This is a genomic window from Microbispora sp. H10885 (assembly GCF_014161415.1).
In the GTDB taxonomy this organism is placed as follows: domain Bacteria; phylum Actinomycetota; class Actinomycetes; order Streptosporangiales; family Streptosporangiaceae; genus Microbispora; species Microbispora triticiradicis.
The window spans coordinates 229,661-286,406 of record NZ_JABBWY010000006.1; the positions used below are offsets into that span (position 1 = coordinate 229,661).

Here is a 56,746-nt window from a genome sequence, read left to right on the forward strand (position 1 = left end):
TGTCCGCCGCCCAGACGCCGACCGCCCGGCCTCCCGCCGCCGTGCCGTACGCGTGCAGGAGGCGTTTCGGGCCGTCGATGAGCGCCAGCACCTCCAGCAGGCCGAGGCTGCGGCTGAGCCTGGTCAGCCCGGCCGAGTCGGACACCACGCTGTAGCCGGTCGTGACGTGCGCGCCGAGCAGGCGCCGCGCGTCGACGGCGGTACGGCCGCTCGCCCGCCACTGTTCGACCAGCGTCAGCGGCAGGCCGGGGGCCACGTCCCTGGCGAGGTCGAATGTGCCGGGATCAGGGAAGGTGTCGGGCGTCACGGACGCAAGCTACTGAACGTGAGCGATTGCCCGCGCACGGTTGCCATCCGAAGTTGGAGCACCTGTCCGAGCGTGGCCCGGCACGGTCGCGGTGGGGATCGGCCCCTGTCGCAAAAGGCGGCGCTCTTACTTCAAGGTGATATCAGAGATCTGTTGGACGGCCCGAGCCCGGATCAGCGCGCCAGGGCGTCTTCTGCGAGCTGAAAGTCTCTGAACAGCGGGTGAGCCTCCGCGACGGATCCGCCCAGCATGGTCAGGACACGATCGAGCTCGGCCCGGGCTTCTCTTTTCCGTCTCGTCGTCGCGAGTGTGCGTGCGAGCGTCAGTCGGGTCCTCAGCAATTCCGGATGCCTGTCGCCGAGCGTCTCGCGCCCGGCGTTCAGCACCGCTCGCAGTTCCGCCTCCGCCTCCCGCAGTTCTCCCTGCTCGAGAAGCACACGCGCGAGAAGATGCCGGGTGGTGATGGTCAAGAAATTCTCGGCACCCAGGACTTCGCGCACGTCGTCGAGCAACGCGATACAACGTTGCCGGCATTCCTCGAATTTCCCCTGCCGCAGGAGAATGTCATCGAGCAGGTATCGCGTGACAAGCAGGTAGTAGTCGCCGGGATCGAGCACTCTGGACCTGACCTCGAGCACCCGGCGAGCGACCTTCTCGGCCTCGTCGGGCCGCTCCGTCATCGCCAGCACGAAAGCCACCTGGAACAGGCTGATCAGCGTCTGCGGGTCCTCTTCACCGAACGTCTTGGACCTGGCCTCGGCGACGGCACGGTATTCCCGCTCCGCGTCGGCTGTATCGCCCGTGAAATACAGCGCACCCGCCAGCTCGTGCCTGAGCTCGAGAAGCCCCGGATCGGCTTCGCCGAGGCCTCGCGCAAGCGAGAGCGCGGTCCGCGTCACCTCGAGCGCGGTCGTGTAGTGACCTGCGTAGACGAGAGCGGCGACCGCGCGTGCCACGCATTTCGCCACCTCGCCGAGGAGCCCGCTCACCGGGTGGCGGCTGACCTGCTCCATCACCGACATCATGTGGGGCAGAATCTCGAACCACCGGGGCCAGTCGGCAGGTTCCTCCATCTTGAGCCCTTCGATGGCATGAAGGACGAGCCCGACGCAGACTTTCGTGACGAGCGAGGTCTCCCGCCCTCCGTCCAGATGAAGGCGGTTGGCCTCCGCGATGAGGGGATGGACCACGATCGCGACGCCACCGACCGGCGGCCCCTCCGCTACGTCGATGAGTTTGACGGATTCGAGCGCCTTCAGCCCCTCGGCCACGGCTTCGACATCGCCGCCGTCGAATAGGTCTGCCAGAGTCCTCTCGTCCAGCATGCCCGTTGGGATCGGTATGGAGGGTGCGAAGCACGACAGGGTTCGCAGTATCGGACGCGCCTGACCTCGTCCCTGCGCGGTCAGCATGTCGAGCGACGATTCCCAGGTTCTGGCCAGGATGTCGCGTTCACTTCCGCCCCGTTTCATCAGCGAACCCAGATTGGTCCTCAAGGAGGAGGAATAGGCGGCGAAGCTTCGGTCGGAGGAGAACGGCGAAGACAGCAGGGAGCCCACGTGGCGCAGGGCCAGCGGAAGGCATCCGAGTCCACCGGCCAGCACCTCGGCCTCCTGGTCGGAGCCCGACGCCGGCGCGAGGTCGCGCAGCATAAGTGCCGCGTCCTGCGGATCGAGCGGCCCCACTTCATGGGGCTGGGTGAACGTTCCCCACTGCGACGGGTCACCCAGCCGGCTTGTCACAAGCATGGTCCCCCTGCGTGTCGGACGGAGCCAGCCGTTCCCGTCACCGGCCTTGATTGCGCCCACGTCGAGCACCCGTATGTCGTCGACGTTGTCGATGACCAGCAACCACTTCTTGTGCCGCGCCAGATGTCTCCAGAGAAGATCAGCCGAATTCCCGCGCCCGGCCAGAACCTCTTTCATCTCGCTTTCCCTCGCCCCGAGCGCTCCTGCTATCTGCAACATGGAGGTGACGAACTCCGACGAGGACACACCCGAAACCCACCACACCATTCGGTCCTTGTCGGCGGCTTCCTGAGCCGTTTTGATCGCTATCGCGGTCTTGCCTGATCCGCCCAGGCCGTACAGCAGGTGAACCTTTCCGTCAGGTCGCCGCACGACCTTGCGAAGTTTCCGGCGCACGGCCTTCCGGTCTCTGAACACCCTGGGCAGTCGCCCGACCGGCGGCCTGAGGATCGCCCGTGGGTCCAGCGCCACATCCTGGGCAGAGATCCCTTTCGCAGATTTGGACGCTTTCTCCTTGTCGTGCCGCCTGAGCTGCAAAACCGCCGATATCGCCCCTATCACGCCGGCGGCCGATCCGACCACTGTCCAAAACAGTCCAGCGTCCACCAGGACAGGCTAAAGACGGCATGGTTGAGGCGCAAGCAGGAAGCGATTCTCGACAAGTACTGGAAATACCGCGCCTCTCGGCAACCTCTCGCGATTCCGTCAGCGCAGGCGGCGCGACTGACCCCGTCTTCCCGCGGTCGGCGTGCGCGAGCGACGATTCCCACGTTCCGGCCAGGACATCGCGATTGGTGCCGCACGCCGAGCGTCTGCGCAGACCCCTACGTACCCCCTAAAGCTCCACAAACCCAGGGACGGGGAACGGCCGCATCATTACAGTGAAGATATGTCTGGTGAAACGGTGCCCGGTCGGGGCGAGCTGCGCGCGTCTGACAAGGATCGAGAGCAGGTCGTGGAGCTGCTACGAGTCGCCGCCGGAGACGGCCGGTTGAGCGCGGACGAGTTGAACGAACGGCTCGAAGCGGCGCTGACGGCGCGTACCTACGGGGAGCTCGACGCGCTGCTCACGGACCTCCCCGCGGCCGGAGCGGCGCTGGCGCGCGGTGTCGCGGCCAATCTTCCGAAGGAGCTGACGCGGATCGCGGTCGGCAGCGCGAGCGCGCAGCGCGACGGCGCCTGGGTGGTGCCGCAGCGCATGCAGGTCGAGTGCAAGAGCGGATCCGTCCTCCTCGACTTCACCGGCGCCGTCATCACGTCCCCCACGTTGGAGATCGAGGCGTCGGTGGGCAGCGGATCGGTGACGCTGGTGGTTCCGCCGGACGTCCTCGTGGACGTCGAGGATGTGGCGGTGGGCAGTGGCAGCGTACAGAATCGCACGCGTGTCGCCCCCGGCACGCCGGTTCGGCTGCGCATCCACGTGACGGGGAAGATCGGCCCAGGCACCATCATCGTGCGATAGCACGGGCCGCCCCGCCGCGTTGTCCGGCGACAGCCGCCGCGAAAGCGGGGGTCAGCGCAGGCGGGGGTCGAGGGCGTCGCGGACGACGTCGCCGAGCATGAGGAAGCTCAGCACGGTCGCGGTGAGGAACAGCGCCGGGAAGACCAGCAGGTGCGGGTGCTCGGCGAAGAACGTCTGCGCGGTGTTGAGCTGCAGGCCCCAGGACACGTCGGGGTACTGCAGGCCGACGCCGAGGTAGTCGAGCGTCGCCTCGCCCGCGATCACGTTGCCGACGTTCAGCATCGCGACCACGAAGACCGGGGCGACCGCGTTGGGCAGGATGTGCCGGACCATCAGCCTGCGGTCGCTCGCGCCCAGCATGCGGGCGGCCGCGACGTAGTCCATGTGCTTGATCGCGATGACCTGGCCGCGCATCAGCCGGGTCATCGTCGTCCAGCCGAGCAGGACGAGGACCAGCGTCATCGCCCACATCCCGTGGTCGGGGAAGGCCACCAGCACGACCGTCGCCCCGAGCACGAAGGGGACGCCGAAGAACACGTCGGTGGTCCGCGAGATCAGCGCGTCGGCGAGGCCCCCGTAGAACCCGGCGACGAGCCCGAGCACGATCGCGATCAGCAGGGCGAACACGGTCACCGCGACACCTACCACGACGGACGCCCGGGTGCCGTGCACGACCTGCGACCAGTAGTCGCAGCCCTGCAGGTCGTATCCGAACAGCGCGCCGGTCTGCGGGCCGCGCTTGGACATCCGCAGGTCGCAGTGCTCGTTCGGGCCCAGGGCGGCGAACAGCCCGGGGAAGGCCGCCATCGCCGACGCGACCAGCAGGACGGCGGCCGAGAGCCAGAAGACCACCCGGCCGCGCAGTTCCAGCCAGGCGTCACGCGCGAGCACGGCGGATCCTCGGGTCGAGCACGCCGTACAGAAGGTCGACGGCGAGGTTGGCGGCGATGAAGACCATGACGAGCAGGGTGACGACGCCGACGACGACCGGGCCCTCCTGGAGCTGGATCGACTGGAACACCTGCTGGCCGATCCCGGGCAGGTTGAAGATGCCCTCGGTGACGACCGCGCCCGCCATGAGGTTGCCGAAGTCGACGCCGAGGTAGGTCACGACCGGGATCAGCGAGTTGCGCAGCGCGTGCAGCCCGACGACCCGCCGCCGCACCATCCCCTTCGCGGTCGCCGTACGGACGTAGTCGGCGCGCAGGTTCTCCACCAGCGAGGTGCGGGTGAGCCGCGCCACGTACGCCAGGCCGAACGAGCCGAGGACCATGCCGGGCAGCAGGTAGCTGCCCGGCCAGCCGTCGTCGGTCCCCGCGGTCGGGAACAGTCCCAGGTTGAGGCCCAGCACGATCTGGGCCGTGTACCCGACCACGAACACCGGGACCGCGATGACGAACGTGGTGCCCGCGAGGACCGCCGTGTCGGCGGCCCCGCCCCGGCGCAGCCCGGCGAGGACGCCGAGGCCGATGCCCACGACGAGTTCGAAGACCCAGGCGGTCAGCGCGAGCTGCGCGGTGACCGCCCACCGGTCCTGGAGCAGCTCGCTCACCGGCTGCCCGGTGAAGGTCTCCCCCAGGTCGCCGCGGAACACCCCGAGCATGTAGTGGCCGTACTGCACGAGCAGCGGCTCGTCGAGGTGGTAGCGCTGCCGCATGACGGCGAGCACCTGCTCGGGCACCGGCTTGTCGCCCGCGAGCGCCAGCATCGGGTCGCCGGGCAGCGCGAACACCATCGTGTAGATCAGGAAGGTGGTCACGACGAAGACCGGGACCGCCTGCGCCAGGCGCCGCGCGGCGTACCTCACTCCCGCGTCACCCCTGCTTCACGCTGATCGCGTAGAGGTTCTTGCTGTACGGGGTCACGTTCACGCCGCTGATCCGGCCGGAGAAGCCGACCTGGTTCTGCCAGTTCCACAGCGGGATCATCGGCATCTCGGCGAGCGCGACGTCCTCGGCCTTCTGGTAGAGCGGCAGGCTGGCGTCGAGGCCGGGCGCCGAGTTGGCCTGCTTGATCAGGTCGTCGAACTCCTTGTTCTCCCAGCCCATCCGGTTGCCCGCGCCCCACATGTACTCCAGGTAGTCCTGCGGACTGGGGTAGTCCATGACCCAGTTGTTCCGGTACGGGCCGTCCTCCTTGCGCTCGCGGAGCGACGACAGGTAGTCGGAGGCGGGGACCTTGCGCAGCTTGATGTCGGAGATGCCGAGGTTCTGCTTGAGCTGGTTGGCGACGGCGGTCATCCAGTGCTCGTAGCTCGGGTCGGCGTTGGAGAACCACAGGGTCAGGGTGCCGCTGAAGCCGCCCGCCTGGTCGAACAGTGCCTTGGCCTTGGCCGGGTCGTACGTGCAGGCCTCGCCGCAGGCGTTCTCCCGGTAGCCGGGCACCAGCGGCGCGAGCAGCGACGCCATCGGCTTGAACGCGCCGTCGTAGACGGCGTCGACGATGGCCTTCCGGTCGATCGCCATCGAGAACGCCCGGCGCAGGTCGCGGTTGGCGAACCGCTTGTCGAACGTCGGGAAGCCCAGGTAGTCCATCGTGCCGTCGGGGGTCCGCAGGAACCGGTCACCGAGCAGCCGCTGCGCCTCGGCCGTGCTGGCCGGCGGGATCGTGGTCAGCAGGTCCACCCGGCCGGCCCGCAGGTCGGTGTAGGCGGTATCACGGCCGGCGTAGATCTTGAAGGTGACTCCGCCGGCCTTCGCCCTGCGCTCGCCGTTGTAGGCCGGCGACCGCTTGACCTTGATCTGCCGGTCGTGCTCCCAGGCGCCGTCGAGGACGAACGGCCCGTTGCCGACGGGCGCCTGGTCGTACGCCTTGAGGTCGGCGAACGCCGCCTTCGGCATCGGCGCGAACGCGATGTACGCCAGCGTGATCGGGAACTGGCTGAACGGCGCGGTGAGCGTGACCTCCAGGGTGTGGTCGTCCACGACCTTGAGGCCGCTCATCTTGTCGGTGGACGGGTCGCCCTTCTCGGGGTTGAGCTTGTCGTAGCCCTCGATGTTGGCGAAGTAGTAGTTGTTGGTCCACCCGTTCGGGCCGTAGGCGGTGGCGTTCCAGGAGTCGGCGAAGCTCTGGGCGGTGACGGGCTCGCCGTTACTGAACGCGCCCCCTTGCCTGATCTTGATCGTCCAGACCTTCTGGTCGGTGCTGGTCACCGACTCGGCCGCGCGCATCACCGGCTTGCCGCTGGCGGCGTCGATGGAGACCGGGGTCTCGAAGAGCGTGTCGAGCACGGTGATCGAGTAGTCGCTGGACGTGTTGCCGGGGGTGAGGTGGTCGGGCTCGGTCAGCGCGACGGAGAAGCGGTCGGCGTCCGCGCCCTTCGCGCCGCCGGACGAGGATCCTCCACAGCCGCCGCTCAGCATGACCGCGGCCGCGGCGAGGGCGGCCGCCCGGCTTCTCGTGACCCGCACTGTGCTCCGCCTCTCCGTGGTGTTGCGGGTGAGGGTAGGAAACGGGGCCGCCGTCTGCATCGGAGACTTTACGTATTGCTAGCGGGATCTTTACCGGGCAGTCTGAGCGTGGAGGATCGATGAACCCAATCAGCCTCAGCGCGCGCGGCCTGCACGCGGTCGCCGAGCTGGGCTTCCAGGTGGCCCGGCAGGGGGCGCACGGGGCGATGACCGCGCTGGGCGAGGTCATCCCCGTGGAGGCCTACGAGTTCGTCGCGTTCGACCCGGCGACCGGCCGGCACCGCTCGCTGGTCTCGGCCGGGTACACCCGCGTGGACGACGACGCGGCCGAGGAGTACGCCGGGCTCGACGCCTACCGCCGCGCGATGTCCGCGCGCACGCCGGTCGTCATGGGCTCTCCCGGCACCGAACGCTACTTCCGCCGCCATCTGGAGCCGTACGGCTGGCGCTCGGGGATAACCACGCCGCTGTTCCTCACCGGCGGGCGCTACACCGGCCTGCTGCACGTCGGCTCCCGCGCGGACCTGCCGCCCGAGGCGCCCGCGGTGATCAGCGCGGTGTCGCCCGCCCTGGCCCACCTCACCGACGTGACCCGCTGCGTGGTCGATCCCCTCGGCCTGCCTCCGGGCTTCCACGCGCTGGCGTTCGAGCGCGGCGGGCGGCGGCGCGACGTGGCGGGCTGGCCGCCCTCGCGGGCCCTCGCCGCCGAGCCGGCCATGGCGGACCTCGCGCGGGAGTTCATCGACTCGCGGGAGCTGTCGCGCCGCGGGCTGTGGCTCGACGGCACGGGCCAGTGGCGGGAGATGCGCCTGCACCGGGCCGGCGTCGGCTTCCACGGCTCCATCCAGGGCGCGGTCCTCGCCGAGCGTCCCTGCGCGCTGCCGTACGACCTGACCACCCGGGAGATCGAGGTGCTGACCCGGGTCGCGCGGGGCGACTCCAACCCCCAGATCGCCGCCGCGCTGGTGCTGAGCGTGCGCACCGTGACCACTCATCTGGAGCACATCTTCGCGAAGCTGGGCTGCGACAGCCGTACGCGCCTGACGACCAAGGTCCTCGCCGAGGGACTGGGCCGGCTCGACATCGCATAATGATCGCCCTGGCGGGACGCGCCGGGGCCAGGTCCGACATTATTGGCGCATGTCGGTTCACGAGCGTCGGCGCCTCCCCACGGGTCTGGAGCTGCTGTTCGGCGACGGCGGCGACGGCCGGGTGCTGTCCGCCGGCCTGCCGCCGGGGTCCCTCGTGTGGCCGGACCCCGACTACGACCGGATGCGCACCCATCACCGCCCGTCGTTCTGGCTGAGCGACGAGCCGGTGCCCGCCGGGCTGTGGGCCCGGCTGCGCGCCGAGCATCCCCGCTCGGGCCTGTGGCCGGTGCTGCTGGAGGACGGCGTGCAGCCCTGGTCGGCCGGGCAGATCGCGCCCGACTCGCCCGACCAGGTCGACTACTTCACCGCGGCCGGGTTCATGGCCGAGGCGTGGCAGGACCTGCTGCTGGGCCACGAGGCCTACCTCGCGCCGTTCGGGGCGGAGTGCCCCGGGCCCGCGCCGCCCGCCGCGCCGGTGGCCGACCCTGACGTGGTGGCCGACTGGTACGCCGACGTGGTGGCCGAGCGCATGACGCTCCTGGGGCTGGCCGCGGTGGGCCGCGGCGCCGACGCGATGGTCGCGATCGGCTGGCAGGGGGCGCTGCACCACAACGAATGGACCGTGCCGCTGGCCGCCGTCGTGCGCAGCTGGGAGGAACGGTTCGGAGCGCGGGTCGTCGGCATGGGGTTCAACACCCTCGACCTCAGCGTCGCCGCACCGCCCGCCACACCGGCGCACGCGTTGCACGTCGCGGCGGAGCACTGGACGTTCTGCCCCGACAGCGTCCTGCAGGGGCCGGGCACGCTGGCCGACTACGCCGAACAGCTTGTAGGCAGCAATGCCTGGTCATTCTGGTGGGATTGAAGGTTCTCGCCGTTTTCCGGGGTGATCGGCATTCGACACAACGAACTTACCGGAATAATCATTCATGGTTGATCCGGAGCGAGGGAGGCCGAGTGGACGGCGCGGAACTGGGTGGCCTGAACGCGGGTGGCCCGGATCGGGGCGGCCCGGACCCGGGCGACCCGCGGCCCGCCAAGGTGGCGGGCCTCGACGTCGGGCGGGCCAACATCGCGCGGATGAGCGACTACCTGCTCGGGGGCAAGGACAACTTCGCCGCCGACCGGGAGTTCGCCGAGAGCCTGATGGCCATCGCCCCCGAGGTGAAGACGATGGCCGTGGACACCCGGACGTTCATGGAACGGGTGGTCCGTTTCCTCGTCGACCAGGGCGTGCGGCAGTTCCTCAACGTGGCGTCCGGCCTGCCGACCCGCCGCAACACCCACGAGGTCGCCCAGGAGCTCGCGCCGGACGCGCGGGTGGTCTACGTGGACGACGACCCGGTGGTGCTCAGCCACGCCCGGGCCCTGCTCGCGCGCACCCCCGGCACCGGGGTGGTCAGGGGCTCGCTCCTGCGCCCGGCGGAGATGCTGGCCGATCCCGAGATGCTGAGGCTCGTCGACTTCCGGGAGCCGGTCGGGCTGCTGATCCCGGCCCGGCTGCAGTATCTCCCCGACTCCGACGAGCCGTACAAGTGCGTGGCCCACATGCGCGACCACCTCCCCTCCGGCAGCTACCTGGCCCTCGGCCACGCCGTCTTCGACACCCGGCCCGAGCTGGCCGCACCGCTCGTCGAGCTGTTCCGCCAGATCGTGGCCCGGGCCGACGAGGTGCCTCGGACCAGGGAGAAGGTGCTGCGCTTCTTCGACGGGACCGAGCTCGTCGAGCCCGGCCTCGTCTACATCCGGCAGTGGCGGCCGGAGGCGCGGGAGAGCGTCACGCGGGCCCAGCGGGTGTGGATCGTCGGCGGCGTCGGCCGCGTCCCCTGATCGTCGCGCCGCACCCGCGGGCCGGTCAGCGGACGAGCACGCACGAGGGGGTGCCCACGGCCAGCACCTGGCCGCCGTGCTCCGGCAGCCCCTCCTTCAGCCCCAGCGCGACGACCGCGTCCGACCGCTGGCAGGCCACGTAGAGACGGTCGCCGTCGATCGCGAAGTGCCGGGGCCACCGGCCCCCCGCGGGCGCCTCGGCCACCATCCTGAGCCCGGGCCCGCCGACGGCGAAGACGGCGACGGTGTCCGGCCCCCGGTTGGCGACGTACAGGTGCCGGCCGTCGGCGGACAGGGCGATGTGGGACGGCAGGTTCTCCCCCTCGGCGTCGCTCGCCCGGACCATCCCCGCCTCCCGCCAGGAGGCGTCGTAGACGCGTACGGTCCCGTCGAGCTCGCCGGTGACGTACCAGTGGCCCTCGTGGTGCAGGAAGTGCCGGGGGCCGCTGCCGGGAGCCAGCCGTACGGAACCCTCCGGGTGCGGGCGCATGCCGGGCAGGAAGCGGCGGACCTCGTCGGTGCCGAGGTCGGTCACGTGCAGGACGCCGTCGGGGCCGAAGACGGCCATGTGGGCGTGCGGGCCCTCCTGCCGTTCGGGGTGGGGGCCCCGGCCCTCGTGCGGGAACGTCAGCGGGCCGGGCTCCGGCATGCCGTCCTCCCCCAGCCGGTACGCCGTGACGGTCCCGTCGCCGTAGTTGGCGATCGCCAGCCACTCGCCCCGGTCGTCGATCGCGAGATGGCAGGGCAGCGATCCGCCGCTCGGATGCTCGGCCAGCAGGCGCGGGGCGGCCCGGTCCTCGCCGGCGGCGAGGACCGCGAGGCCGCCCTCCCCTTCACGTTCGAGCACGGCGTAGAGCAGTGGCAGCCGGGGGTGCCCGGCGACGAAGGACGGCCCGGAGACGGCCGTCTCGGCCACCGTCTCCAGCCGCCCCTCCGCGTCCGCCCGGGCCACCGTCAGACCGGGGCCCGATCCCTCCGTGTCGGGCGTGTATCCGCCGATCACCAGGTCGCCGGGTCGGGGCATCGTCACTCCAGGGGGATGAGTCGGGCCGGTCAGGTGATCGAATGCTATCGGCGCGGCGGCCCTCCTCGGTCAAGGGCCCGTCAGGCGGCGGGTCAGATGCGCCGTCAGGGGCCCTGTCAGACGGCCGGAAGCGCCTGTCAGGCGGCGGGCAGGCGGAGCACGAACCGGGCGCCGCCCGACGGCGCCTCCTCGACCTCGACGCTGCCGCGGTGGGCCTCGGCGATGACTCGGGTGATCATGAGCCCGAGCCCGCCGCCGTCGTGGCCGCGGTGGCCGCCGGCCCGGGTGAACCGCTGGAAGACCCGCCTCCGGTCGGCCTCGGGGACGCCGTCCCCGTCGTCGTCCACCAGCATCCGCGCGATCCCGTCATGCCGGGACACCTCCACCACCACACCGCGGCGGGCGTACCTCTGGGCGTTGTCCAGCAGGTTGGTGAGCACCTGACGCATCTGCTCGCGTACGGCGCTGACGTTGACCTGCCCGGACAGGCGGACCGTGACCGGGTGAGGGTCGCGGCGCGAGGCGACCTCCCGGCCGACGAGGTCGCTCAGGTCGACCAGTTCGCGCCCCTGCTCACCGGCCTGCCGCCCGGTGAGCAGCAGCATGCTCGTCACCACCGCCTCCGCCCGGTCGAGGCTGGGCAGCAGGCGCCCGGTCAGCGACGCGACGTCGGCCTCGGCGTCCTGGGCGGCGTCCTCCAGTTCCAGCCGTACGGCCGTGAGCGGGGTGCGTAGCTCGTGCGACAGGTCGGCGGCGAACCAGCGCAGCCGATCGCACTCCGCGGCGAGGGCCTTCCGCGCGCGTCGTTCCATCGTCGTGGCGGCGGCCGCGTACACCAGCACGCTCGCCACCGCGTATACCGAGATTCGCTTAGTCCGCATCAGAACGCCCCGTACCCCTATCTCTTCTTTAGACATATACGACAAGAAGGGTTATGGGGTTGCAGGGACGCAGTTTTTACCTAATATCCGACATATGGGAAGGAGAAGGTCCGATTCATGCGCTCAAGAGTGAGCCCGGCTCGCATCGGCGCCATAACGTAGCCCGTCGACGAGCAGCCCGACCATGCGCCGGCTGAAGGCCGCCCCCTCGCCCGCCACAGGCAGGCACAGGTTGGCGACGGCGTAGAGGAGCTCCTCCGGGCTGACGTCGGCGCGGATCTCGCCGCTCGCCGCCGCGGCGTCGAGCAGAGATCCGAGTGCGGGTCCGAGACGCCCCTGGAAGTAGCCGGGCAGGGCGTCGAACGCCGGATCGCCCGAGTGGAGGGCGGCGGCGAGTCCTCGCTTGGTCGCGACGAACTCGGTGTACCGATGGAGCCAGCGGGCGAGCGCCTCTCCCGGGTCGTGCTCCTCCATCAGCACCGGGGCCGCCTCGGCACAGGCGTCCACCTCTCGCTGGAACACGGCCTTGACCAGGTCGGAGCGCTGCGGGAAGTGCCGGTACAGCGTGCCGACTCCGACGCCGGCCAGATCGGCGATCTCCTTCGCGGGCGCGTCCACGCCCGAGGTGGCGAAGACGGCTTTCGCCGCCGTGAGCAGGGCGTCGATGTTGCGTTGCGCGTCGGCCCGCAGCCGGCGCGGCGCGCGCCCGGGCGCGCCGGTGCCCGTGGGACCGCCCGTGGGACCGCCCGTGGAACCGCCTGCGGTGCCGTCCGTGATGCCGTGTGTGCTGCCGGCTCCGGCCGGCGCCGTGTTCTCCGCCACGCCCCTCCTCCGCTTGCATAACCGGAAAGCCATTCCGTATAGTCGTTTCCGGAAAGCCGTTCCGCTTCGATTCAGGATACGGCACGCCCTGGCGTCCTCCGCCTCGGGCTTCACATCCCCGGCCTGCAGCCCCGGCCCGCACAGCCGGCGGCCGCCGCCCGGCCTCCGCCACCCACTCGTCATCACGGGAGATCGCATGCGTTACCGACCCCTGGGCCGCACCGGCATCAAGGTCAGCCCCTTCGCCCTCGGGGCGATGATGTTCGCCACGTCCTTCGGCAATCCCGACCCCGACGACTCGATCCGCATCATCCACAAGGCGCTGGACGCGGGGATCAACTTCATCGACACCGCCGACGTCTACGGCGACTCCGAAGAGGTCGTGGGCAGAGCGCTCCAGGGACGTCGCGACCACGTCGTCCTGGCGACCAAGATGAGCCGCCCGATGGGCGACGATCCCAACCAGCAGGGCGCCTCGCGGCGCTGGATCATGATCGCGGTCGAGAACTCGCTGCGCCGGCTGCGGACGGACCACATCGACCTCTTCCAGATCCACCGGCCGGACCCCGACACCGACATCGAGGAAACCCTCTCCGCGCTCACCGACCTGATCCGCAGCGGGAAGGTCCGTGCGATCGGATCGTCCACGATGCCCGCCTCCGACATCGTCGAAGCGCAGTGGGTCGCCGAGCGGCGCGGCCTCGAACGGTTCCACACCGAGCAGCCGCCCTACTCGATCCTCAACCGCGCCATCGAGACCGAGGTGCTGCCGGTCGCGCAACGCCACGGGATGGGCACGCTGGTGTGGAGCCCGCTCGCGCAGGGACTGCTCACCGGCCGCGTCCGCAGGGGGCAGCACAACGACCTGCGCCGCGCGAGCCTCTTCCGGCACCTCAACGACGAGCGCCGGCTCGACGCCGTCGAACGGCTCATCCCGATCGCCGAGAAGGCGGGCCTGCCGATGACCCACCTCGCGATGGCGTTCGCGATCGCCCATCCCGGCGTGACCAGCGCGATCATCGGGCCGCGCACGATGGAGCACTTCGACGACCTGCTTGCGGGCGTCGACGTCACGCTCACCGACGAGATCCTCGACCAGATCGACGAGATCGTCCCGCCCGGCACCGACGTCGGCACGCTCGACCAGGCCTACCTTCCCCCGGCTCTCCTGCGCCCGGAGCTCCGGCGCCGGCCGGTCACCGAACGCGCCGCCGCCTGACCAACGACCCTCGCGGCCGGTCCCACTCCGCACCGGCCGGAAAACCGCGACGAACCTCTTGGAAGAAGGACCTGTGAGCGCGCCGTTCACCGAAGCCGCCGGTATTCCCGTCGGCGATCCCACTCCTGTCATGACCTTCAGCCCTGTCGTGCTGCCGGTCCCGGGCCGGACCGTCGATCTGCGGATCAAGGTCTCCGCACCCGCCAGTGGGAGCGACCTGCCCGTGATCCTCCTGTCGCACGGCCACGGGCCGTCGAACTTCGTGTCCTCCCTGCACGGCTACGGGCCCCTCGCGGACTTCTGGGCCGCTCACGGTTTCGTCGTGATCCAGCCCACCCACCTGGACTCGATGACGCTGGGTCTGCGTGAGTCGGACGACCCGGAGGCGCCGTCGTACTGGCGGTCCCGGGCCGAGGACATGCGCCACATCCTGGATCACCTCGATCAGATCGAGGCCGCCGTACCGGGACTCGGGGGACGCCTGGACCACAGCCGGATCGCCGCGGCCGGGCACTCGATGGGCGGGCACACGGTAGGCCTGCTGTGTGGCCAGGGGGTCGCCGATCCGTCCGGCGGGACGCCGGTGGACCTCTCCGACCCCCGCGTCAAGGCGGGGGTGCTCATGGCCCCTCCTGGCGGAGGCGAGGGCCTCGCCGCGTTCGCGGCCGAGCACTATCCGGTTCTGCGGACCACCGGCTTCACCGCGATGACCACGCCCGCCCTCGTCGTCGTCGGCGAGAACGACCGGAACCCGGCGTTCTCCGATCGCGAGGACTGGCGCGCCGACGCGTACCACCTGAGCCCCGGCCCCAAGAGCCTGCTGACGCTGTTCGGGGCAGAGCACGGCCTCGGCGGCGTCGGCATGTACGACGCGGCGGAGACGACCGACGAGAACCCCGAGCGCGTCGCCGCGCTGCGGGCGCTCGTCTGGGCCTATCTCCGCACCACGCTCTATCCCGGCGACTCCGCCTGGAGCGACGCAATCGCCGCGCTGAACGGCATGCCCGATCCGCTGGGCACGGTCGAGTCGAAGTGAACCGGTCACCTGGTCCTGGCGGCTCCGCGCGGGCCCGCCCGCCGTACGGGCCGCCGGGGCCGGGCGGCGGGCTCGGGCAGCGGGCCTGGGCAGCGGCGTGAAGCAGCGGCGTAGGGCAAGGGGCAGGAGCGCCCCGGCTGACGCGGCGAATCGCCGTCACGCGGGTAATTTCGCGTTCTCAGCTTCCCCAAGACGCATGTCGGGCCCCAATAGTGCGGGTACGGAACTTATGCCACATCTGTTCGCTTAGCACCGGATTTGATAGGGGGTTCTCCGGTGGCTCCTCTCCGCACGGAAGCTCTCCGATCCGAACCGGTCCCGCCGGTCCTGCGCCTCGGCCTGGCCGCGCTGCTGGCCGCCGCGGCGGCCGCGGTCACCCTCGCGGTGCCGCCACCGGCGGACGCCGCCACGGCGCACCGCCACCGGCCGCGCGCGGCCGCGGCCAAACACGGCCACAGCGTACGGCAGGTGGCCCGGGGCTCCCGGACCCACGTGAGGGCCTACCGGTCCGGCAATGGCCGGTACAACCAGAACCTCCTCGGCGTCTACACGCCGTCCTTCCTGGGCGGCCCGCAGCAGAGCACCGTCACCAACGCCGGGCAGAACAACGTGCAGAACGCCTACGGCGGCGGCGACGTCTGCCAGTTCATGCGGTGACCACGACGGCGGCCGGTGGCCGCCCCACCGGCTCCGCCGGTCAGATCCGGTGCCTGCGCCACCGCTGGTCGGCGTCCGCCCAGGCCGCGTCCCACTCCCGGTAACGGGCGCGGTCCAGCCGCCGCCGCGTCAGGACGAGACAGGCGGCGGCGAGTGCGACCGCGGCCGCCATGACGCCGGAGGCGGCGAGCCCCGCCCTGGCGGTCATCTCGGCCCGATGCGGCGGCGGCGTGACCGGCCTGCCCTGACCGTCGATCCACAGCCGGGCCCGGGGCCCGTCCCGCAGCAGGAGGGCCGCCGGCACCATGCCTTCGCGGACCCCGCCGTCCGGCAGCGTCCAGCGCGCCGCGGTCGCCCCCAGCAGGACATGCGCGTCGGCCGCGCTCGCGGTGGCCTCGCCCGTAAGCGTCGCCTCGACCAGGTGCCGCGCCCCCGGCCCCGCCGCGGGCCCGCCGCCGTACGCCGCGCGGGCGGCCAGCGCGGCCGGCCACACCGCCAGGAGGACGGCGACCAGCGCGGCCGCCACGAACCCCGCCTCGACCCGGTCCGACCGGCGGCGCAACGGGTTGCGGTCGGGCCGGTAACGACGCAGCCCCGCAACGACCCAGACGGCGATCGATCTCATGGCACACCTCCCAGGCATGGTTCTCGCGCCACCGTCGGCTCCCAGGAGAGTGCCCCCCGGAGCGTCCCCAGAGCGAGCCTGAGGGCCGCTGCCGGGAGTCCGGCGAGACCAGACGGCGTGGGCGGGATCTCGGGCGGGCCGGCGGTCCGTGTCCACTGCCCACGGCTCCGCCTTCCACGCACACGCGAGCCACCCGGAAGCGAGGAGATCCCGGCCCGCGAACCAGGAGTGCCGCTGACGCGGACCGGAGGGAGAAGGAAGCGACTCGCGTCGCGGGGCGCACCCGGGTGAGCCGGATCGGTGCACCAGGTCTCAGCAGGGCGTCAGCTCGCCGGCGTGCCGGCGTGCCGGCGTGCCGGACGGTCGAGCGGCCTGTGCGGCCTGCCGGCGAGCCTCGGCGCTCGGCGCTCGGCGCTCGGCGCTCGGCGCTCGGCGCTCGGCGCTCGGCGCTCGGCGGAGCTTACTCCAGGACGTCGGAAGGGGTGCGCCGGACGCTTTCGCTCTCGTCGAGGACGAACCCCATCCTCATGATCATCTGGGGCGCCTCGCCCGAGCACAGGTGCCTGCGGATGAACTCGCGCAGCTCGCACATCTCCAGCGCCTGGGTGTGGAAGGCGGCGCTCACCCCGTACGCGGAGGCGTGCAGCAGCATCCGCTGCAACCCCTCCCCCGCGATCAGCCAGTCCTCCCGGGCGTCGCCCGGCGTGCAGAGCAGCGCCACGAGGCCGGTCGAGGTGGAGACCCGCTCCTCGGGAGCCGCCCCCCACTCGTGACCCCTGCTGTAGTCGCGGGACGCGAAGTGCTGCGGGTAGGTCCGCCGGGGATCGGTCGGGTAGCCCGCCACCGGCACGCCGTCGCGCCGCGCACTGCCCGGAGGCCGGGCCCAGCGCATGAGTTCGAGCACGAACTGCCGGTCCTGCGCCTGCACGTCCTGGGCGGCCCCGGTGAGCGCGGCGAGCACCCGTGCCGGAGCGTCCGACCTGACGGGCGCGAGGTGCGCTCCCTCGGCCGCGGCCTCCCGTACGAGCGCGTCGGTCAGGGGGTCGGGCATGGGCAGCGCGGTGAACCCGGCCCGATGGGTGCGGCGGCGCTGGACCTCCCCGTACAGCAGGCGGGTGTGCTCGCCCGGCTCGCGACCCGGCCGCACCCGCACCGTGGCCAGCAGCATCGGACCCTCCGGATTGGGCAGCCGGCGCACCTCGGGCTCGTACCCGAGCGCCATCAGCGTGATCCGCACGTTGAACAGCGCGGCGCCGCAGCTGATGGTCATCTGCCGGCCGGTGGGATCGGAGACGCGCAGCCTCCGGTCCGGGTCGGCGCGCAGGCTGATCTCGTCGCCGGAGACGGCGAACGTCCAGGGCTGGGTGTTGTGGATCGAGGGCGCCCACAGGGCGGCCTCCACGGCCTCCCGCGCCGCCTGCGCGATCCCCTCAGATGTCCGAGTGTTCACGATCTTTCCCTCTCACAGGGCGCGTACCGCCCGGCCTCGAAGCGCCGCGGCGTGCCGCCGCGCGCCGCGCTACAGCAGCGGCGGCGCGATGAGCAGGTCGTCGACGAGGAAGGCGAGGTCGTCGGCGTCGACCTCGACGACGCCCTCGACCCGGCGGACGGCGTGCAGCAGCGGCTTGACGGCCGATCTGCGGGGCACCTGCCCCTTGATCGTCACCACTCCGCCGGCGACGTTGACGTCGAGGTCGCCGAAGTCGAGATCCATCCGGTCGACGACCCGCTCGATCTCGGCCCGGATCTCCGCCGCCGGCCGCGCGAAGACGCGCAGCAGGTCGCCCTGGTGCACGGTGCCCACGATGCGGCCGCTCACCGCGTCGATCACCGGGAGTTGCTTCACGCGGTTGCGGTGCATCAGCCGGGCCGCGTCGCGCACGGGGGTGCCGCCGGTCACCGTGATCGCCGGGCGCGACATGATCTGCCCGGCGTTCGCGCCCGCCGCCTTGCGCTGCTCCACGCGTCGGCGCGGACCACTGAAGACGCGCTCGCCCAGGTCGATCTCCTTCAGCAGCATGTCGTCCTCGGAGACCACCCCGACCGGGCGCCGGTCGGCGTCGATGACGGTGACCGCGCCCACTCCGAACCGCCGCATGGTGGCGACGAGGTCCGCGAACGACGCGTCCATCCGCACCGCGATGGCCACCCTGCCCATGACATCCTTCACCTTCGCCGTCATGACGACGCCTCCCGTCTCTCCATGCCAGCGTGCCCCGCCCGCGTTCCCGCGGGTGAGCGGTGAAGGTCCCGAGTGGACGGGACTTTCGGCCACCGATCCGCGGCTCCGGGGCGGGCGCGTCGGCGGCTGGACGGATGGCCGGACGGGCGGCCGGACGGGCGGCGGGGTGGTGGCGAAGGGCCCGGCCGGGAGGGTCGTCGGTCCCTTCGCGCCCGGTCCGCGGCGCGATGCGATGGGAGATGTAGGGACCCGTCCGGAAGGAGCCGGTCATGCACATGAAGGTGCGGGACGTCATGACGAGTGAGGTCGCGTCCGTCAACGGCAGCACGCCGTTCCGCGACGTGGCCGAGATCATGATCGCCCATGGAGTCAGCGCGGTGCCCGTCGTGGACGGCGAGGGGCACGTCATCGGCCTGGTCTCCGAGGCCGACCTGCTGCGCAAGGAGGAGTTCCGCGAGCAGTTCTACCGCGAGGGCTACCGGCCGCCCCTGCGCGCCCGTCTCCGCGAGGCCGTGGGCCACGGGACCGTACGGACCCAGGAGCGGGCCCGTGGCGTGACCGCGGCCGAACTCATGTCGGCGCCCGCGGTCACCACCCGGCCGTACACCAGCGTGGTCAGCGCGGCCCGCCTGATGAGCGAGCACGGTGTGAAGCGCCTGCCGGTCGTGGACGACGAGGACGTGCTCGTCGGCATCATCAGCCGCCACGACCTGCTCAAGGTCCTCGCCCGCGGCGACGCCGACATCGCCTGCGAGGTACGCGAGGACATCGTCGGCACCTGCCTGTGGGCCGACCTGTCGGGCGTCGAGGTGTCGGTCGAGAACGGGGTCGTGACCCTCACCGGCGCCGTCGGACGCCGCTCGCACGCACGCGTCCTCACCCGGATGGTCGAGCGGACCAACGGCGTGCTCGGCGTGGCCGACCGCCTCGAATGGAAAGAGGACGACCTCGGCCCCTGGGAAGGGCACTGACGGAGGCCGCCGCCCGGGACGGGGGACGACGAATTTTCCGCCGGATCCCGTGCCGCGGCGGTCACCGTTGACCTGGGCAGACGCGGACGGAGAACGGGTACGGCGGAGACGCGGCCGCCCGTGTTTTTCCACGGGAGTGGTTTTCGCCGGCCGATCGGCGGTAGCGAGAAAAGAGACCGATCAAGCGAGAGACAAGGAGAAGCACGTGATCACCCACGAGCAGATCCCCATGGTGCTCGACCACCCGGTCCACGACTCGAACGGCGACAAGATCGGCGACGTCGCGCACGTCTTCCTGGACGACGCGACCGGCCTGCCGAAGTGGCTCTGCGTGAAGACCGGCCTGCTGCGCACCAAGGAAACCTTCGTTCCCCTCCACGAGGCGAACGTGACGGCCGGCGGGATCGAGGTTCCGTACGACAAGGAGCACGTCAAGAACGCCCCCGACGTCGACCTGGACGAGGGCGGGCACCTGTCCGCCGAGCAGGAGCGCCTGCTCTACCGCCACTACGACATGGGCTGGGACGAGGCCTGGGAACGCGCCAACGAGCCCGGCAGCCTGACCGGCTGGGCCGACAGCGGCGGGCGCCGCGAGCGTGAGCGCCTGGGCCACCCCGGCGAGACCGCGGACCGCGCCGGCGACGGCACGGACTACGCCGGTACGGGGACGGACTACGCGGTGACCCGTCGCGGGGAGCGGTACGGCACCGACGACCCGTCGCTCGGCTCCATGGACCGGCTGGACGCCGAGATCCCCGGCACCCGGCCCGGTGAGCCGCTCGCGCCGCGGGACCCGGCGACCCGCTCCGGCGAGCTCTTCGGCGGCGGCGACACCGGCGTCTCCTCCAGCGAGCCGTACGACATGGACGACCCGGCGACCAGGTCAAAGGAGCGGTTCGAGGGCGGCGACCCCGTGAGCGGCTCCGGGGAACGGTTCGTCGGCGACGCCGAGACCCGCGCCGAGAAGCGCTTCGACGCCGATCCGGACATCCGCGCCGGGCAGCGTTTCGGCACCGACGCGAAGACCCGCGACCGCTACGAGGATCCGGACGCCGAGCGGGACCGCGATCATCGGGGCCCCGGCCTCTGATCCGGCCGCCGATCCCGGCTCCTTGAACGGGCATCCGCCCGTCACCAGCCCCGTTGCCCCGGTGTGCCTCCGCCACCGGGGCAGCGGCGTGCCCGGACCCCCACCGCGTCTGACCCACCGCATCGGACCCACCGTGTCGATTCGTGCCGGGGCTGGGACGGCCCCGGCGAAGCGAGCCAGGGCAGTACGACCGGCCGTCGCCGGGCACTCGCAGGGCTCCCCCGCCGCGTCGGCCCACTGCGTCGGCCAAGGCCGGGGCCGGAACGCGGTGGCGAGGCGTCTTGGGCCGGGGCTCGGGTCAGTGCTAGCGGCCGTCGCCGGGGGCCGGGAAGGGGTCCTCCTCGATCACCTCGCCGCGCACCACCCTGTTGCGGGAGCCTTCCGCGCGACCGGACCGTGCCTGACCGAACCCTGCCTGACCGGACTGTGCCTGACCGGACTGTGCCTGACCGGACCGTGCCCGCTCGGACCCCGCGGGGCCGAATCCCGCCGGGTCGGACTCCACCTGACCGAACAGCGGCGCGTACGGCGAGCGGGCGGCGAGCGACCGCACCCGGCGGCCGAGGAACCACGACAGCCACCGCCGGGCGATCGGCCGGGTGAACGGCAGGATCAGGAAGAACCCGAACACGTCGCTGAGGAAGCCGGGGGTCAGCAGCAGGGTGCCGCCGGCCACGATCATCGCGCCGTCGGCGAGCTCACGGTCGGGCATCCGCCCGGACTCGACGGCGCTGCGCAACGCGGCCCACGCCCGCCGTCCCTCCCGGCGCACCAGCCAGGCTCCGACGAGGCTGTCGGCGATGAGCAGGGCGACCGTCTGCCACCCGCCGATCACGCTGCCCACCCGGATCAGAAACCAGATCTCCAGGACGGGCACCACGAGGAACCCCAGGAACAGCCCGATCCGCACCATTTCTCGCCCCACTCACCCCGGCACCCGTACGTTGCGGTCAACGTCCCCGCGCCCGCCGGGGTTCCTGGGGATCTCCCCCGCGCCTATCGCCGTGGGCGAAACCGCTCCCCCAGGCCGGCGATACCCCAGAGGGCGACGCGCCAGAACGCCTCAAGAATGATCTTACGGCTCATCTTGCTGCTGCCCACCGTGCGCTCGACGAACGTGATCGGCGCCTCGGTCACCCGCAGGCCCTGCCGCACGGTCCGGAGCGTGAGGTCCACCTGGAAGCAGTAGCCCTGCGACTCGACGCCGTCCAGCTCGATCTTCTCCAGGGTGGCCGCGCGGTAGGCGCGGAAGCCCGCCGTGGCGTCGCGGACCGGGATGCCGAGGACCAGCCTGACGTAGGTGTTCGCGCCCCGGGACAGGAACTCGCGCGAGGCCGGCCAGTTGACGGTCTTGCCGCCGGGCACCCAGCGCGAGCCGATGGCCAGGTCGGCGCCGTCGGCCACCGCGTCGAGCAGCTTGTGCAGCTCCTCGGGCTGGTGGGAGCCGTCGGCGTCCATCTCGACCAGCACGTCGTAGCCCTCGGCGAGGCCCCACCGGAACCCGGCGATGTAGGCCGCGCCCAGCCCCTGCTTGCTCGTCCGGTGCAGGACGTGGACGTGGTCGTCCCGCTCCGCCAGCTCGTCGGCGATCCGGCCGGTGCCGTCCGGGCTGTTGTCGTCGGCGACGAGGAGGTGGACGTCGGGCAGCGCCTCTCGCAGCCGCCGCGTGATCAACGGGAGGTTCTCCCGCTCGTTGTAGGTGGGGACGATAACGAGCACCCGCCCTGGGGTCCGCTCCATCAGCTTCTCCTCCGCCCAGAGATGGCCCCAGAGACGGCCGCCACCGTCGCTCCGGCTCCCATGAGTACCAAAACCCACTCCGGTAGCGCACCTACCCTTGCCGCCACCGTCTTCTGCGTCCTGACCGGCACGTCCAGCACGTTCATGCCCGCCACGAGCTCACCGGTCCGCCAGCCGACCCGGCCGTCCGGGCCGACGTACGCGGAGATCCCCGTCGTCGCCGCGGTGACCACCGCGCGGTTGAACTCCACCGCGCGCAGCTGCGACATCGCGAGCTGCTGCGGGGGCAGGTTGGTGAGCGCGTAACTGGCGTTGTTGGTCTGCACCACCAGGGGCGTGCCGCCGGCCAGCACCGCGTCGCGCACCGTGCCGTCGAACGCGACCTCGTAGCACTCCACCGCACCGATCGTGACCGGCCCCATCCGCAGCGCGCCCGGCCGGTCGCCTGCGACGGACTGCCGGCCGACCAGGTTGGCCCGCGACGACAGGGCCAGGAACAGGTCCTTGAACGGGGTGTACTCCCCGAACGGCACCAGCCGCCGCTTGTCGTAGTACGCGCCGGGGCCGGTGACCGGGTCCCAGACCACGCCACGGGTGGCCCGGTTCTCGGCCCCGATCTTGACGACCGCGCCGACCAGGACCGGCACGCCGACGTCCTTGACCGCCGAGTCGATGACCTCCCGGGCGTACGCGCTGTCGTAGGGGTCGATGTCGGTGGAGTTCTCCGGCCAGACCACGATGTCGGGGCGCGGAAGCGTCCCGGCGCGTACGGCCTGCGCCATGCGGTGCGTCTCGTCGGCGTGGTTGCGCAGCACGACGGCGGGTTCGTCGCCGAGGAAGTTCATCCCCCGCCCAGGGACGTTGCCCTGGATGACCCCGATCCGCACAGTCCTGCCCTCGTCGCCGGGCCGGGGCACGATCAGCCCCAGCACTGGTACGGCTATCGCGGCGAGGAACGTTCCGGCAACCACCCGGTCCGCGCGCCATCTCGGCGGACGCCCTCTGACCAGCGCGGCGAGCAGCGCGCCCGTGAAGGCCACGGTGAAAGTTACAAGCGGCGCGCCGCCCAGGGCGGCGAAGCCCGTGTACGGCGACTCGCCCTGGCTGAAGGCCAGCCGCGCCCACGGGAAGCCGCCGACGGGGAACAGTCCCCGGGCCCATTCCTGCACCACCCACAGGCAGGCGACCCACAGCGGCCACAGGCGCAGCCGCATCACGAGCGCGGCCGCGACGGCCAGCGCCGCCCAGAACAGGCTCTCGACGCCCACCAGGGCCAGCCAGGCGTCGTCCCCGATGGGACGGACCCAGGCCAGCGCGGGCAGCAGGAACGCGAGCCCGCCCGCGTACCCGATCCAGGCGGCCCGGCGCGGTCGGGCGCCGCGCAGCGCGAGGGCGAGCAGCGCCACGCCCAGCGGGGCGCAGAACCACCAGCCGAGCGGCGGGAAGGCCAGGTAGAGCAGTACGCCGCCCGCGACGGATGCGGCGAGGCGGGCCGGTGCCTCCGGCACCCGCCACGAGCCCGCGCGGGAGGCGGCCGCCGCCGGCTCCTGCGCCGTCTTCAATGCCACGGAGCGGTCTCTCCTCGCCTCTTCCCAGCACCGGGGCATCTGTCGTGAGCCCGATGACCTGCCGCGAGCCGGTGCCACGCCTGCCCGTACTCACCGAGGTCCAGCGTCGCAGACGACTCCGGAGCCCGCCAAACCGAGCCCCGGCCACTCTACGGCCGCCACAGTGGTGATCTTCGCGAAGAGGAGAGGGGGTAAGGGGTCCCGGGCGCCCTTCGGACCGGTTCCGTCCCGTCGGCGGCGGGCGCGGAGCTCCGTTGTCTACTGGGCGCCCGGGCCCCTCCTGGGTCCAACCCCCCGGCCGGCTGGGGTGCCCCGCCTAGGCGGGACGCGGCTCTACGCCTGGTGTGCTGACGGAGGTATCCCCAGGTCAGGCCCGGGAGCCACGCTCCGTCATCGACGCAGGAGCCGACGGCGCCACAGTACGGCCAACCGGTCAGTCCCGTGCTGGACTGCGCAGCAAACTACCGACCTCAGCGCAGTTGTCAACCACTCCCTGACCAGCGCAGACATCACGTTTCCGCAGGTGGGAAGGGGGCCTGGATCAGCGCCGTCCCAGTCCCTCCAGAACCTGCGGCAGCTCACCCCTGTGGACGACGCCAAGACGGCTCGTGGCACGGGTGAGGGCCACGTAGAGGTCGCTCGGCCCGCGGGACGACTCACGCAGGATGAGCCCCGGCTCGACCACGATCACCGCGTCGAACTCCAGCCCCTTGGCCTCGGCGACCGGCAGCACCGCGACCGGCGCGTCCAGCGCGGCAGGGCCCGTGCCGACGGCGGCGCCCGGCACCGCCGAGCGGACGATCTCCCCGATCTCCGCCGCCATGCCCGCCGGGACGATCACCACGACCCGGCCCTCCTCGACCACCTCGGCCGCGGCCAGCGGGCCCGTCTCGGCCAGCGAGGCGACCGGCAGGGCCCACGGCCGCTCCCCGGTCTCCCGCACCGACTCCGGCGCCTTGAGGTCGGGGCCGACGAGCTGGAGCACGCGGGCGGCGACCTCCATCAGCTCGGCCGGGGTGCGGTAGTTGACGGTGAGGCGCTCCTCGCGCCAGCGGCCCGCGACGTACGGGTCGAGGACCCGGCCCCAGCTCGCCGCGCCCGCGGCCGACCCGGTCTGCGCGATGTCCCCGACGATCGTCATCGACCGGCTCGGGCAGCGGCGCATCACCATCCGCCAGGCCATCTCCGACAGCTCCTGCGCCTCGTCCACGATCACGTGGCCGAAGGCCCACGTACGGTCCCGGGCGGCCCGCTCGGCGGTGGTGAGGTAGGGGTCGTCGGCCTGGTGCCGCTCGGCGAAGCGCTCGGCGTCCATCACGTCGGCGAGGCCGGTCAGCTCCAGCACCTCGCGGGCGTAGGCGATGCGCTCCTCGCGCTCCTGCTCGGCCCTGCGCGCCGCGCGCAGCACGCCCTCGTCGATATCGCCGAGCAGCTCGGCGGCCTCGTCGAGCAGCGGCACGTCGGCCTCGCTCCACCAGTTCTCGCCCTGCTTGTCTCCGGCCTTCTCGCCGGGCCCGTCCCCGGGCCTCTCGCCCGTCCTGGGCGGCTCGCGCAGCAGCAGGTCGCACTCCCGGGCGTCCAGCCCCGCCGCGGCCATCCGGCCGCGGTCGGTGAACAGGCCGATCAGCAGCTGCTGGGGCGTGAGGTACGGCCACAGGCGGTTGAGCGCCACCCGCACCGGTTCCTCGGTGCGCAGCTCCTCGCGCAGGTCGGCGAAGTCGGCCTCGTCGAGCGAGCCCCGCCCGAGATGCCGGGCCGCCTGCCGGGTGAGCGCGGTCAGCAGGTGCCGGACGAACACGGCCCTCGCCTGGTTGTGCGGGCGGCGCGAGCGGCCGGCCTTCGAGCGGGCCGCCTCCAGCGTCTGCCGGTCGAGGGTGAGGGTGAACTTGTCGAGCCTGATCTCCACGGGCGTGCGCGGCATCCGCTGGCGCTCCCGCACGGCCCGCTCGATCACGCGGGCCATCGCGCCCCGGCCCTTGACCGCGGCGGCCTCGGCGGGCTCCCGCCTGCCCGGGGTGACACCCGGGTACAGCTCGCCGACCGTGGACAGCAGCACGTCGGTCTCGCCGAGGGACGGCAGCACCTGCTCGATGTAGCGCAGGAACGTGAGGTTGGGCCCGAGGATCAGCACGCCGCGGCGTTCCAGGCGCTCCCGGTAGGTGTAGAGGAGGTAGGCCGCGCGGTGCAGGGCCACCACGGTCTTGCCGGTGCCCGGCCCGCCCTGGACGACGAGCACGCCGTTCAGGTCACTGCGGATGATCTTGTCCTGCTCGGCCTGGATCGTCGCGACGATGTCGCGCATCCGGCCGGTGCGCTTCTCGCCGAGCGCGGCCAGCAGGGCCGCCTCGCCGTTCAGCGTGGCCCGGTCGGCGTCGCTGATGCGGTCGAGGTCGAGCAGGTCGTCGTCGATCGAGGTGACCGTGCGGCCCCGGCTGTGCAGGTGCCGCCGCCGGGTGACGCCCATCGGGGCGGCCGGGGTGGCCCGGTAGAACGGTTGCGCCACCGGGGCCCGCCAGTCGATGAGCAGCCGGTGCTGGTCGTCGTCCGACAGGCCGATGCGGCCGATGTAGAGCCGCCTCTCGTCGGCCCGGCCCTCATCGGCCCGATCTTCTGCCGCGTGGCTCTCTTCCGCCTCGTTCTCGTTCTCGTTCTCTTCGGCGAGGTCGAGGCGGCCGAAGCACAGGCCGTGCTCCACGGCCCACAGACGGGCGAGGCGCTGGGCGTACATGCCGGCGAACGAGTCGCGCTCCGAACGGTTCTGGTGGGTGCCGGAGGCCCCCTGGGCCAGCACGGCGTCGAGCTGCCCGCGCGTGCGTTCCCGCAGCACGTCGAGGCGCTCGTACAGCGTCGCGACGTACTTCTGCTCCCGGGCCAGCTCGCCCGTCGAAGATGGTGGCATAGGCCGCCAGATTCTACGTGCCGTCCCGCCCTTTTCCATCATCGGGCGCGACGTCGTCCCACTGTGCACCCTGGCGGGCCGTTTGACCGGTTTGGTCGGTCACCCCTCGGCGGCTCCTGCCTCCGGTTCTCTTCCGAGCACCGGGGAGCGGTAGTCGTACGGCGTACTGAGGACGACCGTCGTGCGGGTGCTGACGTTCGCGGAGGCGCGGATCTGCTGGAGCAGTTCCTCCAGGCCGAGCGGAGAGGCGACACGCACCTTGAGGATGTAACTTTCATCCCCCGCGACGCTGTGGCAGGCCTCGATCGCGGTCAGATGGCTGAGCCGCACCGGGGCGTCGTCCGGCGCGGAGGGGTCGTTCGGCTTGATCGAGACGAACGCCGTGAGGGGAAGCCCGATCTCGTCGTAGTCGACGAGCGCGGCGTATCCACGGATCACTCCGCGCTTTTCGAGCCTGCGTACGCGCTGGTGCACGGCGGAGACCGAGAGCCCGGTCTCCTTGGCCAGATCGGTGAAGCTCATCCGGCCGTCCGCCGCCAGCAGCGTGACGATGCGGCGATCTATCTCCTCCACCCCAGCAACGGTAGCGGCGGCGGGACCCGGCCGGGGAATCGCCGCCGGACCCCTTCCGCGATGGAACGATCTCACTCCCGGATGTGCCCCGCCCGCGCCGCCCGGGCCGGTCCTGACCGTCGGGGTGGCGCGGGCGACGCGCTCCAGCGGGACGATCTCGGCGATCACACGACGACGAGCTCCCTGGTGGTGCCGTTCAGCCGCTCGCCCGCCGTCTCGCCGCAGACGACGATGTCCTCGATCCGGGCGCCGTGACGTCCCGGCAGGTAGATTCCGGGCTCGACGGAGAACGCGAACCCCGGCCGCATCTCCTCGGTGTTGCCCGCGACGATGTACGGCTCCTCGTGGGTCTCCAGGCCGATGCCGTGGCCGGTGCGGTGGACGAAGTACTCTCCATACCCCGCCTCGGCGATCACCTCGCGGGCGGCGGCGTCCACGGACTCGCAGGTCACCCCGGGCCGCACGTGGGCGCAGGCGGCCTCCTGGGCGGCTCTGAGCACCTCGTAGTACGCCGCGAAGTCGGCCGGCGGCTCACCGACGCAGTACACCCGGGTGGAGTCGGAGCAGTAGCCGCTCGGCATCGTGCCGCCGATGTCCACGACGACAGGCTCCCCGGGCCGGATCACCCGGTCGGTCAGCTCCGCGTGCGGGCTCGCGCCGTTCGGGCCGGAGCCCACGATCACGAAGTCGACCCGGGCGTGCCCCGCCTCGACGATCGCCTCGGCGATGTCCCTGCCGACCTCGCGCTCGGTGCGGCCCGCCTTGAGCAGCCCGGGGACGAGGGCGTGCACGGCGTCGATGGCCGCCCCGGCCTCCGCCAGCGCCGCCTTCTCGGCGGGCGACTTGCGCATCCGCAACTCACGCAGCACGTCGCCGGCCAGCGTCTGCTCCGCGCCGGGCATCGCCGCGCGGAACCGCAGCGACTGCAGCGCCCACATGCGGTCGGCGAGCCCGACCCGGGCGACCGGGCCCAGGCGGCGGGCCACCTCGGCGAACGGGTCGTCGGTCTCGTCCCAGGCGACGAACTCGACACCGAGCCGGGAGGCGGGCGAGTGCTCCGCGGCGGGCAGTTCGAGGCGCGGCACCATCAGGAACGGCTCGCCGGACGCCGGCACGACGAGACAGGTCAGGCGTTCGAGCGGCATGGCGTCGTACCCGGTGACGTAGCGCAGGTCCGGGCCGGGCGTCAGCAGCAGCGCGTCGAGACCGGCGCGGCCGGCGGCCTCGCGCACGGCGGCCGGGCGGGTCGTGGGATACAGGGCGGAGGCATCCGGAGACGTCGTTGTCACGATGCCCAATCTAACGAGATCCGGACCCCGATGGCGTACACGGGGACCCTTAGCACAGACGCACGCGGGCGGGCCGCGAGAGGCAGCGGCTTATTCCACGCCGTAGAAGAATTCCAATCCTCGGGGTAAGCACTACTGCTACGCTCCGCGTCAGGACGATCACGAATCGTCCGCACGACAGTGCAAGAGCGGCATCGAGAGCGAGACAGATGGTCGGCGTAGTGGGCGGCGCGAAGCCCGCCCTTCCCCCCGCGGACAGCCCGGACGTGACTCCCGTCGCCGCCCCCGTCGGCACCCTTCCCGCCGGAGCGCCCTCGGGCGTCGCCGTGCCCGAGCCGGGACCCGCCGAGTACGGGCCGCCTCCGGCGCTGCTGGAGCCCGTCCCCGAGCGGGTGCCGGAGACGGTCGCGGACGCCGGCGGACGGCGGTGGGCGGAGCTGGTGGTGACCGAGTCCTGGCGGCAGACACAGGAGGCGCGGGAGCGCGCCGCCGAGGAACGGCGCGTCACGCTGGCGCTGCGGGAGGCGATCCTGCCCGAGCCCGGCGCCTCGATCGAGCTGCCGTACGCCCGGATCGCGGTCCGGTACGTCCCGGCCGGCCGGGAGTCGAGCCTCGGGGGCGACTGGTACGACGCGGCCCCGCTCCCGGACGGCCGCATGTTCCTCGCCGTCGGCGACGTGTCGGGGCACGGCCTGCCCGCGATCGCGGAGATGGCGCAGCTGCGGCACGCCCTGCTCGGCCTGAGCATGACCGGGGCCTCCCCCGGCATGCTGCTGTCGTGGCTGAACGCCCTGGTGCTCACGCGCCTGGACGACACGACCGCGACCGCGGTGTGCGGCCACTTCGACCCGGCGTCCCGCCTTTTCACGTGGGCACAGGCGGGGCATCCCGCCCCGATCCTGGTGCGCCGCGGGGGCGTGCGCCAGCTCGGGGCGCCCAGGGGAGTCGTGCTCGGGGCGACGTCGAGCCTGCCGTACGGGGTGGCCGACGTCCGCCTCGAGCCCGGCGACCTGCTGCTGATGTTCACCGACGGCCTCGTGGAGCGACGCTCGCGTGACATCGGGGCCGGGGTGTCGCTCGTCATGCGGGCGGCCGCCTCGACCGGCGCGACCGGGGCCGACCTGGACGCGAGCCTCGACCGCCTGCTGGAGGCGATCGGCGGCCCCAACCCCGAGGACGACACCTGCCTGCTGGCGGTGGCGGTGACCGGAGACGGCCCGCGCACGGCCTGACAGGCGTGACAATGGTCGGGTGCTGATGCTTCTCGACACCCCGTCGCTGTACTTCCGTGCCTTCTACGGGGTTCCGGACTCGGTGACCTCGCCGGACGGCATGCCGGTGAACGCGGTGCGCGGGCTCCTCGACATGATCGCCACCCTGGTCCGGCAGCACTCGCCCCGGGAGATCGTCGCGTGCATGGACGCCGACTGGCGTCCCGCGTTCCGGGTGGCGGCGATCCCGTCGTACAAGGCCCACCGGGTGGCGAGCGGCGACCAGGAGGAGGTGCCGGACACGCTGGCCCCGCAGGTGCCGGTCATCGAGGAGGTCCTGGACGCGCTCGGGATCGCCCGCGTCGGGGTCGACGGCTACGAGGCCGACGACGTCATCGGCACGTACGCGACCGCCGCCGGCACGGCCGTGGACATCGTCACCGGCGACCGGGACCTGTTCCAGCTCGTGGACGACGACAAGCCGTGCCGGGCCCTTTACACAGTAAGGGGAATTCGGAACCTGCAGGTCGTCGACGAGGCCTTCGTCCGGGAGAAGTACGGCATCCCCGGCCGGGCGTACGCCGACTTCGCGACGCTGCGCGGCGACCCGAGCGACGGCCTGCCCGGCGTCCCCGGCGTCGGCGAGAAGACGGCCGCCGCGCTCATCACCCGCTTCGGCTCCCTCCCCGCCCTGCTCGCCGCGCTGGACGAGGGCGGCGCCGACGGCTTCCCGGCGGGCGCGCGGGCCAGGCTCGCCGCCGCCCGTGACTACCTGGAGGTCGCCCCCGCCGTGGTCAGGGTGGCCCACGACGTGCCGCTGCCGGACGTCGACGTCAGCCTCCCCGCCGCGCCCCGCGACCCCGAGAGGCTGGTCGCGCTGGCGCAGAAGTACGGCCTGGACAGCCCGCTCAACCGCCTGCTCGCCACCCTGGGGTAGGCGCGGCGCCGGCAGGTCACTCGGCCTGGCAGGAATCGGTACACGCCGGTAGGGTCCGATCCCGTGGGGCGCGTGAGGACCAATTCCGGGCCGGCCGACGAGCTGCTCATCAAGCTGGACCGCGACGCCGGGGTGCCCCTGCACCGGCAGATCGAGACGTCCATCCGCGCCCGCATCCGGGCCGGCCTGATGCGAGCGGGCGCGTCGCTGCCGCCCACCCGCACCCTCGCGACAGGTCTCGGAGTGTCCCGCGGGGTCGTGGTGGAGGCCTATCAGCAGCTCGTCGCCGAGGGTTACCTCGTCAGCCGGTCGGGCGGTTACACCCAGGTCGCCGCGTCGATGCCGCCGACCGGCGCGGCCTCCGCGGCCCCCGCGACTTCTGCGGCTTCGACGGCGCGGCCGGCCGCGCGTAGTGCCGGCCTCGGTGCCGGCTGCAGGGTCGACTTCGGGTACGGGCGCACCGACGTCTCACAGTTCCCGCGGGCCGCATGGCTGCGCTCGGTCCGGACCGTGCTCACCACCACGCCCAACGACCGGTTCGCCTACCTCGACGGGCGTGGCGTGCCGGAACTGCACGAGACCCTGTGCGACTACCTCAACCGGGTGCGCGGCACAGCGGCCGTCCCCGGCAACATGGTCATCTGCAGCGGCTACGGGCAGGGCATCTCGCTGCTGATCCAGGTGCTCGTCCAGCACGGCGCCAGGCGGATCGCCCTGGAAGACCCGTCGTCCAACGACGACGCCCGGGTGCTGGCCGGCGCCGCCGGTCTGGACGTGGTCGGCATCCCGGTGGGGCCGGACGGCGTTCAGGTCGACGCGCTCCACCGAGCCGACGCCGATGCGGTCGTGCTCACGCCGTCGCACCAGTGGCCCACCGGAGGAGTGCTGTCGGCCGCGGCGCGGGCCGAGGTGATCCGCTGGGCGGAACGCCGCGGCGCGATCGTGGTCGAGGACGACTACGACGCGGAGTACCGCTACGACCGGTCGCCGGTGGGCGCCATGCAGGGCCTGGCGCCCGATCACGTCGTCTACTGCGGTACGGCCAGCAAGACGCTCGCGCCGGGGTTGCGGCTCGGCTGGCTGGTGGTGCCTCCCCATCTGGTCGCCGACGTCGCCGCGGCGAAGGTGCTCGCCGACCGCGGATCGCCGGTCATCGACCAGTTGACGTTCGCCGACTTCCTCGCCCGCGGCGAGTTCGACCGCCACCTGCGCCGGATGCGTCCGGTGTACCGCCGCCGCCGCGACGCGCTGCTGGGCGCCCTGCGCACCCACCTGCCCGATCTGGAACCGGCCGGAATCGCCGCCGGGCAGCACGTGGTCGCCTGGCTCCCGCCCGGCCTCGACGAGGCGGCGGTGGTGACGGCCGCCGCCCGGCACGGGCTCGCCATCCACGGCGTCGGCCCCTACCGGATCGCCGGCACCGGACCGGGTGGCCTCATCTTCGGCTACGCCACCCTCGGAGAGGCCGCCATCGCCGAGGGGGTCGCGCTGCTGGCGACGGCCATCCGGGACGTACGGGAACCCTGATCCCGCGTAAGCGCTGCGCGTCAGGATGCCGGGCGGATGTTCTGGTTCAGATGGAACACGTTGGCCGGGTCGTACGCGGTCTTCACCGCGGTCAGCCGGGCCAGCTTCGCGGCCGGATACGCCCGCCGCACGCCGTGCTGCCCATCGGCCAGCTCGTCGGCCGTCAACGAGTTGACGTACACCCCGCTCGCGTACGGCTCGAGCGACGCGCCGGCGGCGCGGGCGGCACCCATCCTGGCGTCGTCCTCGGCCGGGTCGCTCCAGCGGCAGCCGGCCCCGAACTCGAACATCGTGCCACGGTGACCGAACGCCGTGTCCGATTCCGGAACGTCGGCGATCGCGCCGCCGTGCGCCTGCAGGCCGACGCCCGGCAGGTCCGGGCTCGCGCTCAGGTCGGCGGCGCCGCGCAGCAGGAACGCCTCGATCGCCGCGGTGGGAAAGCTCCGCAGGTAGTGCGCCTTGGAATAGCGGCGGTAGGCGTGACCGCCGGTGGAGTCGTCACGCCGCTGGAGTTCGAGGTACGACGGTGTGGTGACCCGAGTGGCGACGGGACGTCCGAGCGCCCGCATCGCGGGGAGCAGCCGGCGGCCCTCGGCCGGGTCGCCGACCCACACGAACCCCAGCGTGGCGATCGGGCCGGCGGGACCGCTGCCGACATCGGCGGTGAACGTCGCCTGCCGGGGCGCGACGGCGTTCAGGTCGCGCCAGCCCTCGATGACCGGGACGGCGTCCTCGGCGCGGAAGTCGAACTCGGCGACCAGCGTCCGCGTGCCGACGCGATGCAACTGGAACTCGAACTCGGTGACGACGCCGAAGTTGCCGCCACCGCCGCGCAGGCCCCAGAACAGGTCGGGGTTCTCGCTGCGGCTCGCCGTCACCACGTCCCCCTCGGCGGTGACCATCGTGTAGGAGACGACGTTGTCGCAGGCCAGGCCGTACTGGCGGGCCAGCCAGCCCATGCCGCCGCCGAGCGTGAGCCCGCCGACGCCGGTGTGCGAGACGTTGCCCGCGGTGGTCGCCAGGCCGTACGCCTGGGACGCCCGGTCGAGCGCGCCGAGCAACGCGCCGCCCTGCACCCGGGCCCGGCGACGGACCGGGTCGATCCGCACGCCCCCCATGAGCGTCAGGTCGATCATGAGACCACCGTCGGGCACGGCGAAACCGGCGACGTTGTGGCCGCCGCAGCGCACGCCGATCTCCAGGTCCAGTTCCCGGGCCAGGCGCACGGCGGCGACCACGTCGGAGACGCCCGCCGCGCGGACGATCATGCGTGGACGCCGGTCGACCATGGCGTTCCACACGGTGCGGGCGGTGTCGTAGCCGGCGTCGCCAGGCGTGAGGAGCCGGCCGTCGAAGCGGGTCGCTGTCGTTCTCATGCCACTCAGGCTGACAGGAATCGGTACCCTCGATAAGGTCCGATTCCGCAGGCGTACGGAGGACCAATTCCGACGACGCCCGGCAGGTCGATCGCCGGCGCCGGTCACCGGGCGAGCGCGGTCGGAGTCCGGTCAGCCACCCCCGAAGATCCACGTGCAGGTCTGCGACACTTTGGCCGTCGTCTCAACTCCATATTCTGGATCGCCCTGGAACCACTGGTACTGGTCAGATGCCGCAGCGTTCGTCGGGAAATGCAGATATTTGTTGCTGCTGGTCAGCAGTACCGCGCCGCAGCCGTCCGCGTCGTCCAGGGCTGTAATGGCGCTGGACATCTCCGGATTGATTTTCTGTACGGCCTCGTAGTAACTCGTTCCCGACCGGAACACGGAGATGTAGTGCGTATAACTGCAATGCGCGTAGTATCTGTCGCTCCCGATTTTGCCGCTAGTGCATACGGGTGCATCCGGCGACGTGTTGTTCGTGTACCCGTCGACGAGGGCGTTGGCCGGAGCGGCCGACGTCAGGAGTGCCGCAACCGCCGCGACGAAAACCAGGGCGGAGGCGCGGGTCGTCTTTCTCATGAGCAGAACGTAAGGCGATGGGGATGCGACTTTCTTGCGTGATCCTTGCACGCGGCTTACAGCGACGCGGCCTCGCCGGTTCGCGGCAGCGGCGTAAGCGCGCACGGTGCTCGCAGGGCCGCGGAGGCGTCATCGATGGCGCGTTCACACATCCCGTCCCATGGCGGCCGTGGCTGCGGGGATGTTGACGTAGTCGCGCAGGCGGGTGATCTGCCCGTCGCGCACGGTGAGCACAACGAGGTTGGGAAGCGCGAAGTCGCCGGTGGTCACGCTGGTCCCGAGGGCCTCCTGCTCAACGATGATCGTCTCTGGGTCGCCGGTGTCGTGGATGGCAAGGGTGCGGTAACCCTCGTACTTCAGCCGGTGATCCTTCCACCCGGCGGTTATCCAGTTCACGATCTCGTCCCTGCCCGCGAGCCGGGACGGCAGGCCGGGGAGTGTGAACGGGAACTCGTGGGACGCGTCGAGGGCGTAGACGCGCCTCAGTTCATCGGCGGACTGGCTGATGGCGGCCTGGCGGTAACGCTCCAGAACCTCACGCGGACCGGCCTGTCGCCCACCGAGTGCCGCTCGCCTGGCGGTCACCCTGCGGTAGCCGATCTTCCAGCCGTCGGGCCGGCGCTCGACGATGTCGTCGTAGACGACGCTGCCGGCCGTTCCGTCGGCCTTGATGCCGATTCCTTTGGACTGGACCCGCGCCGAGCGGTCGTCGATCTGAGTGATCACGATGTTGGTGACGTGATGGCCGACCGGGTTGGCGTTGCCCAGCGTGAGCGCGGCCTCACGGATGGCCGCGGTCCCGTGCAACGAGCCGAGGCCGAAGTCGTCCAGGTCATAGGTGACATCCGGGGTCAACAGCTCGCTCGCCTGGTCCAGCCTGCCGGCGTCCGTGAGGTGGCCATGGAGATTGATCAGGTCGGTGATGTCGATGCGGTCCTGCTCCGTCAGCGTCATTGGGGTGGCCCTCCATGCTCTGGCTGATCCGTACCAGTAAAGTGAGGCATGGTCCGGTTCGATGTGATCACGGTAACGGACCATGTCCCCGGTTAGCAAGGAGAGGTGCGCGCATGGTGTCGGCAGGCCACGATCCACGGCCGGCCGCCGGGCGTCCGAGACGTGCGGACGCCCGGCGGAACTACGAGCAGCTGATCGAGCAGGCGAAAATCGCGTTCGCCGAGTTCGGCGTGGACGCCTCACTCGACGAGATCGCTCGGCGGGCAGGGGTGGCCAGCGGGACGCTGTACCGGCATTTCCCCAAGCGGCTGGATCTCATCGAGGCGGTGCTCTCCGAGCAGATAGCCCAGTTGGTCGACCTTGGCCACCGGCTGCTGACGGCCGAGGACGCATTCGACGCGCTGTCCACCTGGATGCGTGCCGTGCTCAGGCATGGCCTGACCTATCGGGGCCTGTCGGCCGCCGTGATGGACTCGGCCCTCAATCACGAGGATGGCCCGGTATCGACCTGGCACGCGCAGCTGTTCGAGGCGGGAGCGGCGTTGCTGGCGAGGGCGCGGCAGACAGGCGTGATCGTCTCCGACGCGAACGACGCGGACGTGATGAGGATGATCGGCGCTATCGCCTGGGCCGCCCAGGACGCCCCCGACAGCTCAGCTCAGGCCGACCGTCTGTTCGCCCTCCTCATGAACGGACTCCGCCAGGGCGGCGTCCACCGATGACCAGGCCGTGCGAGCCGTGGCAGCAGACGCCGGAGAAGCTCACCCGCCTGCGGAGCGGCCGACCGGTCAGGATGTGGGACCGGACCGCGCGGCAGGACCATGGATGATCTGTTCCAGGCAGTCGCGGAACAGATCGTCGACGGTGCGGCCGGGTTGGAAGTACTCGGCCACACCGGCCATCACGGTGGGGTACGCCGCGGCGTACGCGGCCATGTCGAAGCCGTCCAGGGCGTCCGCGTCGGGGCGCCCGGCCTGTTCCTCCAGGACGTAGCCGACGGTGAAGCGCAACACCGTCAACACGATCAGGCGCGCCTGCGGCAGGGGAATGCCCCGCCCGACCAGCGTGCTCATCGCCAGCTCGGAGATGTCGGCCATCTTGAGGGACAGTTGGGAGGCCGCGATGATCCGGGCTCCGTCCGGGTGGGCCAGCAACGCGCGCCGCAGCCGCCCGGCCAGGCCGATCAGCCAGTCCTGCCAGCACTCGTCCGGCGCGGGCGGCGCCGGCTCGGGGAACTGCTGCTCGAGAATCGCCTCGGCGATCGCGGTGACCAGCGCCGCCTTGTTCGAGAAGTGCCAGTAAAGGGTCGGCGACTGTACGCCGAGCCGGGCGGCCAGTTTGCGCGTGGTCACGCCGTCGAGACCCTCGGCATCCAGTAGCGCGACGGCCTCGGTGACGATCCGCTGCTTGTCCAGAGCCAATCCCGGCACCTCCCCTCCGCACCCTATCAGTGGTAGAGTTCCCTATCAGTGATAGAGATTGCGGCGCCAGAGGAGGCGACGATGAGACACCGGCACTCGCTCCGCGACCTGCTGCACTGGGCGACCCATCGCATTCCGGGGATCCCCGCGCACACCGAGCAGCCCACCGGGCACCAGGGCCAGGCCCGCCACGGCCATGGGTGGCGGCACTCGCCCACGCACCACCGTTCGCACCACCGTTCGCACCGCCAAGGGTTCAACCACTCTCCGGCCCGTCCGCCTCGCGTCCTGGCGGCGTGGCAGACGCGGATCGCCCGCTTGTTAGGCCAGGAGCCGGCATGAAGGCAGCGGTGCTCCACGAGGCCGGCGGCATCCCGCGCCACGAGGACTTCCCCGATCCGGTGGCCGGCGACGGCGAAGTGATCATCGACGTCAAGGCGGTCGCCGTGGAGAACGTCGACAAGGCGATCGCGGCCGGGACGCACTACGCCAGCGAGAAGTACATCGGCCGGTTTCCGGCGATCCCCGGCTTCGACGGCATCGGCGCCCTCCCGGACGGCACGCTCGTCGGGTTCGGCGGCATCCGCCCGCCCTACGGCGCGCTCGCCCAGAAGGCCGTGGTGTCCCAGGGCTCCTACGTGCGGATCCCCGACGGCATCGACCCGGCGGTGGTGGCCGTGATGGCCTCGGCCGTCACGGCGATGTCGATGAGAACGGCCGCCGGGTTCGTTCCCGGGGAGACGGTGCTGGTGCAGGGCGCCACCGGGGTGGCCGGGCGGCTCGCGGTCAAGGTGGCCCGGCTGCTGGGCGCCGGCCGGATCGTCGCCACCGGCCGGGACGACGACCAGTTGCGGGAGGTGCAGGCCATCGGAGCCGACACGGTGATCAATACCGCGGTCTCCGACGAGGCTCTGGCGCAGGCGTACCTCGACGCCAGGGGGGACGGCTACGACGTCGTCATCGACTACCTGTGGGGCAGGCCCAGCGAGATCCTGTTGCGCGCACTGGTGCCGCGGTCGTTCGCCTTCGCCAAGCCGACCCGGGTGGTCCAGATCGGGGAGTCGGCCGGAGCCGAGCTCGCCCTCGCCGGGTCGAGCCTGCGCACCTCCGGCGTGGAGATCTACGGCGCGGCCAAGGGGCTCGACCCGCAGACCATGGACGAGGCGTACCAGCAGATCGTGACGTGGACGCGGGCCGGCGAGCTCACCTTCGACGTGGAGAAGGTCCCGCTGAGCGACATCGAGACCGCCTGGCAGCGAACCGACCTCAAAGGCAGGCGCCTCGTCGTGATCCCATGACCGGCCGTATCGCGGGGCGCGATCGGTGACGACAGCGCGCCCGTGCGGCGGGCCGGCCGCGGCGACGGCATCCGCATGACCCCCGAGGCGATCGACCTGGTCGTCAAAAATGCCGCCTGAGTCGCCGACCACCCACACTCAAACCGCTACTCCGTCCACGACCTGTGTGCCGGCGGAGCCACAGACGCCGCCGACGCGACCATGTCCGGCATCTGCCGAGCCGGACAACCTCCGACACCTGCGCAAACTTGTAGAAATTACTCAGCGATTTCCGGCATAGCGCAACGAATTCTTTCCCGCATCACTCTCAGACACTCCGTGGGATCCGAATCATAGAGGATGCAATTGGCACGCCAGGAATGGAGTTCATTCTCAATCTCACGGAGAGACCGAATGTAATCCCCCTCTCCTCCATGGCGCACCAAAGCGGGATTCGCGGAATTCCTTACCAGATCGAATCCGTGCAGCCGCTGAATCGCATTGCGGATCATGAGATCCCGAATCCTATGATCCTGGTCCGTGACCCAGAGGTCTGCCCAATCATGCGCCTGACTCCTGGATATTGCACCTGCGATCAAGGCCAGCCAACGGTCCTCAACATCTCTGCGGCTGGGACTTGGCGTTGCCTCGTCAGACTCTTTTGTCATGACCCCTTCCCTATTGCCGACGACTATCCTCAAGTCTACTTCCAATCGCACTATCCGAAATTCTCTCGATAACCGTTGTGGGATTCAGCGTCCCGCCCGCTCCCCCGGACCCCTGCCAGGTCGCACCCTGCTACACCTACCTGTATGAGCGGTCGTCGGCGGGCCAGCCGCGCGAGGCCTACCGGGTATCGGTGACCGTCGTGGGGGACAGGACCGGCTCCCGCAGCACCCAGGTCCGCCGGCATCCGTGGGGTGATCTTCGCAGGTCGTTTACGGCCTGATATGTCCGGGCTCGGGTAGGTTGATCGCGTGCCGTACACGACGATCCGCCTCCGGGACACCGCGAACGGCCTCCGGGACGGGTTCGCCCGCATCCGCGGTGACTTCCACCTCCCGGACGGCTTTCCCGAGCCCGTGCAGGAGGAGGCCGAACAGGTCGCGAAGGCTCCGGCCGTACCCGCCGAGGACCACACCGGCCTGCCGCTGGTCACGATCGACCCGCCCGGCTCGATGGACCTCGACCAGGCGCTGTGCATCGAGCGGCGCGGGCCGGGCTACCGCGTCTGGTACGCGATCGCCGACGTCGGGGCGTTCGTCCGGCCGAAGGGGGCGATCGACGGCGAGGCGCGGAGCCGCGGCGAGACCGTCTACATGGCCGACGGCCGGGTGCCGCTGCATCCCCCGGTCCTGTCGGAGGGCGCGGCCAGCCTGCTCCCCGGGCAGACCCGTCCCGCCGTGCTGTGGCGGCTCGACCTCGACGCGGCCGGCGAGATCGAGGCCGTCGACCTGCGCAGGGCGCTGGTCCGCAGCCGCGATCGGCTCGACTACGAGACGGTCCAGGCCGCCGTGGACGCCGGGCGGGCGGAGGGCACGCTCGCCCTGCTCGCCGAGGTGGGGCCGCTGCGGCTGGAACGGGAGTGGGTCAGGAGCGGGCTGTCGCTGCCGACGCCCGACCAGGAGGTGGTGGCCGACGGCGCCGGCGGCTACCGGCTGGAGTTCCGCGGCAACCAGCCCTGCGAGGCGTGGAACGCGCAGATCTCCCTGCTCACCGGGATCGCCGCCGCCCGGATCATGCTGGAGGCGGGCGTCGGCGTGCTGCGGGTGCTCCCCCAGGCCGGCCCCGAGGACGTCGCCAAGGTCCGCCGGGTGGCCGCCGCGCTCGGGGTGCCCTGGCCGGACGGCGCGACGTACGCCGACGTCGTGCACGGCCTCGATCCTGCCCTCCCCGGCCACGCCGCGTTCCTGCACGAGTCGACCGTGCTGCTGCGTGGCGCGGCCTATACCGCCTTCGACGGCAGCCCGCCCGAGCAGTCGCTGCACGCCGCCGTCGGCGCGCCGTACGCGCACGTGACCGCGCCGCTGCGGCGGCTGGTCGACCGGTACGGCACGGAGGTCTGCCTGGCGGCGACGGCGGGCCGGCCGGTCCCCGAGGATGTCGCGCGGGCGCTGCCCGACCTGCCCGGGCGGATGGCCGAGGGCGGCAGACGGGCCGCGGCGGTCGAGCGGGCCTGCGTCGACCTCGTCGAGGCGGCCGTGCTGCGACCCCGGATCGGCCAGGTCTTCGAGGCGGTCGTCATCGACGTCGCCGACGGCAAACCGGGCGGGCAGGTGCAGGTGGCCGACCCGGCCGTCATCGCGCGCTGTGACGGCGACCGGCTTCCGCTCGGCGAGCGCATCCCCGTACGGCTCACCCGCGCCGACCCCGCCACCCGAGAGGTCCGTTTCACCGTTGCCTGACCGGAGGCGGGCGTAATCCGGCGATTCGCCGCCTGCGAGGGGCGGCCGTCGTTATCCTGCCGACGCAGGCCACCGGCGGAGGGCACATGACGACGGACGGCTCCGCGCCCGAAGCGGGCCGCGGCCCCCGCCCCTGGGGCGAATACGCGCTCATGGTCGCCGGTCTCGCGGTCCTGTGGGGCGTCACCCAGTGGCTGAAGGAGAACTGCGAGCCGCCGGACACCGTGTGGGCCTCCGGGATCGTCGCCACCGCGCGGTTCTTCGCCGCCGATCCCCTGCGGGCTCTCGGGTACGCGGCCGAGGGCCTCCGGATGACCGCCGCGCCGGCCCTGCTGTACCTCTGCCAGGACCTGCGGGCCAGCCGGCCGCTGCGGCAGTACCTCGCGCTGTCCCTGACGCTGCTCGGCCTGGCGCTGCTCACCGCGGTGTGCGGCGTGCTGATCCAGCCGGCCTCCACCTTCTCCTACCTGTTCACGGGCCTGTTGCTCGGCACCGGCCTGACCGGCGCCGCGGGGCTCGTCCACGTGGGGTTCGCGTGGTACGCGGACCGGAAGGCGGGCCGCTGAGGGTCCCCTTCCCTCAGCGGAACGCGGGTCAGCTCACCGAGGAGTACGCGACGACTCCGCGGCGCATGGCGTCGACGGCCTTGCCGGCGTTCTCCGCGACCTTGCCGCCCCTGGGCGCGGCCTCCCTGATCTGCCCGAGCAGGTCGAGCAGCTGCTTGATCCAGCGGACGAAGTCGCCCGCCGCGAGGTCGCAGTCGGTCAGCACGGCGTCGAGGCTGTGGCCCTTGGCCCACCGGAAGGCCGCCCAGGCGAAGCCGACGTCGGGCTCGCGGACGAACGACAGGCCGTGGTCCTGTTCGATGCCCTCCAGCTCACCGAACAGGCGCACCATCTCCGCGAGCGCGTCCCGGGCGGCGCCTGCCGGGATCTTGGGGCTGCGCATGTCGTCGGACTGCCGCGACTCGTAGACCAGCGCCGACACGCAGGCGGCGAGCTCGGCGGGGTCGAGCCGGTCCCACACGCCCGCCCGCAGGCACTCGGAGGTGAGCAGGTCGAGCTCGGTGTAGAGCGAGGCGAGCCTGCGGCCCTCCTGGGTGACGGTCTCGCCCTCCAGGTAGCCGAGCTGGTCGAGCACCCCGCAGACCCGGTCGAAGGTCCGCGCGATGACGTGGGAGCGCCCCTCGACCCGGCGGCGCAGGCCCTCGGTCTCCCGGAGCAGCTTGTAGTAGCGCTCGGCCCACCGCGCGTGGTCCTCACGCTGGTCGCAGCCGTGACAGGGATGCTGCCGCAGCTCGCGGCGGAGCCGGAGGATCTCCTCGTCCTCCGCTGCGTGGTCGCGCGCCCGGGGCGGCTTGCCGAGGTCGCGGTCGCCCAGCTTCGCGTGCACGGTCGAGACGAGGTTCGCCCGTTCCTTGGGCGAGCGGGGGTTGAACCCCTTGGGAATCCTGATCTTGTCGACCGGCTCCACCGGCACCGGGAAGTCGGCCGCCGACAGCCGCTTCACCTGCTTGCCGATCGTCAGCACGAGCGGCGCCGGCCCTTCGTGGCCCCGGGCGTTGGTGCCCGGGTCGAGCACGACCGCGATGCCCGCGCGCCGCCCGCCCGGCACCCGGATGACGTCCCCGGGCTTGAGCTCCTCAAGCGACTGCACGGCCTGGGCCCGCCGGGCCGCGCCCCGCTGGCGCGACAGCTCCGCCTCGCGATCCGACAGTTTCCTGCGCATCGCCGCGTACTCCTGGAAATCCCCGAGGTGGCAGGTCATCGCCTCGGAGTAGCCCTCCAGGGCGTGCTCCGCCTTGCGGAGCTGGCGGGCCAGCCCGACCACCGCCCGGTCGGCCTGGAACTGGGCGAAGGAGTCCTCCAGCAGCGTGCGCGCCCGCTCCCGGCCGACCTGCCCGACGAGGTTGACCGCCATGTTGTACGACGGCTTGAAGCTGGAGCGCAGCGGATAGGTGCGGGTGCCCGCGAGGCCGGCGACCGCGAGGGGGTCCATCCCCGGCTGCCAGACCACCACCGCGTGGCCCTCGATGTCGATGCCGCGCCGCCCGGCCCGTCCGGTGAGCTGGGTGTACTCCCCCGGGGTGAGGTCGGCGTGGGTCTCGCCGTTCCACTTGTCCAGCTTCTCGATGACCACCGACCTGGCCGGCATGTTGATGCCGAGCGCCAGCGTCTCGGTCGCGAAGACCGCCTTCACCAGGCCCTTGGTGAACAGCTCCTCGACGACCTCCTTGAACGCGGGCAGCATGCCCGCGTGGTGGGCCGCGAGGCCGCGCTCCAGGCAGTCGCGCCATTCGAGGTAGCCGAGCACCGCGAGGTCCTCGTCGGGCAGGTGGGCCGTGCGCTCGTCCACGATCTGGCGGATCTCGTGGCTCTCGGTCTGGGTGGTGAGGCGCAGCCCGGAGTAGAGACACTGCATGACCGCGGCGTCGCAGCCGTTGCGGGAGAAGATGAAGGTGATCGCCGGAAGCAGGCCCTCGGCGTCGAGCTTCTCGATCACGTCGGAGCGGCTCGGGGTCGTGCCCCGGCCAGGTCGCGAGTAGCCCCGCCTGCCCCGGGCCTGCGCCAGCCGCATCTCGTCGCGGGAGATCCGCATCAGGGACGGGTTCACCCGCAGGACGCCGTCGCCCTCGTTGACGAACAGGTCGTACATCCGGTTGCCGACCAGCATGTGCTGCCACAGCGGCACCGGCCGGTGCTCGTCGACGATGACCGTGGTGTCGCCGCGCACCTCGCCCAGCCACTCACCGAACTCCTCGGCGTTGCTGACCGTCGCCGACAGGGCCACCACCCGCACCGACTCCGGCAGGTGGATGATGACCTCCTCCCAGACCGCGCCGCGGAACCGGTCGGCGAGGTAGTGGACCTCGTCCATCACGACGTACGCGAGGCCAGTCAGCGTGTTCGACCCCGCGTACAGCATGTTGCGCAGGACCTCGGTGGTCATCACGACGATCGGGGCCTCGCCGTTGACGCTGTTGTCACCGGTGAGGAGACCGACCTTGCGCGCGCCGTACCGCCGGACCAGGTCGTTGTACTTCTGGTTGGACAACGCCTTGATGGGCGTGGTGTAGAAGCACTTGCGGCCCTGCTCCAGGGCCAGATGGACGGCGAACTCCCCCACCACCGTCTTGCCCGACCCGGTGGGCGCGGCCACCAGCACGCCGTCCCCCGCCTCCAGCGCCTGGCAGGCGTCGATCTGGAACTCGTCGAGCTCGAAGTCGTAAAGTTCGCGGAACGAGGCGAGAGCCGGCCCGGCACCGGACTGCCCCTCACGGAAAGCGGCGTAGCGTTCCGCTGGCGTACTCATACGTCAACCCTACCGATAACGGGATTCCGGGCAGCCCTTCCCGCTTCACCGTCGGGGCGCTCACACCCGCCGTCTTCCCTCGTCGCTCGTCCCTCGCTCCTCAGTCCAGATCGGCGGCGCGCCCCTCCGGCTCGCTCGGACCTCTCTTCTTGGCCTACGGCATATTCCTTTACGTTGTAGATTCGGGGACCAGGACGTGGAGGGCGGCCGGCTGGACCACGCAGGTGAGGGGGGCAGTGCCGATCCGCTCGCCGTCGGCGTAGGCGACGGTGTCCGGGGCCTCGATCTCCACCCGCCGGGCCCGCCGCAGGGTCACCGCGGGGTGTCCGACGTGACTGCCCCGGTAGACCCGGGGGAACGTGCGGAGGAACTCCACCTTCGGGATCGCTCCGAGCACGAGGACGTCGAGCAGGCCGTCATCGGGCCGCGCGTCGGGACACACCCGCATCCCGGCGCCGTACGAGCGGGTGTTGGCCACCGCCACGAGCATCGCCTCGCGCTCGACGGCCTCGCCGTCGAGGGTGATGCGGAACGGGATCGGCGTGAACGAGCGCAGTTCCCGCGCGAGCGCGACGAGATACCTGGCCATGCCGGGCGGCCACGTCATGACGTTGGCCCGTTCGTTGACGCGGGAGTCGAACCCGCAGGCGAGGACCCCGGCGAACCACTCCCCCGTACCGGTCCTGCCCGCGTCCACGGCCCTGGACGCGCCGCGGGTCACGACGTCCGCCGCGGCGAGCAGGTCCCGGCGGGGGACGCCGAGGGCGGCGGCGATGTCGTTGCCGGTGCCCGCGGGCAGGATGCCGAGCGGCACTGACGTGCCGGCCACGGCCTGTACGGCGAGGTGGACCAGGCCGTCGCCGCCGAACGCGACGAGTGCGGCGGGACCGGCGGCGACGGCCGCACGGGCCCGGTCGAGCGCGTCCGCCGCCGAGGTGCCGACGACCACCGAGACCGGGCGGCCGCCCGCGCGCAGCCGGCGCAGCACCGGGGCGAGCAGGCGCAGCGTACGGCCGCCGCGGGCGGCGGGGTTCACCAGGACGACGAGGTCATCGCGCACAGGCGGAACCTACCGCCGCCGATCCGGCGACACCAGAGGGATGTTCGAGAGTGCCCGGCGAACACCGCCTGCCACGAGCCCGGATCCGGGTGGGTGACCGTTTGGGCGGTCGCGTCGGCCACGGCGACAGCTGTTCGCCGACGACGGCCCGTTCCTCTGGCGAATGACCGCGAGATCGGACCAGACGAAGATCAACTGGAAGGTGACCCGGGACCCAGGCCGAGTGCCTCCTGAGTGAACACGTAGCGTTTGAACCAGCGGTGCATCTGGCGCTGCAGGGCTCGGTCGCCGTTCACGCGCACTCCCGGCTGCCGCAGTAGTCGCGCCCAGGAGAGATCACCGAGCCACCACCTGGTCGCCGCCGCGGTCGGCGCGGCGAGCCACACGTCGACGGGCGCCCCGGTGTCCTGCCGGCACAGGTCGACGCTCGTCCGGGAAAGGTGCAGCCAGTATCTGCGATCGGCCGGTGGACGGTCGGTGAACTCGATCGCGAGCACGACGGTGCGCTCCGGCAACGTGGTGGAGTCCACACGGCGTTGCATGTCCCAGGTCAGCGCGGCGGTGTCGAGATCGTCCTCGGTGAGGGCGGCACTGCCGGTGACGACCGCCCATCGTGCCAGTTCCCGCACCACCGGAGCCAGGGCGGAGCCCGCCTCCGTGAGCCGGTAATCGTCGTCGACGACGATGCCTGCGGCGCGCAGTGCGCGCAGCCGTGCGGACAGGGTCGCTCGGGGGATGCGAGGCAGGCCCCGGCGGATGTCGGTGAAGGTCGACGCGCCGAGCAGCAACTCCCGCACGATCAGCAGCGTCCACCGCTCGCCCAGAAGCTCCAGAGCGCGCGCGACCGCGCAGAACTGACCGTATCCGTTCACTGCTGCATGGTAGGCGCGGAGAGCGGGACTTGGGGGTTCAGAAGTTGAACTGGTGGCGTCGGCACGACCGGCTCGACGATCGAAGTCGTGAGTGCGGGCATCGAGAGGACCAGCGGTATCATGGGCATCAGCGGCGACGTACTGGAAACGATCGGAAACACACCGCTTGTGAGGCTGTGCAGCGTCGTGCCGCCGGGGTGCGCGGAGATCTTCGTCAAGGTCGAAGGCCGGAACCCGACAGGCAGCATGAAGGACCGCATGGCGCAGGCGATGATCGCCAGGGCCGAGAGTGATGGGCGGCTGAGAGCCGGGGACACCGTTGTCGAGTACACAGGCGGCAGCACGGGTGCTTCCCTCGCGCTGGTCTGCGCGGCGAAGGGGTATCGCCTGCGGATCGTCAGTTCGGATGCCTTCAGCGAGGACAAGCTCATCCAGATGGCGGCGTTCGGGGCGGAGCTCACCCTCATCCCCAGTGAGGGAGGACTGATCACGAAGGCGTTGATCCTCAGCATGATCGAGACCGCCAGGGAGTTCAGCCGCCGACCGGGCACCTACTGGACCGATCAACTCAACAACACCGACAGTATCGCCGGCTACCACCCGATGGGTGAGGAGATCTGGGAGCAGTCGGGCGGGCACATCGACGTGTTCATCCAGTCCGTCGGTACGACGGCCTCGCTGCGGGGGGCGAGTGCCCCGCTCAAACGCCGCGATCCGAGGCTCCGGGTCGTCGCGGTCGAGCCGGCCGAGTCCGCCGTGCTGTCGGGATGCCGGCCCGGCGCCCACCGCATCGAAGGCATCGGCATCGGCTACCCGCCACCCATGTGGGATCCCGCCCTGGTCGACGAGGTCGTGCCGATCTCCACCGACGACGCCGAGGAGATGGCCGGGCGCCTGGCCCGGGAGGAGGGGTTGTTCACCGGGACCTCGTCCGGCGCGAACGTCCTCGCCGCGATCCAGGTCGGACAACGCCTTGGGCCACGCGCCAGGATCGTCACGCTGCTCGTGGACTCAGGGTTGAAATACCTCAGTACCGCCGTGTACCGGCGCCGGCCGGGTCACACCTCGCGATGAACGGCCCCCCGCTACGACGACTCGCCGGCCGCCACCACGCCGCGCAGGGCGGCAGCGATGGACGTAGGTTCCAACCGGACGTATGAAACGGGCCTGCTGGTGGTCAGTCCCGGGCGTCGACCGAGGCCGAGTCCGCCGCGGCGGACGGCCCGTCGAGCTCCTCCTCGATGGCACGCGCGTGGGCCGCGTCGGCGGCGTCGCGCTTCTTGTCGTGGAAGTACATGAAGGCCATCGCGACGAAGAACAACGCGACCATCGGAAGCGCCAGGGCCAGCATGGTGATGGGGTCCTGGCTCGGCGTCGCGACGGCGGCGAAGACGAACATCAGGAACACGACCATGCGGGTGTGCTTGGACACCATCCGGTAGCGCACCACGCCGATGACGTTGAGGAACACCAGCAGCAGCGGCATCAGGAAGGAGATGCCGAAGATGATGAGCATCGCCAGCGCGAAGCTGAGGTACTCGTTGATGCTCACCAGCGTCAGCGTGCCGTCGGGGGCGAAGCCGAGCAGCAGCGCCAGGCCCTTGTCCATGGTGATGTAGGCCAGGGCCGCTCCGGCCGTGAACAGCGGCACGGAGAGGCCGAGGAACGCCACGGTGTACCGGCGCTCGTTCTGGTACAGGCCCGGGGTCACGAAGGCCCAGAGCTGGTAGATCCAGAACACCGCCGACACCACCAGGCCGAACATGACCGCGACCTTGAGGTTCACGAAGAACGAGTCGAAGACTCCGTTCACCACCAGGATGCACTGGTCCTTGTTGAACTGGTGGGCCTGCGGCAGGCGGCAGTACGGCTGCTTGAGGAAGTTCCAGATCGGGTCGAAGTAGATGAACCCGACGGCGGTCCCGACGACCACCGCCAGGATGGCCTTGACCAGCCGGTTGCGCAGCTCGCGGAGATGCTCCATGAGCGTCATCCGCCCGTCCTCCGACGTGACGGGGGTCGACCGTTTCAGCAGCGCCATCTAGCTCGTCCTGGGATCGATGGGGGTGTGCGGCGGTGGCTAGTTGGAGCGCGGCTCGTTCTGCGAGCTCACCGGCTGCTGCGTCTCACGCAGCCTCCGGTTCTCCTCCTCCAGCGCGCGCAGCCGCTCGTCGACCGACGGGGTGGCCGGCGGGATCTGCGCCGGCGGCGGGGCGACGGTCTGGGCCTCGGCCCGCGCCGTGGCCTTCGCCTCGTCCTCGTCGCTCAACTTGCTGGTTTCCTTCTTGAACAGGCGCAGCGACTGCCCCAGAGCCTTCGCGGTGTCGGGGAGCTTCTTGGCGCCGAAAAGAAGGATCAGAACCAGGAGGATCAGGATCCATTCCATGGGTCCGAGGTTGGGCATGTCGTGTCCTTACCGCGAGGGCCGTACCTACTCCACCGATCGTACGCGCAGAACGGCCTGAAGTTCACCTGCTGTCCGAATCCGCTGTTGGGCTGATCTTGCGAAACAGCTCCTCCCGGGCCCGCACGCGGCTCCTCGCCCGGTCGACCTCGGCCCGCAGCGCCCGCGCGGCGGCGAACACCCGGGCGGCCGGCCAGGCGAGGACGGCGAGCCCGGCCACGGCCGCCCCGGTGAGGGCGAAGATCCAGGTCATTCCGGTCCTCTCGCAGGTCAGACGGGGTGCCGGGAGTCAGACGGCGGTCTCGTAGGCGGCCAGCGCCTCGGTGGCGGCGGCCGACACCCGCTCGGCCAGGGACGCCGGGGACACCACCCGGCCGCTGTCGCCCAGCCGGAGCGCGAGCCGTACGAGCCAGGACTGGTCACGAGCCCGCAACGATACGCGGAGCCGGCCCTCCCCCAGCTCGGCGACCTCCTCGCACGGGTAGTACTCGGCCACCCAGCGCCCGGCGGGGGTGAGCTCCAGCTCCACCACCTCGTCGCCGTCCGACGGCCGGAACACCCCGCGGGTGACGTCCATCGGCTCCGCCTCGGCCGGCGGGTCGGCGGCCACGTCGAGCACCTCGACGTCCTTGATCCGGTCGACGCGGAACATCCGCATCGCCTCCGCCCGGTAGCACCAGCCCTCCAGGTAGTGCTGCCCGTCCACGAGCACCACCCGCAGCGGGTCGACCTCCCGGGGGGTGATCTCGTCCCGGCCCGGCACGTAGTAGCGCAGCGAGAGCCTGCGGCCCCGCCGGGCGGCGTCGGTGATGACCGCGTGGGCGTCCGGGGCCGCGCCGATCTCCACCTGGACCTGGCTGCTCACCGTGGCGGCGCCGTCGCCGGCCGCCTGCTCCAGCTTCGCGATGACCCGTCCGAGCACGTCGCGGTCCTGGAACTCGGGCAGCTCGTCGAGCATGCGCAGCGCGACGAGCAGGGCGCTCGCCTCGTCGACGCCGAGCTTCAGCGGGCGGGCGATCGCGTCGGCGTTGTCGATGAGGATCTCGCCGCCGTCCCACGAGACGTCGATCAGGTCGCCGGGGGTGTGGCCGGGCAGCCCGCACATCCAGACGAGCTGGAGGTCGTCGACGAGCTGCTTCTCCGACAGGCCGAACAGCCGCGCCACCTCGGGCACCTGCGCGCCCGGGTGCGACATGAGGTACGGCACGAGCGCGAGCAGCCGCGGCAGCCGGTCCGAGCTCACTGCAGGGCTCCCTTCAGACGGCGGATCACGGCCTCGCGGGCGTCCGGCGGCTCCACCACCACGGCGTTGCGGCCGAGACTGGCCAGCCAGCCCGCCAGGCGCTCGGGGTCGGCGAAGGTCACCTCGGCCTCGTCCCACTCCTCCGGCCCGGTGCGTACGGCCTGGGCGGCGTGGCGCAGCCCGAGGCAGGTCCCCTTGCGCACGCGCACCAGCGCGACCCGCTCCCTGGGCAGGTCCTGGTAGCCCACCATCGACCGCAGGTCGAGCCCCTCGGGGACGGTGAAGGCGCCCGGACGCCCGAGAGTGGAGACGGCCCCGGTGATCCGGCTGAGCCGGAAGACCCGGGCCGCGCCGCGGTCGCGGTCGTGGCCGACGAGATACCACCTGCCGCGCCGGCTGACGACGCCCCACGGCTCGACCGTCCGCCGCAGCACCGACTCGCTGCCGGCCGAGCGGTAGTCGAACGTCACGGCCCGCCGGTCCCGCACGGCCTCCCACAGGGCGGGGAACGCCGGATCGCGGGTGTCCACCCGCAGCTCCAGGGGGCTCTCCGGGAGGTCGGCGTGCACGCCACCGGCCGTGAGCTTCAGCAGGGCCCCGCTGGCGGCCTCCGCCAGGCTGGCCCGCTGCCACACCTGGGCGGCCAGGCCGATGACGGCGGCCTCGTCCGGCTCCAGCGTGATCTCGGGCAGCTCGTAGGACTCGCGGCTGATCCGGTAGCCGGGATCGTCCTCCCAGGGGTCCTTGTGGACCTCGATCGGGATGCCGATCTCGCGCAGTTCGTTCTTGTCGCGCTCGAACATGCGCTGGAAGGCCTCGTCGTTGTCCGGGTCGTACCCGGGCACGGCCTGCCGGATCTGCTCCGCGCTCAGCGGCCGCCGCGTCGCGAGCAGGCAGATCACCAGGTTGAGCAGCCGCTCGGTCTTCCGCCGCGACATGGGGCCTCCCTTCCGCCGGAAACGCTACCCTTTCCGGCGTGATCAGATGGCGCAAGGGCGAGGTGGTGCGGGTTCGGCGCGAGTGGCCGGGGGCGGTGGAACTCGACGTCGCCGTCGCCGAAGGCGAGTGCCGGGCACTCGCCTATCCCCCGCTCGTCGGACGCCCTGAGGTGGGCGACACCGTCCTGCTCAACACGACCGCCCTCGCCATGGGCCTCGGTACGGGAGGGTACGCCATGGTGGTGGCCGTCCCCGACCGTTTGCCGCAAGATCCTTCCGGCCCCGGCCACCTCGTGAAGGCACGCTACACCCCCTTGCAGGCCACCGTGCTCGGCGCGGACGAGCAGGGCTCCCCCCACCACGAGGCGCTGCGCGAGGCCGACTCCCTCGACGGCATGCCGGTCGTGGTCGCCGACCTGCACTCCGCGCTGCCCGCGATCCTGTGCGGCCTGTACGCGGACTCCCCGGGGATCAGGGTGGCGTACGTGATGCAGGACGGCGGGGCTCTGCCGGCCTGGTTCTCCATGTCGTGCGCGAAGCTGCGGGAGGTCGAATGGCTGTGCGGGGTCGTGACGACCGGCCAGTCGTTCGGCGGTGACGTCGAGGCGGTCACGCTGCACACCGGTCTCCTCGCGGCCCGCCACGTGCTCGGCGCGGACGTCGCGGTCGTCGCGCAGGGCCCGGGCAACCTCGGCACCGGCACCCGCTGGGGGTTCTCCGGCGTCGCCGCGGGTGAGGCGGTGAACGCCGCGGCCGTGCTGTCCGGCCGGGCCGTGGCCGCGCTCAGGGTGAGCGAGGGCGACCTGCGCGAGCGGCACGTCGGGGTGTCGCACCACTCGCTCACCGCGTACGGCCGGGTGGCGCTGGCCCCGGCCCGGGTCGCCGTGCCCGTCCTGCCCGGCCCGTTCGGGGCCACCGTGAGCGAGCAGGCCGCGGCCCTCGCCGGCCGGCACGAGATCGTCACGGTGCCGGTGGACGGCCTGCACGAGGCGCTGAAGGCGTCACCCGTGCGGCTGTCGACGATGGGCCGCGGCCTGGAGGAGGATCTCGCCTACTTCCTCACCTCGGCCGCCGCCGGGCGGGACGCCGCCTCGCTGCTGTCGTAGAACTCACGGAACGTGAACGCCTCCGGGCCCGCCCCTTCGGCCCGGAGGACGCTCAGGCGCGCCATGGCCTCGGCGAGCGACGGCCGATAGCCCTCGGGCACCCACCACATCACGGTGTACGGCTCGGCCGCCCGGTGGAACCACTCCAGGCGGCGCCGCATCACGGGCAGGTGCGCGCTGCGGTAGACGAAGTTCCACAGTGTCTCGCGCGACTCCCAGATCGAGAAGTTCACGAGCAGGTCGTCCCCGTAGTCGTGCCTGATCGTGTCGGTGGGATCCTCGCCCCCCTTCATGCGCCAGACGAATCCGGGGGCGGCGTCCGACAACGCGTTGATCGGTTCCAGGGCGGCGACGAAGTCCGCCAGTGTGAGGGAGTCGAGGGGTTCCCTGAGATGGGCGACGTTGAGCTGGGCGAGATGCATGCCCCGATTCTAAGTCAATCTTCGTTGTTTTTAGAAGAGCCGGCGTCTTGGGAAGCGGCGGCTTTCCGGGAGGGGGCGGTGCTTTCGGGAGCGACGGCGTTCCGGTAGGGGGCGTCCGGGCCGAAGGCGACGCAGCACTCCTCCGGGCGCGGGTCGAGCATGGCGGTCATCCCCGTCTCCCCCAGCCCGGCCAGCAGCCCCTCGCACAGCGCGGCGTTCATCGAGCACACCAGCAGGGGATGGCTCTCGGCCAGCACGTGGAAGGGGCAGTTGCGCAGCCGGATCCGCCCCTCCTCCTCGTAGGGTTCGTAGCCCCGCTCGCGCAGCGCCTCCATCAGTCCGCCCACCAGGCCGCCGCCCGCCTGGGCGGCCCCGAGGCGCTCGCCGGTGCGACGGGCGGCCTCCTCCGCCTTCTCCTCGCCGCCCAGCAGGTCGACGGTCTCGGCCAGCACGAGCGCGAGCGTGCGGTAGTCGCGGGGCGGCAGGCTCACGGACCGCTCCTCGCGGGCCCGCCGGTAGACCTTGGCGGGACGCCCGCTGCCCGGACCCGTCCTGCCGGTGAGCCGCCGGAAGCCCGCCTCCAGCAGGCCCGCATCCACCAGCTTGTCGAGGTGGAAGGCCGCCAGCGTCCGCTGGACCCCGACGGCCTCGGCCGCCTCGTTGCGGCCCACGTCCCGCCCCCGTTCGCTCACGAACCGGTACAGCGCCCGCCGCACCGGATCGCCCAGCGCGCTCATCGACTCCAGGTCGTCGCTCACCACAGCGGGAGTCTAGGTGCCCCTCCCGCCGGCCTTTTCCGCACCGGTCGCGTGCGAGCCTCGCGCGGGCCGCGGGCACGGGTGGCGGGCACGGGTGGCGGACGCGGGCGCGCCCGGCGTTGACACCGCCGTGGCGGCGCTGATTTGTTAGGAAACCTTCCTGGCCGGTCCCCCGCAGGCGCACCCCGCTCCGCCTCCCCGCCTCTCCTCCGCGGGTTCCGGGCGGGCGGCCCGGCGCGGGCGCAGAACGGAGCGACGCACGTGCAGACCCCCCTGATCAGGCATGTCCCCCGGCGCGCGGCCCTGCTGCTGGCCCTCGCGGCCGTCGTCCCCGCGGCGACTGCGCCGGGCGCGCACGCGGCCCCCGCCCCCGGCGTCTCCCCCGGCCCAGCCCTGTCGATCACCGTACGGCCCGCGCCGACCGGCCTCACGGACGCGAGGAAGAAGGAGATCGCGATGGAGATCGTCTCCAGCGCGGAGAACTCCTCGCTCGACTGGAAGGCCCAGTACGCGTACATCGAGGACATCGACGACGGGCGCGGCTACACGGCGGGCGTCATCGGGTTCTGCTCCGGCACCGGCGACATGCTCGACCTGGTGGAGGTCTACGCCAGGCGCAGGCCCGGGAGCGCGCTCGCCGGATATCTCCCGGCGCTGCGGAAGGTGAACGGCACCGCCTCGCACCGGGGCCTCGGCCCCGGCTTCGTGAAGGCCTGGCGTGCCGCCGCGACCGACCCGGTCTTCCGGCGGGCGCAGGACGCCGAACGCGACCGGGTCTACTTCGATCCGGCCGTCGCGCGGGCCGAGGCCGACGGTCTGCGCGCCCTCGGCCAGTTCGTCTACTACGACGCGATCGTCATGCACGGTCCCGGCGCCGACCCGGTCAGCTTCGGCGGCATCCGCAGGACGGCCATGAAAAAGGCGAGGACCCCGGCGCAGGGCGGTGACGAGGTCGCCTATCTCAACGCGTTCCTCGACGCCCGGAAGGCGGTGATGAGGACCGAGGAGGCGCACGCCGACACCAGCCGGGTCGACACGGCCCAGCGGGTGTTCCTCAGGAGCGGCAACCTCGACCTCGACCCTCCGCTGCGCTGGAAGGTGTACGGCGACGCCTACGAGATCCCCGGCTGACCCGTCGCCCCCGTCCGCCGCCCCCGATCCGCCCGGCGTCCGCCCGGCGCCCGTCCGGCGAGCGGGCGGGGCCGGGGATCGGGGCGCCGGTGGTGCGGCGCGGTCAGGCGGCGCCGAGGACGTCGACGACGAAGACGAGGGTGTCGGTGCCCTTGATGCCGCCCTGCTCGTTGCCCTTCTTGCCGTAGCCGAGCTCCGGCGGGATCGTCAGGAGCACGCGGCTGCCGACCGGGACGCCGGTCAGGCCCTGCGCCCAGCCCTTGACGACCTGGTTGAGGGCGAAGGTCGCGGGCTGGCCGCGGTCCCAGCTGGAGTCGAACTTCTTGTCGGTGCCCCAGATCTTGCCGACGTAGTGGGCGAGGACCGTCTGGTCGGCCTTCACCTCCGGGCCGCCGCCCTTGATCACGGTCTTGACCGTGAGCTTCTTCGGGGCCTTCTCGCTGGTCTTGGTGGTGAGCCCGGGAGCCTTGTCGCCGGCGGAGCCGTCCAGCTTGACGCCGGTGACGCCCGGGTCGACCGCGGTGCCCTGGACCGACTTCAGCGTGGCGGAGACGACGTCGATGACCAGCACCTGCGACGTGCTGTCGAAGTCCTGGCCCTGCTGCTTGGCCTGGGTGAGCTGCTCGGCGGAGAGGTTGTCCTTGGCGACCACGGCCATCACCCGGCCGCCGGGCTTGGCGCCGACCAGCGCCTCGTGCAGCGCCTTGGGCAGCTGCGGGCTGACCGTCACGAACTCCGACTTGTTCTGGTCGTAGTCGGAACCGGCCGCCTTGTTCTCCTTGCCGTCCCAGTTGTAGACCGTGACCTTCGCGGTGAGGACGTCACCGTCCTTGGCGGGCGTCCCCTGGCCGTCGAGCACCTTGAGAGAGGCGGAGGTGAGGGAGGGCTTGCCCGAGGGGAAGGTCAGGGTCGGCTTCTGGCCGGCCGCACCGGTCACCTTGATGGCCGAGGCGGCGGCCTGGCCGCTGGAGGCGGCGCTCCCGGGGCTCGCGGTGGACGTGCTCTTCTGCGCGGTTCCGCAGGCGGCGGCGAGCAGGAGAGGTAGGGCGGCGACGAGTGCCGTACGACGGCGCATATGGGAATCCTCAAACAGACAGCGGGTCCGGGCCAGGCTACCCGAACCCGCCGTCAGAGCGGTGTAAGAGATCACATACCCGCGATGAGCTTGTCGACCCTCTCGTCCACGCTGCGGAACGGATCCTTGCACAGCACCGTCCGCTGGGCCTGGTCGTTGAGCTTCAGGTGGACCCAGTCAACGGTGAAGTCACGCCGCTTCTCCTGCGCCTTGCGGATGAACTCTCCGCGCAGCTTGGCCCGCGTGGTCTGCGGCGGAACCGACTTGGCCTCGAAGATCCGGACGTCGTCGGCCACCCGCTCGACCGCTCCCCTCTTCTGCAGGAGGTAGAACAGGCCGCGCTTGCGGTGGACGTCGTGGTAGGCGAGGTCGAGCTGCGCCACCCGGGGCGAGGACAGCGGCAGGTCGTACTTCTGTCTGTAACGTTCAATCATCTGGTACTTGGTGACCCAGTCGATCTCCCGCGAGACGAGGTCGAGGTCGCCGGTCTCGACCGCGCGCAGCGTGCGTTCCCACAGCTCCAGCACCCGCTTGGCGGTCTCGTCCCCGCCGCGGCGGTCGACGAAGTCGCGCGCCTTGGTGAGGTACTCCTGCTGGATCTCCAGAGACGACGCCTCTCTGCCGTTGGCCAGGCGCACCCGGCGGCGCCCGGTCATGTCGTGGGACACCTCCCGGATGGCCCTGATCGGGTTCTCCAGGGACAGGTCCCGCATCACGATCCCGGCCTCGATCATGCGCAGCACCAGGTCGGTGGCGCCGACCTTGAGCAGCATCGTGGTCTCGCTCATGTTCGAGTCGCCCACGATGACGTGCAGCCGGCGGAACCGCTCGGCGTCCGCGTGCGGCTCGTCGCGGGTGTTGATGATCGGCCGGGACCGGGTGGTCGCCGAGGAGACGCCCTCCCAGATGTGCTCGGCCCGCTGGGAGACGCAGTAGACGGCTCCGCGCGGGGTCTGCAGCACCTTGCCCGCGCCGCAGATGATCTGCCGCGTCACCAGGTAGGGGATCAGGACGTCGGCCAGCCGCCCGAACTCCCCGTGCCGGCCCACGAGGTAGTTCTCGTGGCAGCCGTAGGAGTTGCCGGCCGAATCGGTGTTGTTCTTGAACAGGTAGATGTCTCCCGCGATGCCCTCCTCGCGGAGCCGCTTCTCGGCGTCCACGAGGAGACCCTCCAGGATCCGCTCCCCCGCCTTGTCGTGGGTCACCAGCTCCACGACGTTGTCACACTCAGGGGTTGCGTACTCGGGATGGCTGCCCACATCCAGGTACAGGCGCGCACCGTTGCGCAGGAAGACGTTGCTCGATCGGCCCCAGGACACCACTCGCCGGAACAGGTACCGCGCCACCTCGTCCGGCGACAGCCTCCGCTGCCCGCGGAACGTACAGGTGACGCCGTACTCGTTCTCCAGCCCGAATATGCGTCGATCCATCACCTCACCCTATTCCCCGGAACCGGCGGCCGAACAGTGATCAGGCGGGGGAATGCGACGGAGGCGCTCTCAGGGGGCGTAAATCTCCACCACCTTGACGATCTGCCCCCTCTGCACCGTGATGAGTGCTCGCAGGTCACCGGCGTCGGCCCGCAGGATCAGCTTGTCGCGGGGGCAGCGCTGGGTGCCCACATAACGGCTGTTGATGGTCTGGTCGTCGCCCTTGCATCCGACGGCGCTAAGGAACACGACGCCCTTCGCGAGGGGCGCGGCGAAGGCCATCACGTCGCCCTCGGGCGGCCCCTCGAAGTGGCCGTTCGTGCTTCCGCCGACCTCCGGCACGAACCTGATCGGCCGGTACTCCGCGACGTTCTCGTCCTGCATGGTGACCAGCTGCGCACGCAGCACGCCGTCCCTGCTCGGGCTGAGGCCCTTGGTGAAGTCGTGCCCGGGGTCCGACTGGAAGGTCTCGCCGAAGACGTCGGGCGTCGCGGCGGTGATCGGCGGACCGGCCTTCTCCGTCTTCCGGGGAGCGGGGGTCGTGGCGGCGGGTACGGGGGCGTCCGACGTGCTGGGGGCCTGCGAGGCCTCCGGGGTGTTGCCGGACGGCTCCGCCGGGGAGGCCGGCGCCGTCACGGTCACCGTGGCGGTGGCCGTGGCCGTGGCGCCGGAGGAGCCGGAGCAGGCGGTCAGCGACAGGAGGGCGACGGCGGCGGCCGGGACGCCCGCACGCCGGAAAAGATCAAATGTCGTCACAACCGGATGAGACTAGCGAAACAGGGCTTTGGTTGAGCCGGAATCCCCAATGCGGCCCAATCCCTGACGCGGCCCGCGTACGAGGAGCCCGCGGACACGGCGGCGGCGCCGCGCCCCCGGAGAGG

The 56,746-nt window shown here is 71.5% G+C and carries 53 protein-coding genes (1 of these 53 only partly in view); 19 read left to right on the forward strand and 34 right to left on the reverse strand.

Annotated features, from left to right (window positions below; all coding sequences use genetic code 11):
* Both HHX37_RS17700 and HHX37_RS17705 read right to left on the reverse strand, forming a co-directional pair.
* Nucleotides 1–307: the 5' end (the start) of a family 3 adenylate cyclase gene (locus HHX37_RS17700; RefSeq protein ID WP_182886119.1), read on the reverse strand. Its footprint begins 1,025 nt before the window's first position; the window shows 307 of its 1,332 coding nt (coding positions 1–307); it begins with the start codon at nt 305–307; the stop codon falls past the left edge of the window.
* A gap of 173 nt (nt 308–480) precedes the next feature.
* Nucleotides 481–2,661, reverse strand: a complete 2,181-nt coding sequence (locus tag HHX37_RS17705) for a tetratricopeptide repeat protein (protein ID WP_182886120.1) — start codon at nt 2,659–2,661, stop codon at nt 481–483.
* A gap of 283 nt (nt 2,662–2,944) precedes the next feature.
* Here HHX37_RS17705 and HHX37_RS17710 point away from each other — a divergent pair, with 283 nt between their 5' ends.
* Entirely contained in the window at nt 2,945–3,517 is a 573-nt protein-coding gene (locus HHX37_RS17710; protein ID WP_182886121.1) for a DUF1707 SHOCT-like domain-containing protein, read from the forward strand.
* Between the two features lie 51 nt (nt 3,518–3,568).
* Here the strand turns inward: HHX37_RS17710 and HHX37_RS17715 are convergent, their stop codons facing one another.
* From HHX37_RS17715 to HHX37_RS17725, 3 genes are read right to left on the reverse strand one after another with little or no spacing between them, the layout of a single operon-like run.
* Nucleotides 3,569–4,408 (reverse strand): ABC transporter permease, encoded by an 840-nt coding sequence (locus HHX37_RS17715; protein WP_310738057.1) that lies wholly within the window; start codon nt 4,406–4,408, stop codon nt 3,569–3,571.
* Nucleotides 4,395–5,324, reverse strand: coding sequence for an ABC transporter permease (locus HHX37_RS17720; RefSeq protein WP_111701538.1), 930 nt, complete (start codon nt 5,322–5,324; stop codon nt 4,395–4,397). The genes HHX37_RS17715 and HHX37_RS17720 overlap by 14 nt, the downstream gene beginning before the upstream one ends.
* A gap of 7 nt (nt 5,325–5,331) precedes the next feature.
* Nucleotides 5,332–6,927 (reverse strand): peptide ABC transporter substrate-binding protein, encoded by a 1,596-nt coding sequence (locus HHX37_RS17725; protein ID WP_182886122.1) that lies wholly within the window; start codon nt 6,925–6,927, stop codon nt 5,332–5,334.
* 119 nt (nt 6,928–7,046) lie between these two features.
* On the opposite strand from HHX37_RS17725, the gene HHX37_RS17730 reads away from it, so the two are divergent.
* The 3 genes from HHX37_RS17730 to HHX37_RS17740 all read left to right on the forward strand — a co-directional run bounded on the left by HHX37_RS17730 (nt 7,047) and on the right by HHX37_RS17740 (nt 9,848).
* The gene (locus HHX37_RS17730; protein ID WP_111701536.1) at nt 7,047–8,018 is read left to right on the forward strand and encodes a helix-turn-helix transcriptional regulator; all 972 of its coding nucleotides are present in this window, start codon (nt 7,047–7,049) and stop codon (nt 8,016–8,018) included.
* Nucleotides 8,019–8,067: 49 nt separating this feature from the next.
* The gene (locus HHX37_RS17735; protein ID WP_182874623.1) at nt 8,068–8,883 is read left to right on the forward strand and encodes a DUF4253 domain-containing protein; all 816 of its coding nucleotides are present in this window, start codon (nt 8,068–8,070) and stop codon (nt 8,881–8,883) included.
* A 92-nt stretch (nt 8,884–8,975) separates the two neighbouring features.
* Complete coding sequence (locus HHX37_RS17740; protein ID WP_310740420.1) at nt 8,976–9,848, forward strand: SAM-dependent methyltransferase; 873 nt, start codon at nt 8,976–8,978, stop codon at nt 9,846–9,848.
* A gap of 25 nt (nt 9,849–9,873) precedes the next feature.
* Here the strand turns inward: HHX37_RS17740 and HHX37_RS17745 are convergent, their stop codons facing one another.
* The 3 genes from HHX37_RS17745 to HHX37_RS17755 all read right to left on the reverse strand — a co-directional run bounded on the left by HHX37_RS17745 (nt 9,874) and on the right by HHX37_RS17755 (nt 12,575).
* A complete protein-coding gene (locus tag HHX37_RS17745) occupies nt 9,874–10,872 on the reverse strand; it encodes a lactonase family protein (RefSeq protein WP_182886123.1) in 999 nt (332 codons plus the stop codon).
* A gap of 137 nt (nt 10,873–11,009) precedes the next feature.
* Nucleotides 11,010–11,753 carry a sensor histidine kinase gene (locus HHX37_RS17750; protein ID WP_182886124.1) on the reverse strand — a complete coding sequence of 248 codons (744 nt, stop codon included), beginning with the start codon at nt 11,751–11,753 and terminating at the stop codon, nt 11,010–11,012.
* A gap of 123 nt (nt 11,754–11,876) precedes the next feature.
* Nucleotides 11,877–12,575 (reverse strand): TetR/AcrR family transcriptional regulator, encoded by a 699-nt coding sequence (locus HHX37_RS17755; RefSeq protein WP_220502943.1) that lies wholly within the window; start codon nt 12,573–12,575, stop codon nt 11,877–11,879.
* Between the two features lie 196 nt (nt 12,576–12,771).
* On the opposite strand from HHX37_RS17755, the gene HHX37_RS17760 reads away from it, so the two are divergent.
* The 3 genes from HHX37_RS17760 to HHX37_RS17770 all read left to right on the forward strand — a co-directional run bounded on the left by HHX37_RS17760 (nt 12,772) and on the right by HHX37_RS17770 (nt 15,487).
* The gene (locus HHX37_RS17760; protein WP_182886126.1) at nt 12,772–13,794 is read left to right on the forward strand and encodes an aldo/keto reductase; all 1,023 of its coding nucleotides are present in this window, start codon (nt 12,772–12,774) and stop codon (nt 13,792–13,794) included.
* 130 nt (nt 13,795–13,924) lie between these two features.
* Nucleotides 13,925–14,830 carry an alpha/beta hydrolase family protein gene (locus tag HHX37_RS17765; RefSeq protein WP_182880652.1) on the forward strand — a complete coding sequence of 302 codons (906 nt, stop codon included), beginning with the start codon at nt 13,925–13,927 and terminating at the stop codon, nt 14,828–14,830.
* Nucleotides 14,831–15,106: 276 nt separating this feature from the next.
* Nucleotides 15,107–15,487 (forward strand): hypothetical protein, encoded by a 381-nt coding sequence (locus HHX37_RS17770; RefSeq protein ID WP_182874618.1) that lies wholly within the window; start codon nt 15,107–15,109, stop codon nt 15,485–15,487.
* Between the two features lie 40 nt (nt 15,488–15,527).
* Here the strand turns inward: HHX37_RS17770 and HHX37_RS17775 are convergent, their stop codons facing one another.
* The 3 genes from HHX37_RS17775 to HHX37_RS17785 form a co-directional block, all read right to left on the reverse strand.
* A complete protein-coding gene (locus HHX37_RS17775) occupies nt 15,528–16,112 on the reverse strand; it encodes a hypothetical protein (protein WP_182886127.1) in 585 nt (194 codons plus the stop codon).
* A gap of 460 nt (nt 16,113–16,572) precedes the next feature.
* Entirely contained in the window at nt 16,573–17,562 is a 990-nt protein-coding gene (locus HHX37_RS17780) for an Acg family FMN-binding oxidoreductase (protein WP_182880655.1), read from the reverse strand.
* A gap of 69 nt (nt 17,563–17,631) precedes the next feature.
* The gene (locus tag HHX37_RS17785) at nt 17,632–18,294 is read right to left on the reverse strand and encodes a CBS domain-containing protein (protein WP_182886128.1); all 663 of its coding nucleotides are present in this window, start codon (nt 18,292–18,294) and stop codon (nt 17,632–17,634) included.
* 269 nt (nt 18,295–18,563) lie between these two features.
* Between HHX37_RS17785 and HHX37_RS17790 the strand changes: the two genes are divergently transcribed.
* Both HHX37_RS17790 and HHX37_RS17795 read left to right on the forward strand, forming a co-directional pair.
* On the forward strand, nt 18,564–19,265 hold the full coding sequence (locus HHX37_RS17790) for a CBS domain-containing protein (protein WP_182886129.1): 702 nt from the start codon (nt 18,564–18,566) through the stop codon (nt 19,263–19,265).
* Nucleotides 19,266–19,470: 205 nt separating this feature from the next.
* On the forward strand, nt 19,471–20,355 hold the full coding sequence (locus tag HHX37_RS17795) for a PRC-barrel domain-containing protein (RefSeq protein WP_182886130.1): 885 nt from the start codon (nt 19,471–19,473) through the stop codon (nt 20,353–20,355).
* Nucleotides 20,356–20,659: 304 nt separating this feature from the next.
* On the opposite strand, the gene HHX37_RS17800 is transcribed toward HHX37_RS17795, so the two are convergent.
* The 6 genes from HHX37_RS17800 to HHX37_RS17825 form a co-directional block, all read right to left on the reverse strand.
* Nucleotides 20,660–21,280, reverse strand: coding sequence for an FxsA family protein (locus HHX37_RS17800; protein ID WP_310740421.1), 621 nt, complete (start codon nt 21,278–21,280; stop codon nt 20,660–20,662).
* Nucleotides 21,281–21,351: 71 nt separating this feature from the next.
* Entirely contained in the window at nt 21,352–22,095 is a 744-nt protein-coding gene (locus tag HHX37_RS17805; protein ID WP_138461107.1) for a polyprenol monophosphomannose synthase, read from the reverse strand.
* Nucleotides 22,095–23,663 carry an apolipoprotein N-acyltransferase gene (gene lnt / locus HHX37_RS17810; protein WP_310740422.1) on the reverse strand — a complete coding sequence of 523 codons (1,569 nt, stop codon included), beginning with the start codon at nt 23,661–23,663 and terminating at the stop codon, nt 22,095–22,097. The genes HHX37_RS17805 and lnt overlap by 1 nt, the downstream gene beginning before the upstream one ends.
* Nucleotides 23,664–24,204: 541 nt before the next feature.
* The gene (locus tag HHX37_RS17815; protein WP_182886132.1) at nt 24,205–26,562 is read right to left on the reverse strand and encodes a HelD family protein; all 2,358 of its coding nucleotides are present in this window, start codon (nt 26,560–26,562) and stop codon (nt 24,205–24,207) included.
* Nucleotides 26,563–26,661: 99 nt separating this feature from the next.
* The gene (locus HHX37_RS17820) at nt 26,662–27,135 is read right to left on the reverse strand and encodes an Lrp/AsnC family transcriptional regulator (RefSeq protein ID WP_117408305.1); all 474 of its coding nucleotides are present in this window, start codon (nt 27,133–27,135) and stop codon (nt 26,662–26,664) included.
* Between the two features lie 164 nt (nt 27,136–27,299).
* Nucleotides 27,300–28,424 (reverse strand): M24 family metallopeptidase, encoded by a 1,125-nt coding sequence (locus HHX37_RS17825; RefSeq protein ID WP_310741320.1) that lies wholly within the window; start codon nt 28,422–28,424, stop codon nt 27,300–27,302.
* Nucleotides 28,425–28,633: 209 nt separating this feature from the next.
* On the opposite strand from HHX37_RS17825, the gene HHX37_RS17830 reads away from it, so the two are divergent.
* The 3 genes from HHX37_RS17830 (at nt 28,634) to HHX37_RS17840 (ending at nt 32,099) form a co-directional block, all read left to right on the forward strand.
* Nucleotides 28,634–29,656 (forward strand): PP2C family protein-serine/threonine phosphatase, encoded by a 1,023-nt coding sequence (locus HHX37_RS17830; protein WP_117408306.1) that lies wholly within the window; start codon nt 28,634–28,636, stop codon nt 29,654–29,656.
* 25 nt (nt 29,657–29,681) lie between these two features.
* Complete coding sequence (locus HHX37_RS17835) at nt 29,682–30,572, forward strand: 5'-3' exonuclease (RefSeq protein WP_182874674.1); 891 nt, start codon at nt 29,682–29,684, stop codon at nt 30,570–30,572.
* Nucleotides 30,573–30,644: 72 nt separating this feature from the next.
* On the forward strand, nt 30,645–32,099 hold the full coding sequence (locus HHX37_RS17840; RefSeq protein WP_310740423.1) for a PLP-dependent aminotransferase family protein: 1,455 nt from the start codon (nt 30,645–30,647) through the stop codon (nt 32,097–32,099).
* Nucleotides 32,100–32,119: 20 nt separating this feature from the next.
* Here the strand turns inward: HHX37_RS17840 and HHX37_RS17845 are convergent, their stop codons facing one another.
* The 3 genes from HHX37_RS17845 to HHX37_RS17855 form a co-directional block, all read right to left on the reverse strand.
* Complete coding sequence (locus HHX37_RS17845; RefSeq protein ID WP_182886134.1) at nt 32,120–33,475, reverse strand: FAD-binding oxidoreductase; 1,356 nt, start codon at nt 33,473–33,475, stop codon at nt 32,120–32,122.
* A gap of 132 nt (nt 33,476–33,607) precedes the next feature.
* Nucleotides 33,608–34,057 (reverse strand): hypothetical protein, encoded by a 450-nt coding sequence (locus tag HHX37_RS17850; protein WP_182886135.1) that lies wholly within the window; start codon nt 34,055–34,057, stop codon nt 33,608–33,610.
* A gap of 144 nt (nt 34,058–34,201) precedes the next feature.
* Nucleotides 34,202–35,011, reverse strand: a complete 810-nt coding sequence (locus tag HHX37_RS17855; protein WP_182886136.1) for a nuclear transport factor 2 family protein — start codon at nt 35,009–35,011, stop codon at nt 34,202–34,204.
* Nucleotides 35,012–35,124: 113 nt separating this feature from the next.
* Here HHX37_RS17855 and HHX37_RS17860 point away from each other — a divergent pair, with 113 nt between their 5' ends.
* Nucleotides 35,125–35,733 (forward strand): TetR/AcrR family transcriptional regulator, encoded by a 609-nt coding sequence (locus HHX37_RS17860; RefSeq protein WP_182886137.1) that lies wholly within the window; start codon nt 35,125–35,127, stop codon nt 35,731–35,733.
* A gap of 66 nt (nt 35,734–35,799) precedes the next feature.
* On the opposite strand, the gene HHX37_RS17865 is transcribed toward HHX37_RS17860, so the two are convergent.
* The gene (locus tag HHX37_RS17865) at nt 35,800–36,441 is read right to left on the reverse strand and encodes a TetR/AcrR family transcriptional regulator C-terminal domain-containing protein (protein ID WP_220502944.1); all 642 of its coding nucleotides are present in this window, start codon (nt 36,439–36,441) and stop codon (nt 35,800–35,802) included.
* 329 nt (nt 36,442–36,770) lie between these two features.
* Between HHX37_RS17865 and HHX37_RS17870 the strand changes: the two genes are divergently transcribed.
* The 3 genes from HHX37_RS17870 to HHX37_RS17880 all read left to right on the forward strand — a co-directional run bounded on the left by HHX37_RS17870 (nt 36,771) and on the right by HHX37_RS17880 (nt 40,680).
* On the forward strand, nt 36,771–37,730 hold the full coding sequence (locus HHX37_RS17870) for a quinone oxidoreductase family protein (protein WP_182886138.1): 960 nt from the start codon (nt 36,771–36,773) through the stop codon (nt 37,728–37,730).
* Nucleotides 37,731–38,686: 956 nt separating this feature from the next.
* The gene (locus tag HHX37_RS17875) at nt 38,687–40,114 is read left to right on the forward strand and encodes an RNB domain-containing ribonuclease (protein ID WP_310740424.1); all 1,428 of its coding nucleotides are present in this window, start codon (nt 38,687–38,689) and stop codon (nt 40,112–40,114) included.
* A gap of 86 nt (nt 40,115–40,200) precedes the next feature.
* Nucleotides 40,201–40,680 (forward strand): hypothetical protein, encoded by a 480-nt coding sequence (locus HHX37_RS17880; RefSeq protein WP_182886139.1) that lies wholly within the window; start codon nt 40,201–40,203, stop codon nt 40,678–40,680.
* Nucleotides 40,681–40,708: 28 nt separating this feature from the next.
* Here HHX37_RS17880 and HHX37_RS17885 read toward each other — a convergent pair whose 3' ends face one another.
* From HHX37_RS17885 to HHX37_RS17895, 3 genes are all read right to left on the reverse strand, one after another.
* Nucleotides 40,709–43,426, reverse strand: a complete 2,718-nt coding sequence (locus tag HHX37_RS17885) for a DEAD/DEAH box helicase (RefSeq protein WP_117408320.1) — start codon at nt 43,424–43,426, stop codon at nt 40,709–40,711.
* A gap of 169 nt (nt 43,427–43,595) precedes the next feature.
* Nucleotides 43,596–44,486, reverse strand: coding sequence for a diacylglycerol/lipid kinase family protein (locus HHX37_RS17890; protein ID WP_182886140.1), 891 nt, complete (start codon nt 44,484–44,486; stop codon nt 43,596–43,598).
* A gap of 191 nt (nt 44,487–44,677) precedes the next feature.
* The gene (locus HHX37_RS17895) at nt 44,678–45,358 is read right to left on the reverse strand and encodes a winged helix-turn-helix transcriptional regulator (RefSeq protein ID WP_182886141.1); all 681 of its coding nucleotides are present in this window, start codon (nt 45,356–45,358) and stop codon (nt 44,678–44,680) included.
* Nucleotides 45,359–45,445: 87 nt separating this feature from the next.
* Between HHX37_RS17895 and HHX37_RS17900 the strand changes: the two genes are divergently transcribed.
* Nucleotides 45,446–46,432, forward strand: coding sequence for a PLP-dependent cysteine synthase family protein (locus tag HHX37_RS17900; protein WP_220502945.1), 987 nt, complete (start codon nt 45,446–45,448; stop codon nt 46,430–46,432).
* Nucleotides 46,433–46,535: 103 nt separating this feature from the next.
* On the opposite strand, the gene tatC is transcribed toward HHX37_RS17900, so the two are convergent.
* The 5 genes from tatC to HHX37_RS17925 form a co-directional block, all read right to left on the reverse strand.
* Nucleotides 46,536–47,399: a twin-arginine translocase subunit TatC gene (gene tatC / locus HHX37_RS17905; RefSeq protein ID WP_182874599.1), complete on the reverse strand. Its 864-nt coding sequence runs from the start codon at nt 47,397–47,399 to the stop codon at nt 46,536–46,538.
* Between the two features lie 39 nt (nt 47,400–47,438).
* On the reverse strand, nt 47,439–47,762 hold the full coding sequence (gene tatA / locus HHX37_RS17910) for a Sec-independent protein translocase subunit TatA (protein WP_182880673.1): 324 nt from the start codon (nt 47,760–47,762) through the stop codon (nt 47,439–47,441).
* 64 nt (nt 47,763–47,826) lie between these two features.
* Nucleotides 47,827–48,015, reverse strand: a complete 189-nt coding sequence (locus HHX37_RS17915; RefSeq protein ID WP_117408324.1) for a hypothetical protein — start codon at nt 48,013–48,015, stop codon at nt 47,827–47,829.
* Between the two features lie 36 nt (nt 48,016–48,051).
* A complete protein-coding gene (locus tag HHX37_RS17920; protein WP_244301966.1) occupies nt 48,052–49,005 on the reverse strand; it encodes a helix-turn-helix transcriptional regulator in 954 nt (317 codons plus the stop codon).
* Entirely contained in the window at nt 49,002–49,943 is a 942-nt protein-coding gene (locus HHX37_RS17925) for a helix-turn-helix transcriptional regulator (RefSeq protein ID WP_182880674.1), read from the reverse strand. The genes HHX37_RS17920 and HHX37_RS17925 overlap by 4 nt, the downstream gene beginning before the upstream one ends.
* Before the next feature lie 38 nt (nt 49,944–49,981).
* Here HHX37_RS17925 and HHX37_RS17930 point away from each other — a divergent pair, with 38 nt between their 5' ends.
* Complete coding sequence (locus HHX37_RS17930) at nt 49,982–51,049, forward strand: DUF3866 family protein (protein WP_182886142.1); 1,068 nt, start codon at nt 49,982–49,984, stop codon at nt 51,047–51,049.
* On the opposite strand, the gene HHX37_RS17935 is transcribed toward HHX37_RS17930, so the two are convergent.
* Both HHX37_RS17935 and HHX37_RS17940 read right to left on the reverse strand, forming a co-directional pair.
* On the reverse strand, nt 50,995–51,471 hold the full coding sequence (locus HHX37_RS17935; RefSeq protein ID WP_138461125.1) for a DUF3291 domain-containing protein: 477 nt from the start codon (nt 51,469–51,471) through the stop codon (nt 50,995–50,997). The genes HHX37_RS17930 and HHX37_RS17935 overlap by 55 nt on opposite strands.
* Nucleotides 51,472–51,485: 14 nt before the next feature.
* A complete protein-coding gene (locus tag HHX37_RS17940; RefSeq protein ID WP_310740425.1) occupies nt 51,486–52,232 on the reverse strand; it encodes a transcriptional regulator in 747 nt (248 codons plus the stop codon).
* 258 nt (nt 52,233–52,490) lie between these two features.
* Here HHX37_RS17940 and HHX37_RS17945 point away from each other — a divergent pair, with 258 nt between their 5' ends.
* Complete coding sequence (locus tag HHX37_RS17945; protein WP_310738062.1) at nt 52,491–53,360, forward strand: chitosanase; 870 nt, start codon at nt 52,491–52,493, stop codon at nt 53,358–53,360.
* A 103-nt stretch (nt 53,361–53,463) separates the two neighbouring features.
* On the opposite strand, the gene HHX37_RS17950 is transcribed toward HHX37_RS17945, so the two are convergent.
* From HHX37_RS17950 to HHX37_RS17960, 3 genes are all read right to left on the reverse strand, one after another.
* Nucleotides 53,464–54,435 (reverse strand): FKBP-type peptidyl-prolyl cis-trans isomerase, encoded by a 972-nt coding sequence (locus tag HHX37_RS17950; RefSeq protein WP_182880677.1) that lies wholly within the window; start codon nt 54,433–54,435, stop codon nt 53,464–53,466.
* Between the two features lie 71 nt (nt 54,436–54,506).
* A complete protein-coding gene (pafA, locus tag HHX37_RS17955; RefSeq protein ID WP_150934758.1) occupies nt 54,507–55,865 on the reverse strand; it encodes a Pup--protein ligase in 1,359 nt (452 codons plus the stop codon).
* Between the two features lie 69 nt (nt 55,866–55,934).
* Nucleotides 55,935–56,621, reverse strand: a complete 687-nt coding sequence (locus HHX37_RS17960) for a hypothetical protein (RefSeq protein WP_182886143.1) — start codon at nt 56,619–56,621, stop codon at nt 55,935–55,937.
* Between the last annotated feature and the right edge of the window lie 125 nt (nt 56,622–56,746).

Bases quoted from the DNA above. Each gene is read 5' to 3' on its own strand.
- HHX37_RS17710 (WP_182886121.1), top strand. From the start codon at position 2,945: ATGTCTGGTGAAACGGTGCCCGGTCGGGGCGAGCTGCGCGCGTCTGAC.
- HHX37_RS17730 (WP_111701536.1), top strand. From the start codon at position 7,047: ATGAACCCAATCAGCCTCAGCGCGCGCGGCCTGCACGCGGTCGCCGAG.
- HHX37_RS17735 (WP_182874623.1), top strand. From the start codon at position 8,068: ATGTCGGTTCACGAGCGTCGGCGCCTCCCCACGGGTCTGGAGCTGCTG.
- HHX37_RS17745 (WP_182886123.1), bottom strand. From the start codon at position 10,872: ATGCCCCGACCCGGCGACCTGGTGATCGGCGGATACACGCCCGACACG.
- HHX37_RS17750 (WP_182886124.1), bottom strand. From the start codon at position 11,753: ATGCGGACTAAGCGAATCTCGGTATACGCGGTGGCGAGCGTGCTGGTG.
- HHX37_RS17760 (WP_182886126.1), top strand. From the start codon at position 12,772: ATGCGTTACCGACCCCTGGGCCGCACCGGCATCAAGGTCAGCCCCTTC.
- HHX37_RS17765 (WP_182880652.1), top strand. From the start codon at position 13,925: ATGACCTTCAGCCCTGTCGTGCTGCCGGTCCCGGGCCGGACCGTCGAT.
- HHX37_RS17775 (WP_182886127.1), bottom strand. From the start codon at position 16,112: ATGAGATCGATCGCCGTCTGGGTCGTTGCGGGGCTGCGTCGTTACCGG.
- HHX37_RS17785 (WP_182886128.1), bottom strand. From the start codon at position 18,294: ATGACGGCGAAGGTGAAGGATGTCATGGGCAGGGTGGCCATCGCGGTG.
- HHX37_RS17790 (WP_182886129.1), top strand. From the start codon at position 18,564: ATGCACATGAAGGTGCGGGACGTCATGACGAGTGAGGTCGCGTCCGTC.
- HHX37_RS17805 (WP_138461107.1), bottom strand. From the start codon at position 22,095: ATGGAGCGGACCCCAGGGCGGGTGCTCGTTATCGTCCCCACCTACAAC.
- HHX37_RS17815 (WP_182886132.1), bottom strand. From the start codon at position 26,562: ATGCCACCATCTTCGACGGGCGAGCTGGCCCGGGAGCAGAAGTACGTC.
- HHX37_RS17830 (WP_117408306.1), top strand. From the start codon at position 28,634: ATGGTCGGCGTAGTGGGCGGCGCGAAGCCCGCCCTTCCCCCCGCGGAC.
- HHX37_RS17835 (WP_182874674.1), top strand. From the start codon at position 29,682: ATGCTTCTCGACACCCCGTCGCTGTACTTCCGTGCCTTCTACGGGGTT.
- HHX37_RS17845 (WP_182886134.1), bottom strand. From the start codon at position 33,475: ATGAGAACGACAGCGACCCGCTTCGACGGCCGGCTCCTCACGCCTGGC.
- HHX37_RS17850 (WP_182886135.1), bottom strand. From the start codon at position 34,057: ATGAGAAAGACGACCCGCGCCTCCGCCCTGGTTTTCGTCGCGGCGGTT.
- HHX37_RS17855 (WP_182886136.1), bottom strand. From the start codon at position 35,011: ATGACGCTGACGGAGCAGGACCGCATCGACATCACCGACCTGATCAAT.
- HHX37_RS17860 (WP_182886137.1), top strand. From the start codon at position 35,125: ATGGTGTCGGCAGGCCACGATCCACGGCCGGCCGCCGGGCGTCCGAGA.
- HHX37_RS17870 (WP_182886138.1), top strand. From the start codon at position 36,771: ATGAAGGCAGCGGTGCTCCACGAGGCCGGCGGCATCCCGCGCCACGAG.
- HHX37_RS17880 (WP_182886139.1), top strand. From the start codon at position 40,201: ATGACGACGGACGGCTCCGCGCCCGAAGCGGGCCGCGGCCCCCGCCCC.
- HHX37_RS17885 (WP_117408320.1), bottom strand. From the start codon at position 43,426: ATGAGTACGCCAGCGGAACGCTACGCCGCTTTCCGTGAGGGGCAGTCC.
- tatC (WP_182874599.1), bottom strand. From the start codon at position 47,399: ATGGCGCTGCTGAAACGGTCGACCCCCGTCACGTCGGAGGACGGGCGG.
- tatA (WP_182880673.1), bottom strand. From the start codon at position 47,762: ATGCCCAACCTCGGACCCATGGAATGGATCCTGATCCTCCTGGTTCTG.
- HHX37_RS17915 (WP_117408324.1), bottom strand. From the start codon at position 48,015: ATGACCTGGATCTTCGCCCTCACCGGGGCGGCCGTGGCCGGGCTCGCC.
- HHX37_RS17925 (WP_182880674.1), bottom strand. From the start codon at position 49,943: ATGTCGCGGCGGAAGACCGAGCGGCTGCTCAACCTGGTGATCTGCCTG.
- HHX37_RS17935 (WP_138461125.1), bottom strand. From the start codon at position 51,471: ATGCATCTCGCCCAGCTCAACGTCGCCCATCTCAGGGAACCCCTCGAC.
- HHX37_RS17950 (WP_182880677.1), bottom strand. From the start codon at position 54,435: ATGCGCCGTCGTACGGCACTCGTCGCCGCCCTACCTCTCCTGCTCGCC.
- pafA (WP_150934758.1), bottom strand. From the start codon at position 55,865: ATGGATCGACGCATATTCGGGCTGGAGAACGAGTACGGCGTCACCTGT.